Source organism: Acrocarpospora catenulata (assembly GCF_018476525.1).
In the GTDB taxonomy this organism is placed as follows: domain Bacteria; phylum Actinomycetota; class Actinomycetes; order Streptosporangiales; family Streptosporangiaceae; genus Acrocarpospora; species Acrocarpospora catenulata.
Genome location: NZ_JAHCST010000014.1, coordinates 55,482 through 110,763, shown reverse-complemented (window position 1 = coordinate 110,763; position 55,282 = coordinate 55,482). Strand labels below are relative to the sequence as shown.

60 protein-coding genes and 4 pseudogenes (2 of these 64 only partly in view) are annotated in these 55,282 nt (G+C 68.9%); 33 read left to right on the top strand and 31 right to left on the bottom strand.

Going from position 1 to position 55,282, the window contains the following annotated elements:
* Positions 1–136: the beginning of a zinc-dependent alcohol dehydrogenase gene (locus KIP79_RS17225; RefSeq protein ID WP_214105832.1), read on the bottom strand. Its footprint begins 863 nt before the window's first position; only the first 136 of its 999 coding nucleotides appear in the window; its start codon is at positions 134–136; its stop codon lies off the left edge, out of view.
* A gap of 17 nt (positions 137–153) precedes the next feature.
* Positions 154–696: a 2,4'-dihydroxyacetophenone dioxygenase family protein gene (locus KIP79_RS17220; RefSeq protein WP_214105831.1), complete on the bottom strand. Its 543-nt coding sequence runs from the start codon at positions 694–696 to the stop codon at positions 154–156.
* Between the two features lie 143 nt (positions 697–839).
* Here KIP79_RS17220 and KIP79_RS17215 point away from each other — a divergent pair, with 143 nt between their 5' ends.
* Together KIP79_RS17215 and KIP79_RS17210 are read left to right on the top strand one after the other, a co-directional pair.
* Positions 840–1,625 (top strand): amidohydrolase family protein, encoded by a 786-nt coding sequence (locus tag KIP79_RS17215; RefSeq protein ID WP_214105830.1) that lies wholly within the window; start codon positions 840–842, stop codon positions 1,623–1,625.
* A 5-nt stretch (positions 1,626–1,630) separates the two neighbouring features.
* Positions 1,631–3,052 carry a GH1 family beta-glucosidase gene (locus tag KIP79_RS17210; RefSeq protein WP_214105829.1) on the top strand — a complete coding sequence of 474 codons (1,422 nt, stop codon included), beginning with the start codon at positions 1,631–1,633 and terminating at the stop codon, positions 3,050–3,052.
* A gap of 5 nt (positions 3,053–3,057) precedes the next feature.
* Here the strand turns inward: KIP79_RS17210 and KIP79_RS17205 are convergent, their stop codons facing one another.
* From KIP79_RS17205 to KIP79_RS17175, 7 genes are read right to left on the bottom strand one after another with little or no spacing between them, the layout of a single operon-like run.
* On the bottom strand, positions 3,058–4,065 hold the full coding sequence (locus KIP79_RS17205; RefSeq protein WP_214105828.1) for a LacI family DNA-binding transcriptional regulator: 1,008 nt from the start codon (positions 4,063–4,065) through the stop codon (positions 3,058–3,060).
* 39 nt (positions 4,066–4,104) lie between these two features.
* Positions 4,105–4,890: an SDR family NAD(P)-dependent oxidoreductase gene (locus tag KIP79_RS17200; protein WP_214105827.1), complete on the bottom strand. Its 786-nt coding sequence runs from the start codon at positions 4,888–4,890 to the stop codon at positions 4,105–4,107.
* Positions 4,890–5,708: an SMP-30/gluconolactonase/LRE family protein gene (locus tag KIP79_RS17195; protein ID WP_256447308.1), complete on the bottom strand. Its 819-nt coding sequence runs from the start codon at positions 5,706–5,708 to the stop codon at positions 4,890–4,892. Before KIP79_RS17195 ends, KIP79_RS17200 begins: the two co-directional genes overlap by 1 nt.
* A 35-nt stretch (positions 5,709–5,743) precedes the next feature.
* On the bottom strand, positions 5,744–6,514 hold the full coding sequence (locus KIP79_RS17190; protein WP_214105826.1) for an SDR family NAD(P)-dependent oxidoreductase: 771 nt from the start codon (positions 6,512–6,514) through the stop codon (positions 5,744–5,746).
* 38 nt (positions 6,515–6,552) lie between these two features.
* Entirely contained in the window at positions 6,553–7,398 is an 846-nt protein-coding gene (locus KIP79_RS17185) for a carbohydrate ABC transporter permease (protein WP_214105825.1), read from the bottom strand.
* Position 7,399: 1 nt separating this feature from the next.
* A complete protein-coding gene (locus KIP79_RS17180; protein ID WP_214105824.1) occupies positions 7,400–8,377 on the bottom strand; it encodes a carbohydrate ABC transporter permease in 978 nt (325 codons plus the stop codon).
* A 40-nt stretch (positions 8,378–8,417) separates the two neighbouring features.
* The gene (locus tag KIP79_RS17175; RefSeq protein ID WP_214105823.1) at positions 8,418–9,707 is read right to left on the bottom strand and encodes an extracellular solute-binding protein; all 1,290 of its coding nucleotides are present in this window, start codon (positions 9,705–9,707) and stop codon (positions 8,418–8,420) included.
* Positions 9,708–9,812: 105 nt separating this feature from the next.
* Between KIP79_RS17175 and KIP79_RS17170 the strand changes: the two genes are divergently transcribed.
* From KIP79_RS17170 to KIP79_RS17160, 3 genes and pseudogenes are all read left to right on the top strand, one after another.
* Complete coding sequence (locus KIP79_RS17170) at positions 9,813–11,093, top strand: CaiB/BaiF CoA transferase family protein (protein ID WP_214105822.1); 1,281 nt, start codon at positions 9,813–9,815, stop codon at positions 11,091–11,093.
* Between the two features lie 167 nt (positions 11,094–11,260).
* Positions 11,261–11,491: a hypothetical protein gene (locus KIP79_RS17165; RefSeq protein ID WP_214105821.1), complete on the top strand. Its 231-nt coding sequence runs from the start codon at positions 11,261–11,263 to the stop codon at positions 11,489–11,491.
* Between the two features lie 349 nt (positions 11,492–11,840).
* Positions 11,841–12,659, top strand: a pseudogene (locus tag KIP79_RS17160) (ATP-binding protein); the annotation flags it as partial.
* Here the strand turns inward: KIP79_RS17160 and KIP79_RS17155 are convergent.
* Positions 12,649–13,224 carry a coenzyme F420-0:L-glutamate ligase gene (locus KIP79_RS17155; RefSeq protein WP_250213381.1) on the bottom strand — a complete coding sequence of 192 codons (576 nt, stop codon included), beginning with the start codon at positions 13,222–13,224 and terminating at the stop codon, positions 12,649–12,651. The pseudogene KIP79_RS17160 and the gene KIP79_RS17155 sit on opposite strands and share 11 nt — an antisense overlap.
* Positions 13,225–13,310: 86 nt before the next feature.
* On the opposite strand from KIP79_RS17155, the gene KIP79_RS17150 reads away from it, so the two are divergent.
* The 3 genes from KIP79_RS17150 (at position 13,311) to KIP79_RS49475 (ending at position 15,239) form a co-directional block, all read left to right on the top strand.
* Positions 13,311–13,811: a hypothetical protein gene (locus KIP79_RS17150; protein WP_214105818.1), complete on the top strand. Its 501-nt coding sequence runs from the start codon at positions 13,311–13,313 to the stop codon at positions 13,809–13,811.
* Entirely contained in the window at positions 13,808–14,158 is a 351-nt protein-coding gene (locus KIP79_RS17145; RefSeq protein ID WP_214105817.1) for a hypothetical protein, read from the top strand. Before KIP79_RS17150 ends, KIP79_RS17145 begins: the two co-directional genes overlap by 4 nt.
* A gap of 139 nt (positions 14,159–14,297) precedes the next feature.
* Positions 14,298–15,239, top strand: coding sequence for a calcium-binding protein (locus KIP79_RS49475; RefSeq protein WP_214105816.1), 942 nt, complete (start codon positions 14,298–14,300; stop codon positions 15,237–15,239).
* Between the two features lie 629 nt (positions 15,240–15,868).
* Here the strand turns inward: KIP79_RS49475 and KIP79_RS17135 are convergent.
* The 4 genes from KIP79_RS17135 to KIP79_RS17120 are packed head-to-tail and all read right to left on the bottom strand — an operon-like array spanning position 15,869 to position 19,537.
* Positions 15,869–16,789: an NADP-dependent oxidoreductase gene (locus tag KIP79_RS17135; protein ID WP_214105815.1), complete on the bottom strand. Its 921-nt coding sequence runs from the start codon at positions 16,787–16,789 to the stop codon at positions 15,869–15,871.
* Between the two features lie 42 nt (positions 16,790–16,831).
* Positions 16,832–17,821, bottom strand: a complete 990-nt coding sequence (locus tag KIP79_RS17130; protein ID WP_214105814.1) for an ABC transporter substrate-binding protein — start codon at positions 17,819–17,821, stop codon at positions 16,832–16,834.
* Positions 17,822–17,837: 16 nt separating this feature from the next.
* Positions 17,838–18,590, bottom strand: coding sequence for an amino acid ABC transporter ATP-binding protein (locus KIP79_RS17125; protein WP_214105928.1), 753 nt, complete (start codon positions 18,588–18,590; stop codon positions 17,838–17,840).
* A 5-nt stretch (positions 18,591–18,595) separates the two neighbouring features.
* Complete coding sequence (locus KIP79_RS17120) at positions 18,596–19,537, bottom strand: amino acid ABC transporter permease (RefSeq protein WP_308169759.1); 942 nt, start codon at positions 19,535–19,537, stop codon at positions 18,596–18,598.
* A 405-nt stretch (positions 19,538–19,942) separates the two neighbouring features.
* Between KIP79_RS17120 and KIP79_RS17115 the strand changes: the two genes are divergently transcribed.
* Both KIP79_RS17115 and KIP79_RS17110 read left to right on the top strand, forming a co-directional pair.
* Complete coding sequence (locus tag KIP79_RS17115; protein ID WP_214105813.1) at positions 19,943–20,596, top strand: glutathione S-transferase C-terminal domain-containing protein; 654 nt, start codon at positions 19,943–19,945, stop codon at positions 20,594–20,596.
* A gap of 52 nt (positions 20,597–20,648) precedes the next feature.
* Positions 20,649–20,840, top strand: coding sequence for a hypothetical protein (locus tag KIP79_RS17110; protein WP_214105812.1), 192 nt, complete (start codon positions 20,649–20,651; stop codon positions 20,838–20,840).
* Between the two features lie 481 nt (positions 20,841–21,321).
* Here the strand turns inward: KIP79_RS17110 and KIP79_RS17105 are convergent, their stop codons facing one another.
* Positions 21,322–23,184, bottom strand: a complete 1,863-nt coding sequence (locus KIP79_RS17105) for an SDR family oxidoreductase (RefSeq protein ID WP_214105811.1) — start codon at positions 23,182–23,184, stop codon at positions 21,322–21,324.
* A 41-nt stretch (positions 23,185–23,225) separates the two neighbouring features.
* Complete coding sequence (locus tag KIP79_RS17100) at positions 23,226–24,104, bottom strand: alpha/beta fold hydrolase (RefSeq protein WP_214105810.1); 879 nt, start codon at positions 24,102–24,104, stop codon at positions 23,226–23,228.
* An 83-nt stretch (positions 24,105–24,187) separates the two neighbouring features.
* On the opposite strand from KIP79_RS17100, the gene KIP79_RS17095 reads away from it, so the two are divergent.
* Positions 24,188–24,697: a MarR family winged helix-turn-helix transcriptional regulator gene (locus tag KIP79_RS17095; protein ID WP_214105809.1), complete on the top strand. Its 510-nt coding sequence runs from the start codon at positions 24,188–24,190 to the stop codon at positions 24,695–24,697.
* A gap of 576 nt (positions 24,698–25,273) precedes the next feature.
* Positions 25,274–25,411 (top strand): hypothetical protein, encoded by a 138-nt coding sequence (locus KIP79_RS17090; RefSeq protein WP_214105808.1) that lies wholly within the window; start codon positions 25,274–25,276, stop codon positions 25,409–25,411.
* Here KIP79_RS17090 and KIP79_RS17085 read toward each other — a convergent pair.
* Together KIP79_RS17085 and KIP79_RS17080 are read right to left on the bottom strand one after the other, a co-directional pair.
* A complete protein-coding gene (locus tag KIP79_RS17085) occupies positions 25,384–25,587 on the bottom strand; it encodes a hypothetical protein (RefSeq protein ID WP_214105807.1) in 204 nt (67 codons plus the stop codon). The two genes, KIP79_RS17090 and KIP79_RS17085, sit on opposite strands and share 28 nt — an antisense overlap.
* Positions 25,560–26,342: a helix-turn-helix transcriptional regulator gene (locus KIP79_RS17080; RefSeq protein WP_308169758.1), complete on the bottom strand. Its 783-nt coding sequence runs from the start codon at positions 26,340–26,342 to the stop codon at positions 25,560–25,562. Before KIP79_RS17080 ends, KIP79_RS17085 begins: the two co-directional genes overlap by 28 nt.
* A 184-nt stretch (positions 26,343–26,526) precedes the next feature.
* Here KIP79_RS17080 and KIP79_RS17075 point away from each other — a divergent pair.
* Positions 26,527–27,361, top strand: a pseudogene (locus tag KIP79_RS17075) (zinc-binding dehydrogenase); the annotation flags it as partial.
* On the top strand, positions 27,358–27,864 hold the full coding sequence (locus KIP79_RS50070) for a cyclophilin-like fold protein (protein WP_372453598.1): 507 nt from the start codon (positions 27,358–27,360) through the stop codon (positions 27,862–27,864). The pseudogene KIP79_RS17075 and the gene KIP79_RS50070, both read left to right, overlap by 4 nt.
* Before the next feature lie 190 nt (positions 27,865–28,054).
* Here the strand turns inward: KIP79_RS50070 and KIP79_RS48400 are convergent, their stop codons facing one another.
* Complete coding sequence (locus tag KIP79_RS48400) at positions 28,055–28,183, bottom strand: hypothetical protein (protein WP_256447296.1); 129 nt, start codon at positions 28,181–28,183, stop codon at positions 28,055–28,057.
* A 36-nt stretch (positions 28,184–28,219) separates the two neighbouring features.
* Here KIP79_RS48400 and KIP79_RS17070 point away from each other — a divergent pair, with 36 nt between their 5' ends.
* The gene (locus KIP79_RS17070; RefSeq protein WP_214105806.1) at positions 28,220–28,447 is read left to right on the top strand and encodes a winged helix DNA-binding protein; all 228 of its coding nucleotides are present in this window, start codon (positions 28,220–28,222) and stop codon (positions 28,445–28,447) included.
* A gap of 108 nt (positions 28,448–28,555) precedes the next feature.
* On the opposite strand, the gene KIP79_RS17065 is transcribed toward KIP79_RS17070, so the two are convergent.
* Positions 28,556–28,870, bottom strand: coding sequence for a hypothetical protein (locus KIP79_RS17065; RefSeq protein ID WP_214105805.1), 315 nt, complete (start codon positions 28,868–28,870; stop codon positions 28,556–28,558).
* Between the two features lie 280 nt (positions 28,871–29,150).
* Here KIP79_RS17065 and KIP79_RS17060 point away from each other — a divergent pair, with 280 nt between their 5' ends.
* From KIP79_RS17060 to KIP79_RS17020, 9 genes and pseudogenes are all read left to right on the top strand, one after another.
* Entirely contained in the window at positions 29,151–30,170 is a 1,020-nt protein-coding gene (locus tag KIP79_RS17060) for an ABC transporter substrate-binding protein (RefSeq protein WP_214105804.1), read from the top strand.
* Positions 30,163–30,945 (top strand): ABC transporter permease, encoded by a 783-nt coding sequence (locus KIP79_RS17055; protein ID WP_214105803.1) that lies wholly within the window; start codon positions 30,163–30,165, stop codon positions 30,943–30,945. Before KIP79_RS17060 ends, KIP79_RS17055 begins: the two co-directional genes overlap by 8 nt.
* Positions 30,938–31,723, top strand: a complete 786-nt coding sequence (locus KIP79_RS17050) for an ABC transporter ATP-binding protein (RefSeq protein WP_214105802.1) — start codon at positions 30,938–30,940, stop codon at positions 31,721–31,723. The genes KIP79_RS17055 and KIP79_RS17050 overlap by 8 nt, the downstream gene beginning before the upstream one ends.
* Positions 31,720–32,640: an ABC transporter substrate-binding protein gene (locus KIP79_RS17045; RefSeq protein WP_214105801.1), complete on the top strand. Its 921-nt coding sequence runs from the start codon at positions 31,720–31,722 to the stop codon at positions 32,638–32,640. The genes KIP79_RS17050 and KIP79_RS17045 overlap by 4 nt, the downstream gene beginning before the upstream one ends.
* A gap of 56 nt (positions 32,641–32,696) precedes the next feature.
* Positions 32,697–33,563: a sulfurtransferase gene (locus KIP79_RS17040; protein WP_214105800.1), complete on the top strand. Its 867-nt coding sequence runs from the start codon at positions 32,697–32,699 to the stop codon at positions 33,561–33,563.
* On the top strand, positions 33,560–33,955 hold the full coding sequence (locus KIP79_RS17035) for a PPOX class F420-dependent oxidoreductase (RefSeq protein ID WP_214105799.1): 396 nt from the start codon (positions 33,560–33,562) through the stop codon (positions 33,953–33,955). Before KIP79_RS17040 ends, KIP79_RS17035 begins: the two co-directional genes overlap by 4 nt.
* Entirely contained in the window at positions 33,952–34,491 is a 540-nt protein-coding gene (locus tag KIP79_RS17030; protein WP_214105798.1) for a nucleoside/nucleotide kinase family protein, read from the top strand. The genes KIP79_RS17035 and KIP79_RS17030 overlap by 4 nt, the downstream gene beginning before the upstream one ends.
* 11 nt (positions 34,492–34,502) lie before the next feature.
* The gene (locus KIP79_RS17025; protein WP_214105797.1) at positions 34,503–35,879 is read left to right on the top strand and encodes an LLM class flavin-dependent oxidoreductase; all 1,377 of its coding nucleotides are present in this window, start codon (positions 34,503–34,505) and stop codon (positions 35,877–35,879) included.
* 474 nt (positions 35,880–36,353) lie between these two features.
* Positions 36,354–36,605, top strand: a pseudogene (locus KIP79_RS17020) (helix-turn-helix domain-containing protein); the annotation flags it as partial.
* Between the two features lie 215 nt (positions 36,606–36,820).
* Here the strand turns inward: KIP79_RS17020 and KIP79_RS17015 are convergent.
* From KIP79_RS17015 to KIP79_RS17005, 3 genes are read right to left on the bottom strand one after another with little or no spacing between them, the layout of a single operon-like run.
* On the bottom strand, positions 36,821–37,663 hold the full coding sequence (locus tag KIP79_RS17015; RefSeq protein WP_214105795.1) for a MetQ/NlpA family ABC transporter substrate-binding protein: 843 nt from the start codon (positions 37,661–37,663) through the stop codon (positions 36,821–36,823).
* A gap of 11 nt (positions 37,664–37,674) precedes the next feature.
* Entirely contained in the window at positions 37,675–38,331 is a 657-nt protein-coding gene (locus tag KIP79_RS17010; protein ID WP_214105794.1) for a methionine ABC transporter permease, read from the bottom strand.
* Positions 38,328–39,299, bottom strand: coding sequence for a methionine ABC transporter ATP-binding protein (locus KIP79_RS17005; protein ID WP_214105926.1), 972 nt, complete (start codon positions 39,297–39,299; stop codon positions 38,328–38,330). The genes KIP79_RS17010 and KIP79_RS17005 overlap by 4 nt, the downstream gene beginning before the upstream one ends.
* A gap of 632 nt (positions 39,300–39,931) precedes the next feature.
* On the opposite strand from KIP79_RS17005, the pseudogene KIP79_RS47035 reads away from it, so the two are divergent.
* Positions 39,932–40,225 (top strand): annotated as a pseudogene (locus KIP79_RS47035) (transposase); the annotation flags it as partial.
* Here the strand turns inward: KIP79_RS47035 and KIP79_RS48395 are convergent.
* Positions 40,187–40,309 (bottom strand): hypothetical protein, encoded by a 123-nt coding sequence (locus tag KIP79_RS48395; RefSeq protein ID WP_256447295.1) that lies wholly within the window; start codon positions 40,307–40,309, stop codon positions 40,187–40,189. The pseudogene KIP79_RS47035 and the gene KIP79_RS48395 sit on opposite strands and share 39 nt — an antisense overlap.
* A 55-nt stretch (positions 40,310–40,364) precedes the next feature.
* Complete coding sequence (locus tag KIP79_RS16990) at positions 40,365–40,826, bottom strand: Lrp/AsnC family transcriptional regulator (protein WP_214105792.1); 462 nt, start codon at positions 40,824–40,826, stop codon at positions 40,365–40,367.
* Positions 40,827–40,919: 93 nt separating this feature from the next.
* Here KIP79_RS16990 and KIP79_RS16985 point away from each other — a divergent pair, with 93 nt between their 5' ends.
* The gene (locus KIP79_RS16985; RefSeq protein WP_214105791.1) at positions 40,920–41,789 is read left to right on the top strand and encodes an LLM class flavin-dependent oxidoreductase; all 870 of its coding nucleotides are present in this window, start codon (positions 40,920–40,922) and stop codon (positions 41,787–41,789) included.
* Positions 41,786–42,214, top strand: a complete 429-nt coding sequence (locus KIP79_RS16980; RefSeq protein WP_214105790.1) for a nucleoside deaminase — start codon at positions 41,786–41,788, stop codon at positions 42,212–42,214. The genes KIP79_RS16985 and KIP79_RS16980 overlap by 4 nt, the downstream gene beginning before the upstream one ends.
* Here the strand turns inward: KIP79_RS16980 and KIP79_RS47030 are convergent.
* Positions 42,120–42,623, bottom strand: a complete 504-nt coding sequence (locus KIP79_RS47030) for a recombinase family protein (RefSeq protein WP_250213357.1) — start codon at positions 42,621–42,623, stop codon at positions 42,120–42,122. The two genes, KIP79_RS16980 and KIP79_RS47030, sit on opposite strands and share 95 nt — an antisense overlap.
* A gap of 132 nt (positions 42,624–42,755) precedes the next feature.
* Between KIP79_RS47030 and KIP79_RS16970 the strand changes: the two genes are divergently transcribed.
* The 5 genes from KIP79_RS16970 to KIP79_RS16950 are packed head-to-tail and all read left to right on the top strand — an operon-like array spanning position 42,756 to position 49,132.
* Positions 42,756–44,456 (top strand): ABC transporter substrate-binding protein, encoded by a 1,701-nt coding sequence (locus tag KIP79_RS16970; RefSeq protein WP_214105789.1) that lies wholly within the window; start codon positions 42,756–42,758, stop codon positions 44,454–44,456.
* Between the two features lie 6 nt (positions 44,457–44,462).
* Positions 44,463–45,410 (top strand): ABC transporter permease, encoded by a 948-nt coding sequence (locus KIP79_RS16965; protein ID WP_214105788.1) that lies wholly within the window; start codon positions 44,463–44,465, stop codon positions 45,408–45,410.
* Positions 45,407–46,330: an ABC transporter permease gene (locus KIP79_RS47025; RefSeq protein WP_308169757.1), complete on the top strand. Its 924-nt coding sequence runs from the start codon at positions 45,407–45,409 to the stop codon at positions 46,328–46,330. Before KIP79_RS16965 ends, KIP79_RS47025 begins: the two co-directional genes overlap by 4 nt.
* Positions 46,330–48,006: an ABC transporter ATP-binding protein gene (locus KIP79_RS16955; protein WP_214105787.1), complete on the top strand. Its 1,677-nt coding sequence runs from the start codon at positions 46,330–46,332 to the stop codon at positions 48,004–48,006. The genes KIP79_RS47025 and KIP79_RS16955 overlap by 1 nt, the downstream gene beginning before the upstream one ends.
* A gap of 40 nt (positions 48,007–48,046) precedes the next feature.
* A complete protein-coding gene (locus tag KIP79_RS16950) occupies positions 48,047–49,132 on the top strand; it encodes an LLM class flavin-dependent oxidoreductase (RefSeq protein WP_214105786.1) in 1,086 nt (361 codons plus the stop codon).
* A 39-nt stretch (positions 49,133–49,171) separates the two neighbouring features.
* On the opposite strand, the gene KIP79_RS16945 is transcribed toward KIP79_RS16950, so the two are convergent.
* The 5 genes from KIP79_RS16945 to KIP79_RS16925 all read right to left on the bottom strand — a co-directional run bounded on the left by KIP79_RS16945 (position 49,172) and on the right by KIP79_RS16925 (position 55,151).
* Entirely contained in the window at positions 49,172–50,479 is a 1,308-nt protein-coding gene (locus KIP79_RS16945; protein ID WP_214105785.1) for an NtaA/DmoA family FMN-dependent monooxygenase, read from the bottom strand.
* Between the two features lie 11 nt (positions 50,480–50,490).
* Positions 50,491–51,558: an acyl-CoA dehydrogenase family protein gene (locus tag KIP79_RS16940; protein WP_214105784.1), complete on the bottom strand. Its 1,068-nt coding sequence runs from the start codon at positions 51,556–51,558 to the stop codon at positions 50,491–50,493.
* A complete protein-coding gene (locus KIP79_RS16935) occupies positions 51,555–52,667 on the bottom strand; it encodes an aldo/keto reductase (RefSeq protein WP_214105783.1) in 1,113 nt (370 codons plus the stop codon). The genes KIP79_RS16940 and KIP79_RS16935 overlap by 4 nt, the downstream gene beginning before the upstream one ends.
* Before the next feature lie 108 nt (positions 52,668–52,775).
* Positions 52,776–54,218, bottom strand: coding sequence for a SidA/IucD/PvdA family monooxygenase (locus tag KIP79_RS16930; protein WP_214105782.1), 1,443 nt, complete (start codon positions 54,216–54,218; stop codon positions 52,776–52,778).
* A gap of 87 nt (positions 54,219–54,305) precedes the next feature.
* Entirely contained in the window at positions 54,306–55,151 is an 846-nt protein-coding gene (locus tag KIP79_RS16925) for a sulfurtransferase (RefSeq protein WP_214105781.1), read from the bottom strand.
* 111 nt (positions 55,152–55,262) lie between these two features.
* Between KIP79_RS16925 and KIP79_RS16920 the strand changes: the two genes are divergently transcribed.
* A protein-coding gene (locus KIP79_RS16920; RefSeq protein ID WP_214105780.1) for an SDR family oxidoreductase crosses the window boundary here: on the top strand, positions 55,263–55,282 show its beginning. The gene runs 703 nt beyond the window's last position; 20 of the gene's 723 nt are visible here — the first part of the coding sequence; the start codon lies at positions 55,263–55,265; its stop codon lies off the right edge, out of view.

Genomic DNA, 55,282 nt, shown 5'->3' with positions numbered 1-55,282 from the left:
AGGCGTGGACGTCGCTGCCGCACAGTCCGTTCGCCTCGGTGCGGACGAGCAGCTCTCCGGCGGCCGGTACGGGACGGCTCCGTTCGACGACGGCCACGTCCCGCGGGCTGTGGCTGAGCTTGACCAGGGCCGGCATGGCAGGCGTTTCCATGGTCAACGCACGAGGGAGTCGAGGTAGGCCAGCCCGATCCCGTTCGCGGCGTAGTGCCGGCGGGCGTTGTCGAGCTTGGTGAAGACGTCCTCCACCCCGTTGGGCGTGCCGTCCGGATCCACGTAGATGTAGGCCCCCGTGACGTGGAACAGGGTCATCATCTCCGGCACGTCGTCCGGGACCTCCAGGGTGTGGATGTCGCCGGGCGGCTCGAAGCTGTAGGCGCCCTGTTCGGCCCACCAGTCGTGTTCGAGGTAGTGCCAGCGGCCGCGGAGGGTGAGCGCGTGGACCGGGCCCGCGTGCCGGTGCCGGGACAGGATGCCGGTCTTGCGCACCCGCAGGATGTTCACGAAGTACCCCTGGCTGACGGAGAGCAGCAGCGGCCGGAACGACACCGACTCGGACTGCGGCACCCACAGGCGCTCGTCACAGTCCAGGTCGAGCGCGCCGGTGATCACGAGGTCGTCCAGCTTCCCGTGCGGCTGCTCACCCTGGTACGCGAGGGGCTCCCCCGTCACCGGATCTGTCCGCGTCGACACCGACATCGTCTGCGCAACCTTTCGTGTGTGCCGCCGGCCCTGGCCGGCCGGAGATGCGACCATGCTACATTAATCGAATAAGTAACGCGACTCAGTGGGCCTGACCAGGCATTTGGGCAGATCCGCCCGGCCACAGGGAAGAAGGGGAAGTGACCGACTTCTATAAGATTGATGTCCACGTCCACCTGGGCATCAGCTCGGTGCTGTCAGTGGCCGGCTCGACCAGCGAGATCATCCGCAAGATGGAGCTGAACGGCATTCACCAGTCCGTCATCTCCCCCATCCCGGGATACGAGGACCCGAACGGCGTCGCCGACTCGCGGGCGCAGAACGACGGCATCGCGGCCGCCCTGCGGGATCACCCCGGCGTGCTGGTCCGCGGCCTGGGAGTGGTGGAACCGCGGCACGGCGCGGCGGCGCTCGACGAGGTCGACCGGGTGATGGACGAGCTGGGCCTGTCCGGCCTGATGTTCCACAACGACTTCAACGGCCTGCCGCTGGACCACCCCTCGATGTTCGCCATCGTCGAGCGGCTGGCCGTTTATCCGAACGCCGTCGCGCAGGTGCACACGGCGCAGCACTCGGTCCTTGAGGCACCGTTCCAGCTGGGCCGGCTCGCCGAGGCCTTCCCCACGGTAACCTTCCTCAACGCGCACCCGTTCATGGACACCACCCACGAGGCCGCCAGCCTCGACCTGGGCGAGCGGCACCCCAACATCGTCTTCGACACGGCGGTCTCGCACACCCAGCTCTACCCGATCGAGCACGCGGTCGAGCGGCTCGGCGCCGACCGTGTCCTGTGGGCCAGCAGCAACCCGTACTACGAGACGACGCTCGACATCCCGCTGGTCGCCAACGCGAAGCTCGACGACGACGTCAAGCGGAAGCTCTTCGCCGACAACGCCCGGCGCGTCTTCCAGATCGAGGAGGAGTGACAACCATGGTCAAGGGATCACCCGATTTCCGCGACAGCGGCCTGGAGTTCCCGCCCGAGTTCGTCTTCGGGTCGGCGACGGCGGCCTACCAGATCGAAGGCGCGGCCCGGGAGGACGGGCGCGGGCCCTCCATCTGGGACACCTTCAGCCGCGTCCCCGGCAAGGTCGCCAACGGCGACACCGGTGACGACGCCTGCGACCACTACCACCGCCTTGACGCCGACCTCGACCTGATGGCGTCGCTGAACCTGGAGTCGTACCGCTTCTCGATCTCCTGGTCGCGTGTCATCCCGGACGGCACCGGCGCGCCGAACAAGGCCGGCCTCGACTTCTACGACCGGGTCATCGACGGGCTGCTGGCGCGCGGCATCACCCCGACGCTGACCCTCTACCACTGGGATCTCCCGCAGGCGCTGGAGGACAGGGGCGGCTGGCCTGTCCGCGAAACCGCGCTGGCGTTCGCCGAGTACGCCCGGCTGATGGGCGAGCGCTACGGCGACCGCGTCGCGACGTGGACGACGCTGAACGAGCCGTGGTGCGCCTCCCATCTCGGCTACGGGGCGGGGGTCCACGCCCCCGGGCGGCAGGATCCGGCGGCGGTGCTGCGCGCCGCCCACCATCTGAACCTCGCGCACGGGCTCGCCGTCTCGGCGCTCCGCGAGGTCGTACGCAACGACCCGGACTTCTCGGTGACGCTCAACCTGCACGCGCTGCGGCCGTCCGGGCCCACCGGCGCCGAGGCGGTACGGAAGATCGACGCCGTCGGGAACCGGATCTGGACCGGGCCCATGCTGAGCGGCGCCTACCCCGAGGACCTGATCGCCGACACCGCCGGCATCACCGACTGGTCCTTCGTCCAGCCGGGCGACCTGGCGGCGATCCACCAGCCACTGGACGTGCTCGGCGTCAACTACTACTCCACCAAGCTGGTCCGGCTGCGCGACCCGGCGTCCGGCGAGCGGGTCACCAGCGGCAACGCGATCGTGGACGGCGACGCCTGGCCGGGCGCCGGTGACGTGGAGTTCCTTCCGCAGCCGGGGCCGTACACGTCCATGGGGTGGAACATCGAGCCGGCCGGGCTGGTCGAGCTGGTCGGCTCGGTGGCGGCCGCGTACCCCGGGCTGCCGCTGATGATCACCGAGAACGGCGCGGCCTTCGACGACGTGGTCGCCGACGGGCGGGTGCACGACGTCGAGCGGGTGGACTACCTGCGCCGGCACCTCACCGCCGTGCACCGGCTGCTGGAGTCGGGGGTGGATCTGCGCGGCTACTTCGTCTGGTCGCTGCTGGACAACTTCGAGTGGGCGTACGGGTACGACAAGCGCTTCGGGGTCGTCCACGTGGACTACGAGACCTTCGCCCGGACGAAGAAGGACAGCGCCCTCTGGTACGCCGAGCTGGCCCGGACGCACCGTATCCCGGACTGACGCCGCTACGCCGTGTTTCGCCGGCGGACCGTGTAGGGCAACTCCACGACCTGCGGTTCGCCGGTGAAGCCGAGCATCCGGCGGCGCAGGCTGGCCACGGCCTGGCGGCCCATCTCCTGGCGGGGGACCTCGACCGTGGTGAGCCGCAGCGGACCCGCGCTGGCGAAGCTCATGTCGTCGAAGCCGGTGACCGCCACGTCGTCCGGCACGGCGAAACCGCGCTCGTGGCAGACGTCCATGACGCCGAGCGCGATGACGTCGTTGCCGCAGACGACCAGATCGACCGGGCCGCGGGCGTCGAACAGGGCGCGGGCGCGCTCCACCCCGCTCTCCCTGGTCAGATCGCCGACCATGCCGTCCGGCAGCGGCGTCCGGCCGGCGGCGGCGAGGGCGGCCCGCGCTCCGGCGGCCCGCCCGGCGCTCACCGAGGAGCGCTCGGGGCCGCCGAAGACCGCCACCCTCTGGCGGCCCTCCAGCACCAGCGAGGTGAGTTCCTTCGCGGCGGCGAAGTCGTCGATGCCGACCCAGTCGGCGTCGAACCCCTCGATCCGGCGGTTGATGAAGCCGAACGGCACGCCCCTGGCCCGCAGGTCGGCCAGCATGGGGATGTCGTGCGGCAGGACGGCCGTGAACAGCAGCCCCTCGCAGTGGCTGTCGACCAGGGCCGACACGGCGGGCGCGTGGTCGCGGCCGTCCAGCCCGACCTGCGCCACGAAGACCTGCATGCCCTCGGCGGACGCGCCCTCGATGACGCCGGAGGCCAACTCGGGGTAGAACGGGTTGGCCACGTCCGGCAGCAGCAGCCCGAGCGTGTTCGTCCGTCCCAGGCGCAGGCCGACCGCCAGCCGGCTGGGCCGGAACCCCATCTCATCCGCCACGGCCTTGATCCGCTCGCGCAGCTCGTCACTGACCCCGGGCAGGCCGTTCAGGGCGTAGGAGACCGTCGCGGGAGTGACCCCGACCGCACGGGCCACATCTCGCTGCGTGACCCGCTTCGACGCTCCATTACTCACCCTGGTGCCCCTCAAATCCCTGGATGACGGAACAGTAGATCAAAAGTACAGGGCTTCGCCTCCCGTGAGGTTGAGAGCTGCGCCGGTCATGAAGGCGCTGTCGTCACTGGCCAGCCAGCTCACCAGCGCCGCGACGTCGCCTGGCCTGCCCATCCGCCGGACGGGGACGCGGTCCTGCGCGTACTGGCGCATCCAGGCCTCGGCGTCGGGGTTCTCCTGGCCGGTCGTCGCGGGGAGTGTGTCCAGCATGAGCTGGGTGACCATGGTTCCGGGGCAGACGGCGTTGACGGTCACCCCGGACGGGCCGAGTTCCTCCGCGGCGACCTGGGTGAGGGAGATGACCGCGCCCTTGCTGGCGCTGTAGACGCCGAACGTGGCCAGCCCCCGCTTGCCGAGGTAGGACGCGATGTTGACGATCCGGCCGCCGCCCGCGGCGGACATGATCCGCCCGGCCGCGCGTACGCCGTTGAACACGCCCCGTACGTTGACCGCCATGACGTGCTCGAAGGTGGCATCGGTGGTCTCGGTCAGCGGGAGCTGCGGCTGGCTCACCCCGGCGTTGTTCACGAGTACGTCGAGCGCGCCGTGACGTTCGGCCACCTCGCCGAGCAGGGCGGCGAAGCGGTCCCCGTCGGTCACGTCGAGGAACTCGGCGTGATGCGGACGCCCGGTCAGTTGCCCGAGTTCCGCCGCCAGCCCGCGCGGGTCCTGCACGTCGGTCACGACCACGGTGGCGCCGTCGCGGGCGAGTCGGCGTGCGGTGGCCTCGCCGAGGCCCTGCCGGGCCCCCGTGACCACTGCGATCTTGCCGTCCAAGGGGGACATCAACTTTCCTCTCCGCCGGGGTGGACCCGTCTGGTGATCAGTCCGGTCACGCCGGGGTGCAGCACCAGCACGGCGCCGGAACAGGGGAAGCGCGTCAGGGTCGGCGCGTCCAGGCCCACCCGCGCCGACGTGACGTACAGCGTGTCCAGCCGCGGCCCGCCGAAGGCCAGGCTGGTCGGGCGGGGCACCGGGAGGTCGAGGCGGGCCGCCACGTCGCCGTTCGGCGCGTACCTGACCAGGCAGGCGCCGTCCCAGATGGCCGACCAGACCCGGCCCTCGGCGTCGACGGCCAGGCCGTCGGGCATGCCGGGTCCGGTCCATTCGGCGAAGATCCGCTCGTTTGTGAGGGGGCCGTGCTCGGTGTAGTCGGCGGCGAAGACGCGCTTGGCCACGGAGTCGGTGAAGTAGATCGTCCGCCCGTCCGGCGACCAGTCGATGCCGTTGCTGAGGGTCAGGTCCGTACGCAGCACCTCCAGCCCATTCCCGGCCAGCCGGTAGAGCGCGGCGTCGGCGACGTCGCGGTGCTCGTTCATGCCGCCGAACACGAACCGGCCGTACGGGTCGACGGCGCCGTCGTTGAGCCGATGGTGTGCGGGCAGGTCGAGGGCGGCCAGTTCCGCGGTGATCCTCCCCTGGCCGTCCGTGGCGACGACCCGGTGTTCCAGCGCCGCCACGAAGCCGCCGCCTTCGCGCGGCGCCACCGAGCCCACCTTCTCTCCGAGGTCGAACGCGGTGCCGGAGAGCGTGCTCACCCGGCCGCGCAGGCTGTCCACCCAGACCAGCCCGTCGTCGCCGAGCCAGACCGGGGACTCCCCCAGGATGTCGACAGGCGGGGTGACCGCCCTGACCTCGCTCAGAAGAACACCGCCTCGCCGCCGGTCAGGTTGAGCGCCGCGCCCGTGACGAAGTCGGCGTCGTCACTGGCCAGCCAGGCCGCCATCGCGCCGACGTCGTCGCCGGTGCCCATCCGGCCGACGGGGATGCCCTCCGCCGCCCGGTGCCGCCACTGCTCCACGTCGGGGTTCTCCTCCCCGACGAACGTCCCCAGCTTCTCCACCCACATGGGCGTGTACATCGTTCCGGGACAGATGCTGTTGACGGTGGTCCCGTACCGGCCGAGTTCCAGCGCCAGCGCCTGGGTGAGCGAGATGACGGCGGCCTTGGACGCGGAGTACAGCGCGTGCCCGGCGATCGCCTTCTTGCCGATGTAGGAGGCGGTGTTGATGATCCGCCCGCGCGGCTGGCCGCGGAAGACGCGGGCGGCGGCGCGGCACCCGTTGAAGACGCCGCGGACGTTGACGCCGAGCACCAGGTCGTACTCGGCGTCGGTCAGGTCGGCCACCTCCGCCCCGGAGTCCATGACGCCCGCGTTGTTGACGACGATGTCCAGCCGGCCGTACCGGGTGAGGGTGTCCTGGACGAGGCCGTCCATCTGCTCGGCCGAGCGCACGTCCACGGCGACCGCTCGATGTGCGCCGCCGAGCTCGTCCAGCAGCGACTCGGCCGGTGTGAGGTCGGCGACGACGACCGTCGCGCCCTCCGCCGCGAAGCGCCGCACGACGCCCTCGCCGAGTCCCCGCTGGCCTCCGGTGATGATTGCCACCCGTCCGTCCAACTTGCCCATGTTCCGTTGCTCTTTCTTCTCGCCGGGCGTCCGCCCGGTCAGCCCTTAACTCCCCCGGCCAGCCCTTCGACCAGGTTGCGCTCCACCAGCAGGAAAACCACGATGAGCGGCACCACGGCCAGCAGGCCCAGCGCCATCAGCTCGCCCCACGACACCTGGTACTGGCCCACCAGCGAGGTGATCCCCAGCGTGATGACCCGGTTCGACGGCGACGACGTCAGCGACAGCGCGAACAGGTACTCGTGCCAGGAGACCAGGAACGCGTAGAAGAAGACGGCGCCCACGCCCGCCCGCGCCGCCGGAGCGACCACCCGCAGCAACGCGCCCACCCGCCCGCACCCGTCGATGAGCGCGGCCTCGTCGAGCGCCCGCGGCACCTTCGCGATGAAGCGCCGCAGCAGCCAGGTCGCGATCGGGACGGTCAGCGAGATGTTCGTGACGACGAGCGCGGTCAGGGTGTCGAGCAGGCCGAGCGTGCGGAAGATGAGGAAGTACGGGATCACGAACAGGATGGTCGGGATCATCTGCGCGAAGAGCAGGACCAGCACGAGGGTCTCCCCGCGCCGCCCGGCCAGCCGCGACAGCCCGTACGCGGCGAACAGCGCGACCAGCGTGCTCACCGTGGCCGACACCCCGGCGACCACGAGCGTGTTGCCCATGATCACCCCGAAGTCGGCGCGGGTGACGACCGCGATGAAGTTGTCGAGGGTCGGGGCCGACGGCCACCAGGTCACCGGCGTGGTGTAGATCTCGTTGGCCGGTTTGAGCGACGTGGAGAGCATCCAGGCGAACGGCAGCAGCGCGAACAGCAGCAGGGCCACGATCAGCGCGTACCGGCCGGCGGCGCCCGCCGTACGGGAGACGTGGTGGAGGTTCTTGGCCATGTCAGTCCTCTTCGTCGCGTGCCGACAGGCGCATCAGGAGCACCGTGGCGACCAGGGCCAGCACGAACATGAGCGCCGCCAGCGCCATGGCGTCGCCGAAGCGCTGGTACTGGAAGAACAGCCGGTACACCTGCGTGGCGAGGACCTCGGTGGCTCCGGCGGGGCCGCCGCCGGTCAGGACGTCGATCATCGCGAACTCGCGGAAGGCGTACAGGCCCTCCAGGGTGCCGACCAGGATGAAGATCGGCCGCACGCCCGGCCAGATGATCGAACGCAGCCGCCGCAGCCAGCCCGCTCCGTCGACCGCGGCGGCCTCGTGCAGTTCCTCGGGGATGGCCTGGAGCGCGGCCAGCAGCATCACCGTGATGAACGGGAAACCACGCCAGACCTGGGCCAGGATGATGATCCACGGCGCGAGGTTCGGGTCGCCGAGCCAGCTCACCGGCTCGTCGATCAGCCCGAGCTGGAGCAGCAGCCCGTTGAACGCGCCGGCGTTGGAGTCCATGACCCAGCGCCACATCAGCGCGGTGAGCACGGTCGGGATGACCCACGGGAACATCAGCGCGCTGCGGAAGACGCGGCGTCCCCGCAGCCTGCTGTTGAGCAGCAGCGCGGCGGCGAAGCCGATGGTGAGCGAGATCGCCACCGAGGCCAGCGCGAACCGCATCGTGTTGAGGAACGGCCGCACCAGCGTCTCGGGCTGGGACAGCAGCGACTCGTAGTTGCGCAGCCCGGCGAACGCCATCGAGAACATGTCGTCGACGTCGGCGAAGCTCGCGTACAGCGCGAACACGATGGGGAAGCCGAGCAGTCCCACCAGCACCGCGAGCAGCGGGCCGAAGAAGATCATCCGGTCTTTGAGCGCGCGGCGGCGGGCGCCGTCGCGCCCGCCGGGCCGCTTGCCACGCGGGCGCGGGCCCTCCGGTTCGACCGGCGTCGGGCGCGACGCCGCCACGGTGGTGCTGTCCATTCTGGTCATCTCCCTGAAGGTCCCGTACGCCGCGGACGCGGCCGCGCCCTCACAGTCCCTTGAGCTGCCCGCAGGCGGACTGGAACGCCTCGGCGGCAGGCTGCTGCCCGGTGGCCGCGGCCTGGTAGGCGGTGATCAGGATCTGCCGCATCTCGGCCATCTTCGGGCCGCGCGGCCGGGTGAACCCGCTCTTCTTGATCAGAGTGCTGTACGTCGAGAGCAACTCGTTGCCGGTGACGGCGGGCGAGTCGAACACGGCGGTCCTGGTGGGGACGAAGCCGCCCGCTTCGGCGCTGCCCTGCTGCGCGGCGTCGGTGCTCATGTACTTGATGAACTCCCACGCGCCGTCAGGGTTCTTGGCCTCCTTGGGCACGACGAAGATCAGCGCGTCCTCGTTGGCTCCGGTGACGCCGCCCTCGGTCATGGGCGGCATGTGGGTCACGCCCAGGTCGTCCTTGATGGCGGCGTTGTTGCCTTCGAAGATGCCCTTGCCCCATGGGCCGTCGGTGACGAAGCCGACGTCGCCCGCGGCGAACTGGCGGGTCAGCTCGTCGTAGCCGATGCCCGACGGGTTGGGGACCAAGCCGCCGTCGCTGTAGAGCCCGGTCAGCCAGCTGAAGGTCTTCTCCGCCGCCGGGCCGCACATCTCCTTGACGTACTGGTTCGGATCGTTCAGATTGACGCCTCCGGCCACGTACCAGGCCCAGTGCCGCTCGAAGCTCGACGCGTCCTTGCCCTGGAAGACCATCGGGGTGCCGCCGCTGGCCTTGACGGCCTTCAGCGCCGCCCGGAAGTTGTCCCACGAGCTCACGGCGTTCTCGACGTCGACGCCGGCCTTGGCCAGGACCTTCTTGTTGTAGTAGACGGCGTCGCTGGTGCCGTCCTCGATGGGGATGCCCCACAGGTGGCCGTCCCAGGTGGCCAGGGCTTTGGCCGAGTCGGTGAACGCCCCCGAGAAGGCGGACCCTTCGGCCTCCCAGTACTTGTCCACCGGCTGCAGGTACTTCGCGTAGTCGGCGATCTCCGAGGTGGTGATGGCCACGATGTCCGGGGCCGAGCCGCTCAGCGCGGTGTTCACCAGCTTGGTGCCCTTGTCGGCGAACGGAACCGGCTCGCCCTTGACGGTGATCTTGTTCTGGCTCTTGTTGAAGGCGTCGATCCAGCTCTGGTGGAGCTTGCCCAGCGCCCCTGGGTCGGCGAGACGCCAGCTGAGAATCTTCACCTCGCCGGAGTCTCCGCCGGAACCTGTGCCGGTGGAACCGGACCCGCACGCGGCGAGCGCAAGCGCGAGCGCGCCCACTGTGACGCCCGCGATGGCCGAACCCAACTTCTGGTGCACCGTTGCCTCCTTGCCGCTTTTGTGCGGTCTCCTCCCCCGACGTTCACTTAATCGAATAATATGGAGGACCCGGCCTCCTGGCAACCACGGTGCCGAGGACGGAGCGTGACATTTCACATCGCGAAACCCATCGAGGTGCAGTCCATGGCCATCCCCCGCCCCTTCGCCGGCATCCGTGTGATCGACACCTCCCAGGTGCTCGCCGCGCCGTACGCCGCGTACCAGTTGGCCCTGCTGGGCGCCGATGTCATCAAGGTCGAGAACCCCTCCGCGCCCGACTTCGTCCGCCAGGTCGGCACCGATCCCGCCCTGAACGACCGGAGCATGGGGACCCAGTTCCTGACGCAGAACGCCGGCAAGCGCTTCCTCACCCTCGACCTCAAGGACGAACGCGGGCGTACCGTGCTCAAGGACCTCGTGCGGGAGAGCGACGTGTTCCTGACCAACGCGCGCCCCGGCGCCTTCGAACGGCTCGGCCTCGGCTACCGGGATCTGGCGGCCATCAATCCCCGGCTGGTCCACTGCGCCGTCTCGGCGTTCGGCGCCCGCGGGCCCAAGCGCGAGTACACCGGGTACGAGAACGTCGTCCAGGCGACCTCGGGTTACATGTCCGCCAACGGGGACCGTCAACTGTATCCGCTGCGGCAGGGTTCCCCGGCCATCGACTACGCCACCGGGCTGACCGCCGCGTTCGCCATCGCCGGCGGCCTGGTCCACCTGCTGCGCACCGGCGAGGGCATGTCGATCGACGTCGGCATGATCGACGTCGCGGCGGCCCTGATGGCCTGCCACGTCACCTCGCACCTACGCGACGGCTTCGAACCCGTGCCGACCGGCAACACCATGGCCCTCGCCACCACCTCGATGTACGCCACCAAGGAGGGGTCGATCATGCTCGGCGCCTGCAACACCGCCCAGATGCAACGGCTCTGGACGCTCCTGGAACGCCCCGACCTGATCAAACAGGACCCGTTCAACTCCCCCGTCGCCGACTTCGACCGTGAGCACGCCGTCCTGTCCGCGATCATGCTCACCCGCACCGCACAGGAGTGGGAGGACTTCCTCCAGGAGCACCACGTCCCCGCCGCCCGAGTCCGCGAGACCCTCGCCGACTCTCTGAACGACGCCCAGTACGCCGAACGCGGCGCCTTCGCCCCGACGCAGATCCCCGGAATCGACGGCCCGCTGGGCATACCACTACTCGGCTTCATGCTCGGCACGGACCCACTCCTGCCGAACCGCCCGCCCATGCCCGCAGGCACCCACTCCCGCGAAATCCTCACCGAACTGAGCTACTCCGAGCAGACGATCCTCGACCTGCTGTCCGCCGGCGTGACGTCCACACCTCTTCCCTACAGTCCGCAACATGAGCGCGACCGGGAGTGAGGCTGAACGGAGGTCGGACCTGCTGTTCAGCAGTCATCAAGCCGGAGGAATGGCTACGCTGGGCGTCGCTTTGGCCACGCTGGAGGCACCCGGTGGGCACGGGATGCCCGCGGGCGCAACACTTGCCTGCCCTCCGATCGAACTTGGGAAGTGCGAAGGTGGTCGTCATGAGCTTGAAACGGCAGGACGAAGCCTTGAAGGACCTGGCCGAGGCGATCGAGAACGTGCGGATTCCAGACGCGCCAACCATCCGACAGGCCTTTGTCGAGCCGTACGTGGACGCGGAGGGTGAGGCGGCACTAAAGGCTCTGATCATTGTGGACGCACCCGACGGCCGACTTTACTCACGCGCTGCGAAAGCAGGTGAACAGGCTTGCTGCCGAACGTCACCTCGATGAGCACGTTTACGTCACACTGTTCACTCAGGAAGAGTACGAGAGTCGGGAAGACGCCGAAGGGCCGGTGGAAGGCAACAGCACGGGTGTCATTGACCAAGCCCTGACCCGGGATCAGCGGGACTGAGAGTCAGGCGTGACTTCAAGGCGGACGACTACCTTCACCTTGCCGACACCCTCGCGGGCCGTACCGCAGGACGTGGTCGTCCTCGGACCGCCTATCTGAGGCGTGCCACCTCAACGGCCTACTACGCGCTCTTCCATGAGCTTGTGCAGCATGGTGCTAGCTAGGAGGTTGTCGATGAGGGCCTCGGTATGCCGAGGATCGGCGGGAGCGGCATCAGCGCTGGGGGAGATCCCGTTGCACGCGCGCATCACGCGCGGCCAGGAGGACCTGCGCAGCCTGCTGCTGGGCTTCGACGTCGACCCGCACGACGAACGCCGGGTGCTCGATGACTACCTCGCCGCGCGCGCGACGGCCCCCGAGGACGGCCACCAGCCGCTGGCCGGGGAGCTCAAACTCCTCGACGTGTTCGCCGACCTCGCTGAGCTGAGCCGTAAGCGGTCGGCGGGAGAGGAGGCGGCGGTGACGGCCACGTGCACAGCGCCCGCGAGTACTTCCACGCCTACCTGCAGAGCCTGGACGTCGAGCGGGCCGGCCTGCCGGAAGCCTTCCAGACCAAGCTCGCCAAGGCGCTCAGCCACTACGGTGTCACCGAACTCACGCCCTCCCCCGATCTCGAGGCCGCTGTGTTTCGGATCTTTCTCGCCCAGCAGCGCACGGCCGCCGACGCCAAAGCCGTCGCGGCGTTGCTGCGCGCGTGGCTGCGGGAGCCGCCGCCGGACCAGACACTGCGCGAGCTCACCGGTCTCGCGCTGGAGCGGTTGGTGGCGGCGACCCAGGTCCGCTTCCCCGTGGTCTGCGACCTGGCGCGCGGCGTCGTGTTCGCCTGGTTCGGCCAACCGCTGCTGCACCGCAACCGCGCCCGTGTCTACGCGGGCGTCCGCAAGCATCTACGCCACCTGGACGCGCACCCCCGACGCACCGGACCGCGCAGAGCGCATCGCCGAGATGGTGCACAGCACCGAGCCGCTCGTGCGGCTGCTCGGGCAGCGGCTTGTCCGCGACAACCTGGACAACACGGTCATGCTGAAGGTGCTTACCCGGCGGAGGCGTCGGGGTCCACCGGCAGCAGCCAGGCGCCTTCGGCTCCGGCGCGGTCGATCCCCGCTGAGGTGAGTTGGTAGCCGAGCGTGTGCCGGGCGATGATCGGGCCCCGCGAGGTGGGCAGGAAGTGGTCGGTGGAGTTGTCCAGGATGAGCTGCACGATCTCGGCGGGCTTACCGGTGCGGGCGGAGATGTCCAGGGCCTCGGTGCCGGGGGTGACGTCGGCCAGGTCGACGTACCGCTTCTCGGCGATGGACACCACCTTGCTGGCGACGACGAGGATGTCCCCGTTCTCCAGTACGGTGCTGGTGCGGGTGGCACGTCGATGATGGTGCCTGCCAGGTCGTCGCCGGGCTGGAGTTCGGGGAAGGGCTCCAGGGCGAAGGCGGTGAAGCCGGAGGTCGGGGCGGCGGTCATCGGCGGGCTCCTGCGAAAATGAGGACGGTGTGCAGACGGGCGTGCGCGACAGCGAGCTGATCGGCCCGCTGCCCGGTGGCGGCGTGCTGCCCTGCGGTGAGCCAGTCGCGGACGCGCCGGATGTAGTGCGGCCACAGCCGGCGGACCGCATCGGGCGCTGACGCGCCTCCCCCGAGTCCGCGTCCGCACAGCCCCAGCCCCAGTCCAAGTCCACCCGTTCAGCCGCCGGTCGCCCAGATGACGCTCTCACCGGCCTCAGCCCCGGCCGGCCAACCGGTGACCGCGCGGGCCACCGGTTTCACCCCTGGGGAGACGGTGGAGTTCCAGTGGTCGAGCCCCGCGGGTTCCGGGCAACCCGTGACCACCACCGCCGACACCAAGGGCGCGACGAAGATCGACATCACCCCGGGAACCACTCCCGGGCAGTACACGATCAGCGCGAAGGGACTCACCTCCAACCGGTCGGCAAGCAGAACCGTCACGGTCACCAAGGCCGAGATCACCCTCTCGCTGTCGGCGTCCAGCGTCGCCGCCGGGGAGAAGTTCACCGTCTCCGCGCGCGGGTTCGACGACGGCGAGGAGGTCACCTTCACCCTCGATGACTCCCAGCTCGGCAAAGTCACCGCAAAGGTGGCGAGGCGTCCCTTGAGGCGACCGCGCCCGCCACCCCTGGTGCCGTCGGCATCGCCGCTACCGGCCGCACTCAGGACCGCCGCGCCGGCGCCTCCCTCCAGGTGACGGCCAGAGACCTGAGCGGGGTATGGCGGGAGGGAGACGGGAACATCGACCTACGTAAGACCAGCGCCGGCTGGGAGGGCTTCCGGATCACCCAAGTCGTCGAACCGCATTCCGGCTGCCCGTTCCCCGCCGGCGAAGTCGTCCTCCACATCTTCGGGAGCCACCCCAACTACACCGGCGAAATTCGCTGGGTCCACGGACAGAACGGCCACAACTGCCGATACGAGTGGGCCAACGCGACGACCGTCACCGTCAGCGCGGACGGTAACCAGGCCGAACTGGAGTCGACCAGCCCGTACGACAAGCAGACACCCGAGCGCATCGTCTTCACCCGGGTATCGCAGTAGGACCGACTCCCCCAGCCTGGAAGGAACGCCCGGCCAAGCCGGGAATCACGGCTGACGCGCGTGCAAGCGGCCGGCAAGCGGCTCTCAACGGCGTGGGCGGACCCTGCGGGCAGGCATTCTCACCCGACAGGAGAAGCGCGTGTCAGCATTACGGTCAACCGCGGTTATCGCGGCGATCCTCACTCTTTCCACCACGATCGCGGTGACCCCCGCCTACGCGGTCGTCACCAGCGCGTGGGTGCAGGGCGGCGAGCTCAACTACACGGCCGCGCCCGGCCAGGTCAACCACGTGGTGTTCACCCGCACCGATCCCAACACCTACCTCGTCGACGACATCGTCGCCATCACCCCGCTCGAAGGCTGCCTCCACCCCGACGCCAGGGACCTCACGCTGGTCCAGTGCACGGCCAGGTCCGGCTTCGGCGGCCAGCTCATCGTCGAGGTCGGCGACCTTGACGACATCGTCAACCCGACGGGCCCCAACCACGCCCTGATCGGCCTGGGCTCGGGCGACGACATCGTCTACGGCTACCCCGGCAGCATCGGCTCCCTGATCGACGGCGGCCCGGGCGACGACCTCATCCACTCCGGCCCCGGCCGGCACCAGATCGTCGGCGGCACCGGCAACGACACCGTCAGCTACATTGGCCGCGTCGCCCCGGTCACCGTCGACCTAGCCGCCTGCCCCTGCGGTGAGGCAGGCGAATCCGACACCCTGACCGGCATCGAGAACGTCACCGGCGGCTCCGCGTCCGACACCCTGACCGGCAACTCCCTCGCCAACACCCTGAACGGCGGAGGTGGCGACGACAATATCACCGGCAAATCCGGCAACGACACCCTGCTCGGAGGCGCCGGCGCCGACACGCTGACCGGCGGAGTCGGAGACGACACATTGATCGGCGGCCCGGGCAACGACACGTTGAAAGGCGGCCTGGGCAACGACATGCTCGAGGGCCGCCTGGGCAACGACACCCTGTGGGGCGGCTCGGGCAACGACACCCTGAACGGCGGCCTCGGCTTCGCCGACGACTGCACCGGCGGGTCGGGCGTCGACGTGGAAATCAGCTGCGAACTGTAATCCCGCCGGGACGGTCAGCCCTCGGTATGCGGCCGGTCAGCGTCGTCGCACGAGCCTCGGGTGATCGATGACCTGAGGAGCGCGACACGAAGAGCACGAGCATTCTGATCTCCGATGCCAGTATCGCCGGTCCGGCCCTGGCGTACTGGCTGCCCCGGTGCGGCTTCCGCTAGGTGCATCTGGAGTGGAGGCGCCTGCACCGCACCGGCATGCGCAAGGTCCAAGAAGGCTGGACGCTCTCCGCGAGCGGAACCGCGTCTGCCCGGTCTACGTCTCCAACGTGCCGCCTGAGCGGCGCCGATGTTCACGGCGGGCGGTAAGTAGTTGCAGCAGCGACAATCTGTTCGCTTATGGAGACGAAGGAGGTGAGTTGATGACTGTCGTGGAGACCACCGCTGTGCGCGGTGCCCGGACCATCCTCACTTCCCGGGCCTCGTCCTGACTTTCGCCCGCGTTCCTCCCTTTTGAAGGCGCGGCCACGTCGTCCCAGTCGGACAGGGACGGCTCGTTCGGCAAGGCCAGGAACGGGGAGACGTCCAGCGGATACCGCAACACTCCCCCGTGCCGCTCCGCCAGGTGCGCGTGGGCCCCTGTCAGGGAAGCCCACGCGGGATTGTCCAGAACCTCGCTCACCCAGGCACTTCGATCACGATCTTGCCCTGGGCGTGACCCTCCTCCACCACGCGCAACGCCCGCCCGGCCTCGGCCAGCGGGAAGGTCTGCGTCACGTGCGGATCCAGCACGCCCTCGGTGACCAGCCGGGCCACCGCGTCCAGCACCTCGCGGTTGCGCGCCCGCGCCACCCAAACGCCGCCGAGCGTCGCCACCGTCGCCCGATCCGCCGCCGTGACCAGCTTGGCGCGGTCCCCGAGCACCTCGGCCACCTCTTCCAAGGCGGTGCCGCCGACCAGGTCGACGATCGCGTCGATGCCGCCGGGCGCGGCGGCGCGTACCCGGCCGGCCGTCCCAGGCCCCGGCTCCACGTGAATGACGCCCAGCGAGCCCACGAGATCCTTCTTCGCGGCGCTCGCGGTACCGACCACACGCAGGCCGGCGTGGCGGGCGATCTGCGCGGCCGCCACGCCGACCCCGCCGCCCACACCGGTGATCAGCAACGTCGACCCGGGCGGCAGGCCGAGCTGCTGGAGGGCGTCGTACGCGGTGGCCGCTGCGACCGGCAGCGTGGCCGCGTCCTGGAACGAGACGTCGGACGGCTTGCGCGCGCTCAGTTGGACGGGAAGCAGGGTGTACTCGGCATAGCCGCCAGTGATCGGGTTGCCGAAGACCGCGTCGCCCGGCGCGAAGTCCGTGACGCCCGGACCAACCTCGGCCACCCGGCCGGAGACCTCGCTGCCGAAGACGGCGGGCAACGCCTCCGGGGGCGCGCCCGGCGGGGTGTATCCGGTCCTGCGCTTCCAGTCGACCGGGTTGACTCCGGCGGCCCTGACCTCGACCAGCACCTGTCCCGGACCCGGGACCGGCCGGGGCAGGTCGGCCAGGCCCTCCACCTCAGGGCCGCCGTGCTCGCGATAGACGTAGGCTCTCGCCATCAAACTTCCCCCATTCCTGATTGTTCAGCTCTCTTGCGCATTTCAGGCCCCCTGCCTGGGGAGACCGGGTGGGTTTATCTGGGACTGCGGGATCGCTTCGTTGCTCAGCCCCCAGCGAGCCAGCACCTCCGCGTACTTGCCGTTGCCGATCAACGTGTTGAGCGCCTCGTTGAGCGGTTTGACCAGGCCGTTGTCCTTCTTCGTCATGGCGGCGATGAGGCCCTGGAGATCCGGCCCGGCGCCGGAAGCGGTGCCGACGATGCGGGAGCCGCCGCTGACCGCGATGTTGTAGGCGATGGCCGGGTTGGGGCCGAAGTAGGCCTGAATGCGGCCCGACTTCAGGGCCAGCAGCGCATCGCCGTACTTGTGGTAGTACGAGATCTCCGCCGGCTTCAGGCCGGCCTGCTTGTTCTGCTCGTCCCAGTCGAGCAGGATCTTCTCCTGGTTGGTGCCGGAGTCCACCGAGACACGCAGGCCCGCGATGTCGGCCGGCTTGCCGATCTCCTTGATCGGGCTGGAGTCGATCACCTGCCAGCCGAGCTGGTCGATCCGGTAGGTGGCGAAGTCGTAGGTGTCCTTGCGCTCCTCGGTGACGGTGACGTTGTTGAAGACGGCCTCGTACTTGCCGGACTTGGTGCCCAGGAACAGGTTCTCCCACGAGCTGTTCTCCGGCGCGACCTCCAGGCCGAGCACGTCCGCCACCAGCTGGGCGAGGTCGGTCTCCACCCCGATCAGGGTGGTGTCGTCGGTGGCCGGGAAGACCAGCGGCGGCGAGCCCTCCCCGCTGAAGCCGACCGTCAGCTTGCCGTCCTCGGCGATGGCGGCGGGCACCTGGGCGGCGAGGGCGTCCACCTTCTCGGCGCGCACCCGGTTCTGGTCCGGGCCGGTGTTGATCGTCTGACCGCCCACGGCCGGCGCGGCCGAGCTGGGCGCGGTGGCGGGCGCGAGCGTGGGCTCCTCGCCGCACGCGGCGGCGAGGAGCAGCAGCGAGAAGGCGGGTACGGCGGCGGCCCGCCGTAAGGTAAGGCGCATCAGGGTTCCTTGTCGCTCAGAGGACTTTGCCGATGAAAGCGCGGGTGCGTTCGTGCCGGGGATGGTCGATGACCTGAGACGGCGGGCCCTGCTCGACGATCAGGCCGGCGTCCATGAACACGACGGTGTCGGCCACCTCACGGGCGAAGCCGATCTCATGGGTGACCACGAGCATGGTCGTGCCGCTGCGGGCCAGGCCCTTCATCACCTCCAGTACCTCGCCGACGAGTTCCGGGTCGAGGGCGGAGGTGGGCTCGTCGAACAGCACCACCTTGGGCTCCAGGGCGAGCGCGCGGGCGATGGCCACCCGCTGCTGCTGGCCGCCGGAGAGCGTGCGCGGGTAGGCGTCGGCCTTGTCGGCCAGGCCCACCCGGTCGAGCAGCCGGTCAACGAGCGCGTCCACCTCGGCACGCGGACGCCGCTGCGCCGACCGGGGCGCCTCCGAGACGTTCTCCCGGACGGTGAGGTGCGGGAACAGGTTGAAGTTCTGGAAGACGAAACCGATGCTGGTGCGCTGCCGGAGGACCTCCCGCTCGGGCAGCTCGTGGAGCCGGTCGCCGGAGCGGCGATAGCCGAGCAGTTCCCCGTCCACCTCGACCGTGCCGGTCTGGATCTTCTCTAGGTGGTTGATCGTGCGTAGCAGCGTGGACTTGCCGGAACCGGACGGGCCAAGGATGACGGCCACCTCGCCCTGCCGTACGCGGAGACTGACGCCGCGCAGCACCTCCAGGGAGCCGAAGCTTTTGTGCACGTCGGTCAGCTCCACCATGACTGTCACGAGCGCCCCCTGCCGTAGTAGCGCTCGACGTAGTACTGGCCGATGGACAGGAGAGTGGTCAGGATCAGGTACCAGATGGCCGCCACCAGGAGCAGGGCCATCACCCGGCCGTTCCGGTTGTAGATCACCTGGACCTGGTAGAACAGTTCGGGCAGGGCCATGATGTAGACCACCGAGGTGCCCTTGACCAGGCCGATGATCTCGTTGCCCGCGTTCGGGACGATGGTCCGCATGGCCTGCGGCAGGATGATCCGCAGCAGCCGCCGCGCCCGGGGAATGCCGAGCGCCGCGGCGGCTTCGCGCTGGCCGGGATCCACGGACAGCAGACCGCCCCGGACGATCTCTGCCGCGTACGCGGCCTGGTGCAGGGCGAGCCCGAGCGCCGCGGCGGCGAGCGGGCTGATCAGGTCCATCGTGCCCACGTCGAAGAAGCCCGGACCGAAGGGGACGCCGAAGGACAGGCGCGGGTAGAGCAGCGCCAGGTTGTACCAGAACAGCAGCTGCAGGATGAGCGGCACCGACCGGAACAGCCAGACGTAGCCCCAGGCGACCGAGGACAGCAGCCGGTTGGACGACAGGCGCATGAGGGCGAGCACGGTCCCGAGCGCGAACCCGAGCACGATGCCGAGCGCGGTCAGCTCCATGGTGAGCAGCACCGACCGCACCACCGAAGGCGCGAACAGATACGCCCCGACGACCTCCCACTCCCAGGCCGGATTGGTGACCAGGGCGTTGGCCACCATGGCCAGCAGCACGAACACGACGAAGGTCGCCAGCCAGCGCAGCGGACGCCGGGTCGGGACGACCTTCGGCGCAGCCCCGCCGGGCTGTTTCGGCGGTGGCTCGGTCCGGGCTTCGGTGACCGCCGTCCTCTGGCCTGGCGGGGACGGCCCGGGTCCGCGGCCACCGGGACGCCGCTCTTTCCAAGGTTCGCTCACACCCCAAACCTCAGCACCGCTCGAAGTTCCCGTCAAGTCCTACTTGTTTAGTAGGTTTTTTGCGCCGGTCGACTGCCTGCGCTTCTCGCCGCCGATCTTGCAGGGCGCCGTCTTCGCGTGACATCGGTGATGATCTTGGCCACCACCTTGTCGACGGCTCCGAAAATTCATGTAAATCAGGTAGGAATTATTGACTTTTCGATCGATGTGCCTAGCTTTGTTGTATGAGTCTTGTTCGGTGGCACTCCCATCGGCCGGGCCCGGACTTGATCGCCGCCGGTGCCGTCGTCGGCCGGTCGCCGCTCCTGGTGGCCCGGCTGGAGATCGACTTGTGCCGCTCGCATTCCGCCAGGTGTCTCCCTCTCTCGCTCACTGATCACCTGACCGAACTGACGAGGGAGCACCATGTCCAAGACCATCATCAACCACAAGAGGTTCGCCGACCGGGCGGCTGAGCACGCCCTCATCGACATCGATTCGCGCCTGGCCGCCATCGACGCCGATGCGGTGGAGCAGCGGGTCGCCATCGTACGGGAGCTGATCCATCTCGGCGAAGGGCAGCCCGACCTCTCCCCCCACCGGCTACGGCGCGAACTCCTGGAGCTCGACAACGTCTTCGAAGAGTACGTTGAGGGGACCATCCTTCGTGTCGCCCTCGCGGCGACCGGCGAGGAGTACACCACAGAACGCAAGCGGCTGCTCGCTGTCTTCAACGAGCTGGACGAACGGCTGAGGCATCGCAGATTCCTGCTTGGCCCGCGGATCACCATGCCCGATCTGCGGCTCTGGACACTGCTCGTCCGGTACGACCTCGGCTACAACCCCCTAATCAAGATCAGCAAGCTACGGCTGGTCGACTTGCCACAGCTGTGGGCCTACGCCAGGGACCTCTACCAACTCCCGCCGTTCCGCGACACCACCGACTTCGCCGCGATCGCCAGGATGGCCCAGACCTCACCGGCGTCCCCCCGCGAGGCGCCCTGGCGTGTCCTGGTCGAGCCGTACGCCGGTGACTGGGAGTCCCCGCACGGGCGTGAGGCTCTCGCCGCGTACCGGTAAGGGAGACGGTCGGACCGCTGACATCGGCCAAGAAGACGATCGAGGAGGAGGCATGACAGTCGACGGCAGAGCAGAAGAATTCGTCCTGAGCTGGCAGGACTGGCATCGGCGGCCCGGAGCCGGCATCGGCATGCCCAGCGACGCGAGCTCCGACCTCCACCAGCGGCCTGACACCACCCGGGCCTTCCCGGACATCTGCTCCGCAGCCCCCAAACCAGGACGAACCCGGTTCGGAAACCCCTAAAACGACAAGATCCCGCCTGATCACGATGATCAGACGGGATCCCGTCAACTTCAGTCCAGCCGTTTCAAGAATGGCCCCCTTCGTAACCGGAGGACTTCACCTATTCGCAGCGCTTCAACCCGGGACTACTGCATCCTCGGACAGCACGCTTGGTCCCTGATCTGCGGTGCCATGCCACAACTGGACGCGGACAACATGACCAACGCACCGAATTCAATCTGGCCTCCGCCGCTTCCACCCCGGTCTGGCTGTGGGTACCGCACCCCAGGCCGGCGACGATGGCTTCCGCGATCCGGCGGTCGGGCGTCTCACCGGCGACAGCGTGGTAGAGCGCGCCCGTGGTGCCCTTTCCCAGCGCCGGCCGCGACGACTTCGGCGCGTCCGCTGTCGAGGTCGCCCGGCAGCGGGATGACTCCCCGGCTCCCCAGCCGGGGACCCGCCTAGGCGGACCGCCCCAGGCCGCGAACTGATGCCCGGGGGTTCACGAAGGAACAGTGCTCAGTTCGCCGCCGTCGGCGGCGATGACCGTGCCGTTGATGTAGCTGCTGGCTTCGCTGACCAAAAACAGCACGATCTGCGCGATCTCCTCCGGCTCACCGATCCGGCCTCGGAGATTGGCCCCTCCGAGAGCGTCGAGGCCGTCCCCGAACATCGCCGTGGTACCTGCGGTGCGGATCATGCCGGGCGAAATGCCATTCACCCGGACACCGTTCGCGCCGAACTCGGTCGCCCAATACCGGGTCAGCACGTCGACGGCCGCCTTGGACGCACCATAGGCCGCGCCGACCGGGGCAGCGAAAGTGGACGCACGGGAGTTGATGTTCACGATGAACCCGCGGCCACGCTTGGCCATGGCCGGCGCCAGAGCCCCGACGAGCAGGAACGGTGCCCGGGTGTTCACCGCGAACTGCCGGTCGAAGCCCGCGACGTCGGTGCCGGGCGTGCCGGCGAGTTCGTAGATGCCCGCGTTGTTTACCAGAATGTCGAGGTCACCGGCGTCGGCGGCCAGCCGCAGGACGTCGTCGGCGTCGGTCAGGTCGGCGGCGATGAAGCGGGCTTTGCCGCCCTGCCCGGTGATCTCCTCGACCAGCTCGGCACCCCGCTCGGAGTGCCGCCCGTGCGCGACGACCTCGGCCCCGTGGCCGGCGAGCGCCAGCGCTACGGCACGGCCGATACCCGCCGTCGCGCCCGTCACCAGAGCGGTGGTCCCGTGCAACGTCATCTCGGTGTTCATGGGAGCTGACTCGCTTTCTGTCATCGATGCGCCGGCAATTGTCCCGGCTTCGGCCAACGTCGGATAGTCGATGTAGCCTTCGTCACCGCCGCCGAACATGGTGGCCAGGTCCACGTCTGTCATCGGCGCGTCCTGACGGAACCGCTCGACGAAGTCCGGATTGGCCAGGGCAAGCCTGCCGATCGGCACGACGTCGGCGAGACCGGAGTCCAGATCACGCACCAGGTCGTCTCGCGTGCGCCCGTCACGGACCACCAGCAGGGGGCCGGTCCACGCGGTGCGGATCGCGGTGAGCACGTCCTCCCGTCCGAAGTCGTAGATGTGCAGGTAGGCCAAGCCCAGGGAATCGAGGCTACGAGCGAGATACCGGTATAGCTCGAGGCCGTCAGCGCCCTCGTCGACGTCGCCGTGGGTGTTGTAGGGCGAGAGCCTGATCGCGGTGCGGTCCGCGCCGATCTCGTCGGCGACCGCCGACACCAACTCCAGGACGAACCGCGCCCGCCCGGCCACGGAACCGCCATACGCGTCGGTTCGGATGTTGGAGTTGACGCCCAGGAAGGAGTGGATCAGATAGCCGCCCGCGCCGTGCAGTTCGACTCCGTCCGCGCCCGCTTCGACGGCCTTGCGCGCGGCGTGGCGGAACTCGGCGATCACGCCGGGAATCTCGGCCTCCGCCAGTTCACGAGGGGTCGGCGGCTGCTGCAGCCCGGCAGCGGTGAAGATGGGAGCAGCGGGCGCCACAGCCGAGACACCCACCGGCTGGCGATGGTGTGGAGTGTTGTCCGGGTGCGCCATCCGGCCGGCGTGCATGAGCTGGATGAACAGGTGACCGCCGGCTTCGTGGACGGCATCGGCGATCTTTCGCCAGCCCGCGACGTGATCGTCGGTGTAGATTCCCGGCGTGAGGGGATAGCCCTGGCCGTCCTCGGAGGGCTGGGTTCCTTCGCTGATGACCAATCCGAGGTCGGCGCGCTGGGCGTAGTACCGGGCCGCGGAGGGTCCGGGGGTGCCGTCGGGAAGCGCGCGGCTACGCGTCATCGGTGAAAGCGCGAAACGGTGCCGGAGAGTGAGCCGGCCGAGGGTGACCGGTTCCCAGACGCGGTTGGACATGGGTGTGCTCCTCAATGGTCGGATGTCGTTTGGTGGTGTGCTCAGGCCAGGAAGTCGTTCAGTGTGGCCACGAACCAGTCCGGAGCTTCTTCCGCGATGAAGTGCCCGGTCGGCGCGGACACCACGGTGAGGTTCTTGACGTGCTGCGCCAGAACGTCGGGCCCCACCGGTTCGTGAGCTCCCGCGCGCATGACCAGTACGGGCACCGCCACGGACTGCTGCTCGAGCAGGCGCCGGGTGTCCGCGCCATCGCGCAGCATGGTTCGGTAGTGCTCGAAGCCGCCACGCAGCCGAGCACGTCCCCGGTAAGCATCGGCGTAGGTCTCGAGATCGGCCTGGTCAAACGTGCCGGCATTGCTCATGGCAGTGAACGTGGCGGTGAAGAACTCCAGCTCATGGCCGTCGAACAGCATCTCCGGCAGGTGTGGGGCCATGAAGAACCCGAAATGCCACATGCCACCCTCGGCGACGTTCATGGCCTCTTCCAATCCGAGCCCTGGCAGCAAGGGGTCGAGCAGCACCACAGCCGAGAGATCGGCCGGATGCGCCAGCGCCCAGGCGAAGGCGACCGTGGCGCCGATGTCGTGCCCGGCCACGACGGCCGGTCCCGCGAGATTCAGGGTCGTGAGCAGACCACGCATGTCTTCGACCTGGTCGAGCTTGCGGTAGCCGTCCTCGGCAAGGTCGCTGGCACCGGTTCCCCGCAGATCCGGCGCTACCACGGTGAAGCGCTCGGCCAGGGCCGGCATGACGTGTCGCCAGATGCGTGAAGTCTGCGGCCATCCGTGCATCAGCACCAGCGGCGGGCCATCACCCCCAACAGTGACCGCCAGACGAGTGCCGTTGGTGTCCACGAGGCGCGTCCGGAACCCGGCAGGCAACCAAGGGTGATCGAGTGAATTCATACGATCAGTATCCATAGTGGATAGTCTACTTACAAGACTATCCACTAAGTAGCTCGTCTACCTTGCATGTCATCTCGGCGAGGACCTACCATCGAGTGATGACGCCCAGAGCAACCGCGCGCAAGCCCCCGGCCGATGACCCCGAAACCGAACCCATCGGCCTGGACAGCGACCTGGGATGGGCGATCCGCATGGTGTCCGGCGCGTTTCGCAGGACCGCCACCAGCTCCGTCGCCGCCCTGCCCGGCGGCCCCCGGGGCTACCTGGTGCTGATGGCAGTCGTGTCGGGACCACCCCGCTCCCAACTCGCTCTCGCCCAGCAGGCGGCGCTGAACAAGACTGTGATGACGTACCTGCTCGACGACCTGGAGGCCGCCGGCTTGCTCACCCGTCAGCCGGACCCAGTCGACCGCCGAGCGCGTCGAGTGCTCATCACGGAAAAGGGCACCCAGGCTCTGAACGCGGCCCGCGAGCGCCTGAGCGCGGCGGAGGCACAGCTGCTGGCCGATCTGGATCCCGCCGAGCAACAGCAGCTGCGGATGCTGCTGGAGCGGGTGGCGCAAACCGCCCACCGAGAAGAAATCGACCCCGAAGAATGCGGACAATGAGACGGCCAAGGTGCGCCGGCATGATCGCTGCGGGACAGACAAGCCGGAACCGTAGTGCTCGCATTCGTCGAGCCGTGAAGATACTTCGCCGCCGGCGATTGCGAGACGCCCGAGCAGTGATCCGGCCAGTCTGCTAAGGCCCCACGGGAAACGGAAAGGTTGACGATCAGCGTGCCGGGCGTACCCGAACTCGACCGCCCGGCCGAGCTCCTCCAGGGCAAGGCACGTGGAGCGCCCGGTGCGCGGAGACGCGCACGCCGGGTGCGGCGGGCAGGCCGGGGAAACCCACCGTGAGCAATCACGGCAGGGCCCGGTCCGACCCAAGCCAGGTACAAGCGTTTGAGCTAACCCGGATCGGGATCCCCACAGCCGATCGGGCCAGCAGAAGATCATTACTTAGCTATGTCCAGCCACTTCATTCCGGGGGCCTGGGAGGCCGGTCTGCATCATCGAGGTCCACGCCCTGAGCTCTGCCGTTGCCGGTCTGTGCGCACGGATCGGCCGGTTGGTCATGGATTGTGATGGGCTGTGCCGTTGGTGTTGTCGCCGGTGGAGATGGCCCGTGATCCTGGGGGCATGAGCGGCGTGGGCGAGGATGGTGGCCGGTGGGCCAAGCAGGTCGTTGCGGCGTCGTTGCTGGTAGGGGTCGCGATCGGGCTGGTGGGCAATCTGGCGACCGGCACCGTTCAGGTGGCCGGGACCGCCAGGTGGTGACCGGCGAGCCCGGCGCCAGTTGGAGTGAGCGGCCGCTGGCGGGCGACACCGACCACATCGTGCAGCGGTTTCGCGGGCTGGAGCACCGCCAGCTGGTGGTGATCGGCGAGCCGGGCGCGGGCAAGAGCGTATCGGCGACGGCCGTCGGTCAGCAGCGTCGCCAGGACGGTGACCAACGCTTGCTCCGCTGCGTGACCACGTCGTCCTTACGGGAGCTGTCCGGCCTGCGGCTGAACGACCTGATCCCCGCAGTCAACGGGGCCGTTCCTACTGGGCCTGGCCGTCGTAGTCGAGGGTGAGGTCGCCGACCGTGGGGTGGTGGAAGGTCTTGGTGTCCGGTGTGGTGGAGGCGGACGTTGTGCTGGGCCCAGCGGGTGCGGAAGTCGGCGCTGTGGGTGGACAACTCGCCGATCAGATCGGTGAGGTCCTTGCTGTAAGGGTCGCGGCTGGCTTCGGTGCGCAGCAGGGCGACGGTGATGTCGGCGGAGAGGTCCCAGTCAGGGAAGAAGTCGGGCCCGGCCGGATCGAGGAACTGAAAGCGCGCGATGTTGGCCGGTCGGGGGCGCGTCGGGCTCTGGCCGGGGTACGAGGTCTGGAAGACGGGCCAGTACATGGCGCGGCCGAGGCGGTTGGCGGCCATGATGTCCATGCGGCCGTTGCGGATGATCGCGGGGGCATCGGTCGCGTCCAGCATCCGCTGCAGCCCGGGCCGGACCTTGTGGGCGGGGCGGCGGGGACGGTGCCCGGCGCCAGCCGCACGGGCCAGGTCGAACAGATGGGCCCGTTCGGCGTCGTCAAGCTGCAGGGCGCGGGCGACGGCGTTCAGGACGTCGTCTGAGACGCCGGTGATATGGCCTTTTTCGAGACGGGTGTACCAGTCGGTGCTCACGCCGGCCAGGACGGCGACTTCCTCGCGGCGCAGGCCCGGCACCCGGCGGCGCCCCAGGTGCCGGCCCGGCCTGCTGCGGGCTGATTCTCGCGCGCCGGCTGGTGAGGAAGTCGCGGATCTCGTCTCGGTTGTCGTGCAGTCTTCACTGTAGGGAGCGGCCCGCAGGGCGGAAGGGGATAGAGGTTGTCCCCCCGATAAGCGCGACCTCCCGCCCGTGAGCTGGAGCATCGTGGAGGAGGTCGGCAGCCAGGTCACGACCATCAGGCCGGGCCGGTTCGTGGTCGGCTCGTTCTGGGCCTCCGACAACACCTGCGCGATCTGCCGGGCGGGCTACCAGAGCGCGTGCGTCCACCGCGGGCTCATGGGCACACTGGGCACCCAGGCCCAGCTGGCGCGGGTGCCGCTCGCCGACGGCACGCTCGTCGCGATCCCCGACATGCCGGATGCGGACCTGGTCCCGAGCCTGCTGGCCGCCTCCGACGTCCTGGGCACCGGCTGGTTCGGCGCCGTCGCCGCCGAGGCAGGGCCGGGTAAGACCGTCGCCGTCGTCGGTGACGGCGCGGTCGGCCTGTGCGGGGGTCCTGGCCGCCAAGCAGCTGGGGGCCGAGCGGATCATCGCGATGAGCCGGCACGCGCCGCGGCAGGAGCTCGCCCGCCAGTCCGGTGCCAGCGAGATCGTCACCGAGCGCGGGGACGAGGGCGTGGCCAGGGTCAAGGAGCTGACGGGCGGGTTCGGCGCCCACAGCGTCATTGAGGCGGTCGGCACTCAAGAGTCGATGATGCAGGCCATCCACTCCACCCGCCCCGGCAGCCACGTCGGCTTCGTCGGTGTCGCCCACGACGCCGCGTTGCCCGGCGACGAGCTGTTCTTCTCCCTGGTGCATCTGCACGGCGGCCCGGCGCCGGTGCGTCAGTACCTGCCGGAGCTGATCGACCTGATCTGCAACCGCGAGATCGACCCCGGCAAGGTCTTCGACCTTACCCTGCCGCTGGAGCAGGCGGCCGAGGGGTACAAAGCCATGGACGAACGCCGCGCGATCAAGGCTCTCCTGCTCCCCTGACCGATATCCCGCCCCCAGAGGATGCGCGCCCCGGCAACGATCTCCGACAACCTCGGGCCCATCCGGGCGCCTCGACCCTCTACCTCGGCGGGCACCCCCAACACCACGTCGACAGAGGCTTCCTCCGCAGCGCGTCAGGTCGAAGGGCAGCATCGTGCGCTTCACCGCCGGCGATACCTCTGTCGACGTCATCATGGGGGCCGAAAACGCCACAACTCGGGACTTTCTCGCGATGCCCCCTCGCCATCTCCTTCGAGGAATTCAACGGCCGAGAGAAGATCGGCTACCTCCCCCGCAAGCTGAACACCACCGGCTCGCCGGGGTCAGACCCTGAAGACGGCGATCTCATCTACTTCGTCCCCTGGGGCAACCTCGGCTTCTACTACAACACCGCTGGCGTCGGCTACTCAGATCAGGTGATCCATATCGGCACCTACAACGCCACCGCCGAACAACTGCAGCGGCTGCAGGAAGGCGATGTCACCGTCGCGCTGGCCGAATGAGCCGAATGGAGCGTGGGGATGGTCCCTTCAGTCGTGGCGGACAAGGCTGCGGTAGTCCGCACATCGACCACGACGGATCCCTGGCGACCAGGCCACAGACCCGCGTAGGGCCTGGTGGAGCCGGTTTGCTGGACGTTGCCATACACGCAGCGGGCGCTCACCACGTTCCGATCACGTCCGCGCCCATCATTCATAGCAGGAGCCGGTCGAGAAGCCGCGCGGCGGGCACGGCGCGCGCCTCGACCACGTCGAAGCCGGGCCCGTCGAGCCCGTGCCGGGCCGCGTTCCACACCGCCGCCGCGCATATCTGGTCGTCCACTCTGGGCGCCTCTCGCCCTTCGGCCAGCGCGGCTGGGTGCGCCGCACACCGGACCCGACCGACGGACGTTACACGCTCGCGATCCTCACCGACGACGGCTGGGACAAGATCGTCGCGACCGCGCCCGGCCACGTCGCAGAGGTTCGCCGCTTGGTCTTCGACCCGATGACCAAGGCGCAGCGGAAACAACTGCGCGAGATCGGCGCCCGGGTGTTGCGCGCCGTAGATCCAGACGGCCCGCGCCCTGGAACCCACCCCTTCTGACCAACGCCTCAGAGCACCACACATGTCGGAGGCAGCTCAGATGCAGCTCGGGTGGTGCTTGAATCCTTTGGACACTTTGTCTGTTCGGACCACTCTGCGGCCGCCCTGCTAACGATCGAGAAGGCGCAGGAGTTGATCACCGCGATCACCGGTCGATGGGCGGAAAGCCCGCTCTGACCTGGACGCGTTACCCACTCCCCGCTGCTCCCCGGAGAACGCCACGACCTTGAACAAACCGCCCGCGCACAGCACGAACTGTGGGGCAGGGAAGCTCTCGTTCACGCTCTCATCACGCAACTCCTGCTCCGCTGGTGCGCCACCGCGACCGGCGAGACCCCCGGTCAGGTTCTCCAACGCCTTGCACTGACCCTGGACGGCCAACTCGATGATCCCGGCCATCGACGCACCCAGGGCACTGACCATGCCCTCTCCTACGGATCGAAGGTCTCGGTCATGTCCGCCGGTCAGGTCCTTTCGATGCGCAGGCCGGCGGGGATCGGGTTGATGGCACGGATGGCGGCGACGGCGAGCAGTTCGGATTGCCGGTCGTTCATGATGTTGAAGAGGAAGCGGGACTCTTGCCGTGACCGCCAAAGCCCCAGGCCAGCGGGACCTGGTATCTTGAGGGGAGATTTACCTACAATCCCGACATGAAATACCTGTTTAGCCGGCTCGGCCGGCACCCCGCACACGGAGACCCCCGATGAAACTGCACCGCGCCCTCGCGACCCTCACCACCACCTCTCTTCTCGTCGCCGGGCTGGTCTCCTGCGGCGGTGACCCGAGCCCCCGGAGCACCGCCGAGGGTTCCGCCGCGCCGCTCCGCAAGATCCAGGTCTCCCTCGACTGGACGCCGAACACCAACCACACCGGGCTGTACGTGGCCAAGGCCAAGAACTTCTACGCCAAGCACGGGCTCGACGTCGAGATCATCCAGCCGGGCGACGCCGACCCCTCCGCCCTGGTCGCCGCGGACAAGATCCCCTTCGCGGTCGGCTACCAGGAGGCGCTCACCCAGGCGCGCTCGCAGGGCGCCCCGCTGGTCTCCATTGCCGCGATCATCCAACACAACACCTCCGGCTTCGCCTCGCCCAAGGACCGCCCGCTCACCCGCCCCGCCGAGTACGCCGGCAAGACCTACGGCTCCTTCGGCGGCCCCATCGAGGAACCCCTGCTCAAGACGATCGTCAAGGCCGACGGCGGCGACCCGGCCACGATCAAGACGGTCAACGTGGGCAACGCCGACTTCTTCGCCGCCACCAAGAAGGGCATCGACCTGGTCTGGATCTTCTACGCCTGGACGGGCATCGAAGCCGAACTGCGCGGCGAATCGGTCAACATCCAGTACGTCAAGGACTACGACAAGGCACTCGACTTCTACACGCCGATCCTGATCACCAACGAGACGCGGATCAGGAAGGACCCCGCCCTCGTCAAGGACTTCCTCGCCGCCACCTCGGAGGGCTACGCCTACGCCGCCGCCAACGTCGCCGAGTCCGCCGACATCCTGCTGGCCGCCGCACCGGATCTCGACGCCGAACTGGTGAAGAAGAGCCAGGAGTGGCTCAGCCCGCGCTACCGGGACGACGCGCCGCGCTGGGGCCAGCAGAACCCGCAGATCTGGTCGGACTTCTCGGCCTGGCTGTTCCAGCAGAAGGTGCTCGACGTCGAGGTGGACCCGGCCAAGGCGTTCACGAACGACTTCCTGCCGGCCAATGGCTGAAACGTCGCCGGGCCCCCGGGCGCGGCGCTGGGTTCCGCCCCTCGTCGCGATCGTGCTGATCCTGGCGGCCTGGCAACTGTTCACCGTCCTGTCGGGGATCGACAGGTGGTTGCTGCCGAGCCCGGCCGACATCGTGGCGGCGGGCGGGGCCGACCGCGAGTCGCTGGCCGGCCACACGCTCGCCACGGTACGGCTGACGCTGCTCGGCTTCTCGGCGGGCGTGGCCATCGGCCTGCTCGTCGCGGTGGTGCTGCACGTCGTGCCGGTGCTGCGCGCGGCGGTCTACCCGCTGCTGGTGGTCAGCCAGAACATCCCCACGATCGCGCTCGCCCCGCTGCTGGTGGTCTGGCTGGGTTTCGGGGTGCTGCCCAAGGTGATCGTGATCGTCCTGGTCTGCTTCTTCCCGGTGGCCGTGGCCACGCTGGACGGCCTGGCCAGGACCGATCCGGTGACGACGAACTATCTCCGGATGAGCGGGGCGAACCGGCGGCAGCTCTTCGCCAAGCTGGAGTTCCCGAACGCGCTTCCTGCCGTGTTCTCCGGCCTCAAGATCGCGGCGACGTACAGCGTGTTCGGGGCGATCATCTCCGAGTGGCTCGGCAGCGAGCAGGGCATCGGCCGTTACATGATCATTCAGAAGTCGGCCTTCCGCGCCGACCGGATGTTCGTCTCGATCGCGATCGTCGTGCTGATCAGCCTACTGATCTTCGGTACGGTCGTGCTGCTGGAAAGGATTCTGGTCCGTGGCCGACCCAGGCGTGACGCCCATGAGTAGCGAGCCGGCGGTCGCCCTGGAGGTGGACGGCGTCCACAAGTCCTTCCGCCGCGGGCAGGAGACGCTCCCGGTCCTGGTCGACATCTCCCTCCGCGTGGAGAACGGGGAGTTCGTGTCGATCGTGGGACCGTCGGGCGGCGGGAAGAGCACCTTGTTCCACATCGTCGGCGGCCTGCTGGCGGCCGACCGGGGGACCGTACGCGTCGGCGGGCAGGACGTCGCCGGCCGCCGCGGGCTGATCGGCTACATGCCCCAGCAGCCCGCGCTCCTTCCCTGGCGCACCATCGAGAACAACGTGGTGCTGGCCAGGGAGATCACCGGGGAGCCCCGCCGCAGGTCCAGGGCGCTCGCCCGCGAATGGCTGGCCAAGGCCGGCCTGGACGGCTTCGCGTCGGCCTACCCGCACACCCTCTCCGGCGGCATGCAGCAGCGGGTCGCGTTCCTGCGCGCGCTGCTCAGCGACCACGAACTGCTCCTGCTGGACGAGCCGTTCAGCGCGCTGGACGCCATCCTCCGCGTCGACATGCACCGCTGGCTCCTGGACATCTGGGAGGAGAACCGCCGCTCCATCCTGTTCATTACCCACAACGTCGAGGAGGCCTTGCTGCTCTCCTCCACCGTGTACGTGTTCACCGGGCGACCGGCCACCGTACTGGAACGGGTCGAGGTGCCCTTCGCCCGTCCCCGCCCCGACGAGGTGGTCGACGACCCCGAGTTCGTCCGGCTGAAGCGCCGGCTGACCCACCTGCTCAAACACGATCCAAGGCAAGCAAGATGACCCACCTGCGCGTAATGCTGGAATATTTCCACCCATGGACCAACGCGGCCGGTTTCTACGTCGCCAGTAGCGCGGGGTGGTACCGCGAGGCCGGCTTCGACGTCGAGATCGCCGTACACGACCCGCTGCGCGGCGACACGCTGGCCCACCTGTCCCGCGGCGAGACGCACTTCGGCGTCTTCCCGACCAACCGCCTGCTCGTACGGCACGCCGCCGGCGAGGACCTGAAGGCCGTCGCGGCGATCAACCATCGCGGCATGGAGACCATCCAGACCGTCACCGGCCTCGGCATCGAGCGCCCGCGCGACCTGGCCGGGAAGCGGCTCGCGCTCAACCCGACCCCCCGCGGCGTGGCCATGGTCCGCCATCTCGTGGCCGCGGACGGCGGCGACCCCGACGCCCTCGTCCTGGTGAACAGCGGTTCCCGCGAGCTCAGCGTCGACGACATCGCGGCGGGCGAGGCCGACGCCACGTTCGGCGGATACTGGGCGTGGGACGCCCTGATGGGCGACCTGCCGGGGGACCGGAGGGTGATGTGGCTGGTCGACGAGATCGGCGTGCCGCCGTACCACAGCTACCTGCTGGGCGTCGGGCCCGCGCTGCGGGACGAACCGGACCTGATCCGGGACTTCCTGGCGGTCACCGAGCGGGGGTACCGCACGGCCATTGAGGACCCGGGCCAGGCCCTGGCGATCCTGGACCGGGTGATCCCGTACTTCCCCCGGAAGCTGCTGTCCCGCTCGCTCGAACTCATCGCGCCCACCTGGACGCACGGCGGCCGATGGGGCGAGATCCGGGACGAGCTCATGCGGTCCTACGCCCAATGGCTGGCCGTCAACGGCGTGCTGCCCACGGCCGACGGCTGGGCGGAGGCCGTCAGGACCGATCTCCTGCCTGATTCGGCGGCCTCCCGGTGACCGGGCCACTACGACCTGATCATCGTCACGGCCAGGGTGTGGGACGTCCCGCCCGCATGGCGCGACCGCTCGTCGATCCGGCCTGGCTCGCCGAACGGGCCACCCGTCCCGGTCTGGTCGTGCTGGACGCCACCGTGGCGCTCGCGGCTCCCCGCCATGACGGGGATCACCGGTCCTCCTCGGGGCGGGACGGGTGGGCGCGGGAGCACATTCCCGGCTCGGTCCACGCCGACCTGCTCCACGATCTCAGCGACCCAGGCTCGCCAGTCCATTTCGCCCGGCCGGCTCCCGCCGTCCTGGCCGAACGCCTGGGCGGGCTCGGCGTCACCGACGGGACCACCGTGGTGGTGTACGACACGGCCGGGGGGCTGTGGGCGGCGCGGCTGTGGTGGCTACTCCGCTGGATAGGGGTCGACGTCCACGTTCTCGACGGCGGCCTGCGGGCTTGGCGTGACGCCGGGCTGCCCACCGAGGCGGGGCTCGCGACCACGACGACCACGACGCCCGGATCGCTGACGCCGCGCCCGCGAGACGGGTACTGGGTCGGTAAGGATGATCTGGTCTCCTGGTCGGAGGGCACCGTGGCGGCGACGGTCGTGTGCGCGCTGTCTCCCGAGGCGTTCCGCGGCGAAGTGCCGTCACGGTACGCCCGGCGCGGCCACATCCCCGGCAGCGCCAACGTGCCCGCGCGCGGCCTGACCGGCCCGGACGGCAGATACCTTCCGATTGCGGAACTGCGGACGGCGACCACGGACCTCGGCGACGGCCCGATCTGGGTGTACTGCGGCGGAGGGATCTCAGCCGCCAGCCTCGCGCTCGCCCTGACCCTGCTGGGCCGGGACGACGTGGCTGTCTACGACGGCTCCCTGGAGGAATGGGCCGCCGACCCGGCGCTGCCCCTGACCGTAGGAGAACAACGGTGACCATCCTCCCCGACGACGTCCGGGCATTCCTCGACGCCCCCGAATTCGCCGTCCTGGCCACCACCGAGCCCGACGGCCGCGCCCAACTGTCGGTGATGTGGGTGGGGCGCGACGGCGACGACCTGATGATGGCGACGAAACGCGGCCGCCGCAAGGTGCGCAACCTCCAGCGCGACCCCAACGCCAGCATCCTGGTCTACTCCCGCGCCAAGCCCACCCGGTACGTCGAGATCAGAGGCACCGCGAAGATCACCGACGAGGACGCCCGCGCCCTCGTCGACAGGCTGGCCAGGAGCTACACCGGCCGGGAACACACGCTGGGCGACCCCGACGAGGAACGGGACCGCGTGGTCATCCGGATCACCCCCGACCGGGTCCGCTACCAGCTATGAGACAGGCCGACGAGATCACGGCGTGGCTGCGGGACCGCCCCCCGCAGGCCGGGCGCACCCGCATCCTCGCCGTCGAAGGACGCTCCGGATCGGGCAAATCCACCCTCGCGGCGGCCTGCGCCAACAAACTGGGCGCACCCGTGGTACGGATGGACGATCTCTACCCTGGCTGGGACGGCCTGTCGGCCGGGATCGACGCGCTGGTCGAATGGGTGCTCCGCCGCCTCGGCGCGGGACAGCCCGCCCGATGGCGACGATACGACTGGCACCGGGGCGAGTACGCCGAATGGCACGACGTGCGGGCCACGGACACCCTCATCGTCGAGGGCGTCGGCGCCGGCGCGCGCCCGGCGGCGCCGTACCTGAGCGGCCTGATCTGGCTGGAGGCCGCCGACGAGATCCGCAGGTCCCGGGCGCTGGCCCGGGACGGCGACAGTTACATCCCGCACTGGACCCGCTGGGCGGCCCAGGAGGAGCGCTACTACACGCGCGACGACGTCCGTTCCCGCGCGGACCTGACGATTTTCACGGATTGAGGGACCACCCCATGGCCAAACGGATCAGGCTGCACGGCCTGCGGCAGTCGACGGTCGGCCACACCGCGATCGGGCTCTGGCGCCATCCCGACAGCCAGGCCCACCGCTACCGCGAACTGGACTACTGGGTGGAGACCGCGCGGATCCTGGAGCGGGGTGGATTCGACGCACTGTTCATCGCCGACGCGCTCGGCCCGCTCGACGTCTACCGGGGCAGCGTCGACGCGGCCCTGCGGGACGGCATCCAGACCCCCACCGACGACCCGCTGCTGGGCATCAGCGCCATGGCCGCCGCCACCCGCCACCTCGGCTACGCCGTCACGGTGTCCACCACCTACGAACAGCCCTACACGTTCGCCAGGAAGATGGCGACCCTGGACCACCTGACCGGCGGGCGCATCGGCTGGAACATCGTCACCTCCTCCCTGGACAGCGCCGCCCGCAACCTCGGCCGGGACACCCAGCTTCCCCACGACGAGCGGTACACCGTCGCCGAGGAGTTCATGGAAGTCGTCTACAAACTCTGGGAAGGCAGCTGGGAGGACGACGCCGTGGTGCGCGACGCCGAGACCGGCGTCTTCGTCGACCCGGCGAAGGTCCATCCCGTCCGCCACCACGGCAAGCACTACCGCGTGCCGGACATCGCCCTGTTCGAGCCGTCCGTCCAGCGGACCCCCGTGCTGTACCAGGCCGGCACCTCACCCGCCGGACGCGCCTTCGCCGCCCGTCACGCTGAGGGCGTCTTCCTCAGCACCTACCGCCCCGACATGGCCCGCACACTCGTCGACGACGTCCGGGAGCGCGCCCGGCAAGGCGGGCGCGACCCCCGATCACTGAAGTTCTTCGCCATCGCCACCGTGATCGTGGCGGCCACCGACGAGGAAGCGCACGCCAAACTCCGCGACTACCAGCGGTACGCGAGCGTCGAGGGCAGCCTCGCCCGCTGGAGCGCGCTCATGCACATCGACCTGTCCGGCCTCGACCACGACACCCCGCTCGAGTACGTCGACACGGACGGTATCCGCGGCATGGTCGAGCTGTTCACCACTCTCGACCCCACCACGCGCTGGACCCCCCGCGCGATCGCCGAGTTCGTCGGCGTGGGCGGCGGCGGCCCCGTCATCACCGGTTCCCCGGCGACGGTTGCCGACGAACTGGAACGCTGGCTTGACGAGGCCGACCTGGACGGCTTCAACATCGCCGACCCGGTGCCGCCGGTCACCTTCCGCGATTTCGTCGACTTGGCCGTCCCGGAACTTCGCCGGCGCGGGCTCGTCTGGAATGACTACCCGGGCGGAACCCTGCGCGAGAGTTTCTACGGCCCCGGAGTCACCCGCACACATCCCGACCATCCCGCGTCGGCGTACCGGCGACGGCCGCTGGGATGATCCCTGTGGCCGGGACTTTCGTGTGCGCGCCCGAGTGGACTCGAACGTCCGTCGAATCAACCGCTCAGCCGATCCCGGCCGGCCTTGGCTCCGGTGACCCGCCGGGGATGATCAGGGTCTTGCCGAACCCGGCCCTCCGCTTCCGAACATGTCACCAGCCGCCAGGTAGCGGGGTGAGAGATCACGGTTGCGGTTCGTGATCGCTTCGGAGCGGCGAATGTGGCTGGTTGGGCGGGGCCTCTGCTTGATCGTGTTCGTGTCGGAGACGGTCGGGTGGAGGGTGGGTTCGGGTGCGGCGGGAGTGAGAGCCGGAGGAGCTGATCGCGGCGTGGACGCCCACGTCTTGAACCTCCATGTGTGCGGGGTTCGAGATCCTTTCAGACGGGTGCGACAGAATCACGGCAAGGGAGAACGCTAGTGTCCTGAGTCAGTAATTCGCCTATTGTTCACGGCCTACCCGTATCCACCAAGGTGGTCGCCGAGGAGATCGGGGTATCGCGCGAGACGGTTTCGAAGTGGCGTCGGCGCTTCCTGGCCGACCGGCTGATGGGTCTGGCCGACGAGCCGCGTCCGGGCCGGCCGCGGACGGTGAGCGATGAGCAGGTGGCGGAACTGATCGCGCGCACTTTGGAGACCAAGCCCGCCAACGCCACGCACTGGTCGACGCGATCCATGGCCAAGCAGGTGGGCCTGTCGCAGTCGACGGTGTCGCGCGTCTGGCGGGCTGGTAGCACAGGTGTGTGACATGTGGTGATGTGACGGATGCGGAGTGGGAGTTGATCCAGCCGCCCCCGCCGTTGGGGGTCTCAGGGCGCTCCGGCGGACGGTCCATCAGCCACAACCCCGTTCTCTGCCATGCCGGAGGGCAGGAACACCCGGCTGCGGGGGCCAAAATGAAGGCGGGCCCGACGCCGGCGCGTCAAGCCCGCCCCAGGAGATGATCAGGAGGCCTGGCCCGTGGCGGAGATGACCGAGCCCTTGTACTTGTCCTGAATGAACTTCTTCACCTCGGGCCCGGCCAGCAGCTGGGCCAGCTTCTTCACTCGCGGGTCGTTCTCGTTGCCCGCCCTGACCACCAGTCCGTTCGCGTAGGGGTTCCCCGCGGACTTCTCCAGCACCAGCGCGTCGGTGGCGGGGGTGAGTCCCGCCTCCAGCGCGTAATTGCCGTTGATGACGGCCGCGTCCACATCGTCAAGAGAGCGAGGGAGCTGCGCCGCCTCCAGCGGCTCGAACTTGAGCTTCTTCGGGTTGCCGGTCACGTCTCGCTCGGTGGCGGCGGTGCCGACACCCTCCTTGAGGGTGATGACCCCGTTGTCCTGCAGCAGCGTCAGCGCGCGACCCAGGTTGGTGGCGTCGTTCGGCACGGCCACGGTCGCACCTTCGGACAGCTCGCTCACACTCTTGATCTTCCTGGAGTACAGGCCGAGCGGCTCGACGTGCACGTCCTGAACGTAGGTGAGCTTCTCGCCGCCCTTCGAGGCCAGGAAGTCCGCAAGGTAGGGGCGGTGCTGGAAGTAGTTGGCGTCCAACTGGCCCTCCTGCAGCTGCACGTTCGGCTGCACGTAGTCGGTGAACTCGACGATCTCCAGCTTCAGGCCCACCCCGGCGGCCAGGCTGTCGCTGACGTACTTCAGGATTTCCGCGTGTGGGACCGGGCTGACACCCACCTTCAGTGGCGCGGCGGCGGCGGGTGTCGGCGCGGCGGACTCGGTCGAGCCAGAGCCGCACGCGGTCAGGACCAACGCCAAAACGGCCCCGGCCATGGCTCCGAACAACTTGCGCATCTCAATTTCCCTTATTGATGTGAGAGTTTCCGGGCGACGGCGTCGCCGAGGAACTGGACGAGCTGGACGATGATGACGAGCAGCACGACGGTGACGACCATGACGCCGGTGTCGAACCGTTGGTAGCCGTAGCGGACGGCGAGGTCGCCCAGGCCTCCGCCGCCGATGGCTCCGGCCATCGCCGAATAGCCGATGAGGGCTACGACGGTGACGGTCAGGCCCGCCACCAGCTGCGGCACCGCCTCAGGCAGCAGCACCTTGACGACGATCGTGAGCCGCCGGGCCCCCATGGCCTGCGCCGCCTCCACGACCTCCCGGCCGACGCCGCGCAGCGCGGTTTCGACCAGGCGGGCATAGAACGGTACGGCGCCGAGAGTGAGCGGCACGATGGCGGCCACGGTGCCGATCGTGGTGCCGGTGACGAGCCGGGTGAACGGCAAGATCGCCACCATCAGCACGATGAAGGGCAGCGACCTGCCGACGTTCACCACGGCCCCCAACATCGCTTTGATCATGGGCAGCGGGCGCAGGCCGCCCCGGTCGGTGACCACGAGCAGCACGCCTATCGGTAGTCCGAGCAGCGCGGTGAGCAGGGCCGACCAGACCACCATCTGAGCGGTCTCCACGGTGCCCTGCCACAGCACCGAGGGCAGTTCGCTGAGGTTCATGCCGCCTCCACCAGGACGCCGCGGCCGCGCAGGCTTTCCAGCGCCTCGGCCGCGCGCTCGCCGCCGATCCGCACCCGCAATCGACCGGCTGAGCGACCGCGCAGGTCCTCGACGGTGCCGCCGATGATGTCCACGTCGACGCCGTAGGTGCGGACCAGGCTCGAGACGATGGGCTCGTCAGCGCGACCGATGGGAAGAGTCAGGGTGAGGCTCCCGGCAGGGGGCGGGTCGGGCAGCGGGAACAGTTCGCGCGTCAGCAGCGAGCCGGGCGTGGCGATCAGGTCATACACGCCCCCGGCCTCCACCACCCTGCCCTCGCGCAAGGTCGCGGCCGAATCGCACACGCTCTTGATGACCTGCATCTCATGGGTGATCAGCAAGATCGTGAGTCCGAGCTCGGCGTTGAGGCGGCGGAGCAGCGCGAGGATCGACTGGGTGGTGGCCGGGTCCAGCGCGCTGGTCGCCTCGTCCGATAGCAGGACTTTCGGCCGGGCGGCCAACGCCCGTGCGATGCCGACGCGCTGCTTCTGTCCGCCGGACAACTGCGCCGGGCGAGCGCCGGCCTTGTCGGCAAGGCCGACCAGGTCGAGGAGCTCGGCGACCCGGGCCCGTCGCTGGGCGCGCGACATCCCGGCAATCTCGAGCGGGAAGGCAATGTTGTCGGCGACGGTGCGGGACGACAGCAGCGCGAAGTGCTGGTGGATCATGCCGATCCGCTGCCGCTGCCGGCGCAGTTCTCCTTCGGGCAGGGCGGTGAGGTCGCGCCCGCCGACCTGAACGGTGCCGCTCGTCGGGCGTTCTAGGAGGTTGACGCAGCGGAGAAGGGTGCTCTTGCCCGCGCCGCTCTGCCCGAGGACACCGAAGATCTCGCCTTCGCGCACGTGCAGGTCGACCCCGTCCAGGGCGAGGACCCTGGATCCGTACACCTTTCGCAGCGCATTAACCCGTATCACAGGTAGGTTATACATGAAAATATCAGTCAAACCACAATCGGTCATGACAACAGCCCAGTTCCTGCCCCCTTCCACGCACGACGGTGACAACCATCACCGTGAAAGGACACGGGCGGCACGGCACTGGCCTCAGGTCGCCCGCACGCCGGCGCGACGCCGGCGATGGAGAACTCCGTTGTCGGAATGCCGGGATCGGACATCCGGTGCCGCCATCGACATCACCGTCGCCACGCTGTGCGATCTGGATGCGCCGGTACCGGGCGCGCCTGCGCACTCGCGACGCGTATCCGGGAGGACGCGACCGCCTACCGTACCGCACGATCACCATCGAAAGCCGTCGCCCCGACCTGCTTACCTGATACAGCTGGAGGATCTAGCCTGGATGTCCTGTCAGTGCCTGATTTCAGCGATCCTCGGGCGGCCTACCTTCAGATTGCGGACGATCTGCGTCAGGAGGTGACGGCAGGCCGCCTCAAGGTGGGCGAGCGACTACCGGCTCGGCGGCAGTTGGCCAAGCATTAATGGTGTAGCCATCGAGACGATCCGTCGAGCGTTGGACGAACTTACGCGCGAGGGGCCCGGTTGGCCGCCTCGGAGCGCCCGGACCGGATCTTTGAGACCACGGTGGAGGTGGCCGGCAAGGCTGGGCCAAGGACCGGGTGATCTCGACCGTGGATCCCGAGGCCCGGCACGGGCACAAGACCGCATCCCGTGGGTTCGACGGGTACAAGGGGCACCTGGCCGAGGACCCTGACTCGGAGATCATCACCGCGACGACGGTGACTGCGGGCAACTGTGGTGATGCGCAGGCCGCTGCCGGCCTGCTGGAGGATCTGCTGGCCGAACCTGCAGATGATGACAGTGCCGCCCCTCCCGCCAATGCTGCCGACGGCGTTTGCAGCTCAGAACCCGGCCAGGTGGACGGCGGGAAGGCCACCGTGTACGGCGATGCCGCCTACGGCGCCGGGGACCTGCTGGAGCAGCTGGAAGAGGCGGCCGTCGATGAAGACGAGCTGATCAAGCACTGTGGGCTGGTCGGTGAGGAGCTGAAGCGCCTGGTCGGGCCGAGTCCCGACGCAGCTATGACGGGGTCGCGTTACGGAGTCCGGGGCCGCGATAGGGCAGCGTCTGGCTGTAGACGATGCTGGTCGTGGTACTGCCGAAGCCGGCCAGCTCGTCGACGAGCCGTTCCAGGTGCGGCATGGACGTCGCGGCCACCTTCAGTGTGTAACAGTCGTCACCGGTGGTGCGCAGGCACTCCAGGATCTCCGAGCGTTCTCCCAGCAGCCGGTGCAGCGGCTCGTGCCGGCTACCGGGGTACTTAAGGCGTACCACGGCGAGTACCGCGAAACCGGCCTTCGCCAGGTCCACGTCAGCCCGATAGCCGGTGATGACTCCCTCGGCCTCCAGCCGCCTGACCCGCTCGGTTACCGCCGAGGCGCTCAGGCTCACCCGGCGACCCAACTCGGTGAACGGGACACGGCCGTCGCGCTGCAGCTCGGCCAGGATCAACCAGTCGGTCGGATCGAGAGTCACGGTCATCTGCCGAATATACCGGCGAATTACCGGCCAAACCGGCTATACACCAGGAAGAATCCATTCAAGCCCTCCGGGGACTGTGGATAGCCTGAACCGGTGCGGATAGGCGTGAACGTCCCCAACTTCGGTCCCGGCACCGGCTCCGGCGCGCTGCGGCAGTGGGCGCAGACGGTGGAGGGACTCGGCTTCGACCTGCTTATGATCTCCGACCACGTCGCGGTGACGCCGGATGTCGCCGAGCAGTACCCGGCACCGTTCTACGAGCCCTTCACCACCCTCGCGTGGCTGGCGGGCCTCACCCACCGGATCCGACTGGGTACCTCAGTGCTCATCGTCCCGTATCGCCACCCCCTGCTCATCGCCCGCATGGCCGCCAATCTCAACCGGCTCAGCGGAGGGCGGCTGGTCCTGGGCGTGGGCGTTGGCTGGGCGCGGCAGGAGTTCGCCGCCCTGGGAGTGCCGTTCGAACGGCGCGGCGCGCTGACCGATGAGTACCTGCGCGCGGTGCGCGCCGCCTGGGACGACGAGCAGGACTACCGTGCCGGGCACATCCCGATCTGGGTCGGCGGCAACAGCGATGCCGCCCTGCGCCGGGCCGTACGCCTGGGCCAGGCGTATCATCCACTGCGCTTCACCCTGCCGTGGCTGCGTGGGGCGCTGAAACGCATGAAGGACTTCGCGTATGAGCAGCGGCGGCCGGTGCCGGCTCTGGCGCCCCGTATCGCCCTGCGGCTCACCGACACGCCGATCACCGGCCCGGGACGACTCGCCGGCGAGGGCACGGCCGACCAGATCCACGACGACCTGCGGGAACTGCGCGCGCTCGGCTCCGACACCGTCGTGCTCGACCCGTTCAGCGGCGATCCTGCCGAGACTTGCCGCCCGCAGCAGGCTTGGCGGGCGCTGGCGACCGTGGCCGCACGCGAGAATCTGACCAGCGACCGTACCCCGAAGGAGCAACCATGACACACGACGACGAGAAACTCCTGCGGCGTGCCGTCGAACTGGCCGCGACGGCGCGCGCCTTCGGCAACCCGCCGTTCGGCTCGCTGCTTGCCGACCCGGACGGCACCGTCCTGGCCGAAGAGCACAACACCTCCCTCACCGACCGCGACATCACCGCCCACCCGGAACTGAAACTGGCGCGGTGGGCGGCCCGCGAACTCGATCCCGCCACGGCAGCCGCCACCACCCTGTACACCAGCTGCCAGCCCTGCGGCATGTGCGTCGGCGCCATCGCGCGCTCAGGCCTGGGCCGCGTCGTCTACGCCCTGTCCAACGAACAGCTCGCCACCCTCAAACCGGCTGGCAGTGGCTTCTGCGACGCCCCCGCCGAAGGCCCGGCCCTCTTCGACGAGGCGCGCACACCCGTCGAGGGCTACTACCACTGAGAGAACGGCCCTTCGTAGCGGTGGCCTCGCGGGTGTTCTCGCGTTCGGTCTCGGCCATGGCGGCGAAGAACGCGAACAGCATCCGGCCCGGCCCGGACGGGTCGTAGGTCCCGGCCAGGGGTCCGGCGAGCATCTCCAGGACCAGGCCGTGGGCGGTGAGGTGGTCGGCGAGCGCGGTGAGCTCGGCGGCGTCGCGGCCCAGGCGCTTCATCTCGTAGACGGTGAGGATGACGCGGCAGTGTGGGGCGTGGGCCTTCACTTCGCGCAGCAGTTTCGCCAGCGCGCAACCTTCACGAACCGGCCGGTGTGGTAGGTCCCGGCCACCGCGCCCGAACGTGACCGGCACGGCGGGCTCGGGCGAATGCGTCGAAGCCGTGCCCGTTCGCCTTCTGGTCGACGTCGACGACATCCACCCCCGACGCCGCTCCGGTCGGCATGCCGGTGCCGTGGCCGGGCCCGGGGGGCAACGGGCGAGGCAGGGGATTCCGGTTGAGAGCAAATCATACTTTTCAAGTAGGAAATACCTAGATATAGTTCCGCCATGAGCACGGATTTGACAGTGACCTCAGCGAGGGCCGGGGCCCTCCTCTCCTCCGCTCCCAGCCGCCGCGGCTTCCTGGCCCTTGCCGGAGCCACCGCCAGCCTGCTGCTGATCGGTTGCGGCCCGGACGGCGAGCCCGCGGTCGGCGCAGGGAGCGGGGGCGCTCCCGTCAAGGGCGGGACCCTCAAGTTCGCTTGGCTGGGTGCCCCAGAGTCCCTCGACCCGCAGATCAACAGCAGCTTCGCCGGCGCCAACTTCTCCAACAACATCGTGGACCGGCTCCTCTTCCAGGACCGTGACAGCGGCGAGTTCAGTCCCTGGCTGGCCACCAAGTGGGAGCACAACGACGACCTAACCGAGTACACCTTCACGCTTCGCGAGGATGTGACCTTCAGCGACGGAACCAAGTTCAACGCGACCTCGGTCAAGAACAACCTCGACCAGTTCTTCCACGGCGACGAGGCACTCGGCATCCTGCCCAACGGCAAGAGTTACCTCGGCCCCTACAAGGAGACCGAGGTCGTCGGCGACTACGTCGTCAAGGTGCGCTTCACCGCCCCCAACGCGAGCTTCCTGCAGTTGAGCGCCCACAGCGGCACCGGCAACATCAGCTTCCTTGCGGACAAGACCCTGAAGTCCTCGGCCGAGGACCGGCTGAAGCCGGAGAACGTGATCGGCACCGGGCCGTTCACCGTCACCGAGTACGAGCCGAAGGTGCGCACCGTCATCGTCCGCCGCGACGACTACAAATGGGCACCGGCCGCGCTGGGCCACGAGGGACCGGCGTACCTCGACAAGATCGAGTTCATCACCATCCCCGAGGCGAGCGTGCGCGTCGGTGCGCTCCAGTCCGGTGACGTGCCGGCCGCCTTCGACATCCTGCCCACCGACGAGAAGGTCCTGACCGCCCAGGGCTTCGAGCTGACCGCCAGGATCAATCCGGGATTCACCCTCGGCTGGCAGTTCAACCTCAGCCTTGCCCCGACCAACGACATCAACGTCCGGCGCGCGATCGTGGCGGCCACGGACCGCCCCGGGTTCAAGAAGACCCTCCTGTCGGACTCCGAGGGCGAGGCGCGCTCCGTGCTCACCGACGGCGTGCCGGGGTTCGTCGACTACAGCCAGGGCGCGCTGAAGTACGACCTCGACCTGGCCAAGAAGCTGCTCGACGACGCGGGCTGGCAGCCCGGCGCCGACGGGATCCGGGAGAAGGACGGCGTCAAGCTCAAGCTCAAGGGCACCGGCAACATCCTGGTGCCGGACGCCCGAGTCACCTACGAGGCCACCCAGGCGGCACTGAAGTCGATCGGGGTGGACGTCGAGATCGTGTTCGACCCCAGAAACATCCCGGCGGAACAGCTCACCGCGGAGTACCACCTGGCCAACATCAACCGCGGCCGCAACGACGTGGCCGTACTCAACACGCAACTCAACCCCGACCGGGGCAACGGCGCGGTCATCCCGGCCGACTTCCCGGACCGGGCGCGGATCGTGAAGACCTTCGACGCCTTGGACACAGCCATCGGAGCCGCGCAGGCTCCCCTGGCCAAGGCCGTGCAGGACCTCATCCACGAGGAGCTTGTGCTCGTCGATCCGCAGTTCCAGACCTCGCAGGTCGCCGCCGCCAAGGGCGTCCACAACATCTACCTCGACGCCGCTGACCGGCTGATCTTCCTCGACACCTGGGTGAGCGGAACGTAACCTGTGTTGACCTACGCCCTGCTGAAGCTCGGCCGTGCGCTGATTGTGGTGTGGGGGGCCTTCACCGCCTCCTTCATCCTCCTCTATCTGATGCCGGCCAGCCCGATCGAGCTCCTCTTCCCGCCGAACGAGCGCGCCAGCATCGATCCGCAGGCGTTCAAGGAGATGGAGCGCGCCTACGGGTTCGACCGTCCCACCTGGGAGCAGTACCTCGACCGTCTCCTGGCCGGCCTCCACGGCGACTTCGGGACATCGGTGGGCACGGGTAAGCCGGTGATCGAGGCGATCGGCGAAGCGTTGCCCAACACGGTGATCCTCGCGGCGGCCGCGCTGGTGCTGGCGTCGCTCTTCGCGCTCTCCGTCGCCTGGGTGGCGACCTATCTGGAGTCGGCGTGGCTGCGCAATCTCATCTCCAGCGTTCCGCCCCTGCTGGTGTCGTTCCCCAGCTTTCTGCTCGGACTGATCATCATCAAGATTTTCTCCTTCCAGCTCGGCTGGTTCCCGCCCATCAGCGGTGACGGGCTGCGCGGGCTGGTGCTGCCCGCAGCGGCGCTGGCGATCCCGGTCTCGGGTCCGATCGCCCAGTTGTTGCTCCGCAACTTCCAGACCGAATACTCCTCGCCGTATGTCCTGACGTCCTACAGCAAGGGCCTGCGTAAAGGGCAGGTGCTCAACACCGAGGTGCTGCGCAACGCGAGTCTGCCGGCGCTGACCCAGGGCGGCATCATCGTCGGAGAGTTGCTCGCCGGCGCCGTGATCACGGAGACGATCTTCTCCCGCGCGGGGATCGGCCGGCTCACCGAGGAGGCGGTCCGGGCGCAGGACGTGCCGGTCGTCCAAGGGATCGTCATGCTCGTGGCCGTCTGCTTCGTGACGGTGAACTTCATCGTCGACGTCTCCTACCCGCTTGTCGACCCGCGGCTCAAAGCCATACCTAAGGGTGTGACCGCGTGACCATTCGCCTCGACCAGCCGTCCGCAGCCGATCCGCCGTCGACGGCCTCCGGTGCGGACCCCACCCTTGACGCCGCGACGCCTTCCGCTCCGCCCCGGCGGCGGTTCGGCGTGTTCCATCCGATTGTCACCCAGCCCGGCCTCGCGGTCGCCGTCCTGGTGGTTCTGCTGGCCGTGGCGTTCTGCGTCATCCCGGCGGCCTTCACCTGGATGAACCCCTACGTCCCCGACACGAGCGCGATCCTGGCGGGACCCAGCGCCACCCAGCCATTCGGAACCGACCGGCTTGGCCGCGATGTCTACACCCGTACGGTGTATGGCGCGGTTATCACCCTGACCGCCACTCTGCTCGCGGTGTCGATCGCGTTCTTCATCGGAACGGCGCTGGGTCTGGTAGCGGGCTTCGTCCGGGGCATCGTCGACCTCGTCCTCATGCGCGTCGTCGATGTCCTGCTCTCGGTTCCCGGCTTGCTGCTGACGATGGTGATCGTCTCGGCGCTTGGCTACGGCACGACCAATGTCGCGATCGCGGTCGGCATCTCGTCGGTGGCGAACTTCGCGCGGGTGATGCGTGCGGAGGTTCTCAAGGTGACACAGGCGGACTTCGTCGAGGCCGCCGCCAGCATCGGCACCCACAGGGTCGCCATTCTCCTGCGTCACGTGCTGCCGAACTCGATGAGCTCCGTCCTCGCGCTGATCCCCCTGCAGTTCGGCTCGTCGATCCTCGCGATCGCGGCGCTGGGATTCCTCGGGTTCGGAGCTCCGCCGCCGCAGCCGGAGTGGGGCCTGCTGGTGGCGGAGGGCCGTGACGTGCTCGCGATCGCGCCATGGATCTCGCTCTTCCCCGGCGCGGTCATTCTGTCGGTGGTGCTCGCCAGCAACCGGATCAGCCGTGCGTTGCAGCCAGTAAGGGGGCTTTGATGTCGCTGCTCTCCTTCACCGACGTCAACATCTGGTACACCCGCCGAGGTGAGCAGCCCAGTCAGGCGGTCGCCGGAGTGTCGCTGGCGGTTGAGCCAGGCGAACTGGTGACCATCGTCGGTGAGTCGGGGTCCGGCAAGTCCACGTTGATCCGCTCGGCGATCGGGCTGCTGCCCGTCAACAGCCGGATCGGCGGAGAGATTCGTCTCGACAATGCCAGCGTCGCTGGTTGGTCACACAACAGGTTCGCCCGCTATCGGGGGACATATGTCGGCTTCATCCCGCAGGACCCCGGTGTCGCGCTGAATCCGGTCAAGCCGATCGGTCGTCAGCTCGAAGACGCGTTGCGCAACAGGCTGCGCGGGGGCCGGCTCCTGCCGTTCGGGAACGGGGCCCACCGCCAGCACATACGACGGGAGGCGTTCCGGTTCTTGGAGCTGGCCGGTCTTCCGGCGCCCGAGGCGATCTACGCCAAGTACCCGCACGAACTCTCCGGCGGGATGAAGCAGCGGGTGCTGATCGCGATCGCCCTTTCCGGAGAGCCGAAACTGCTCATCGCCGACGAGCCGACCAGCGCGCTCGACGTCACGGTGCAGAAGCAGATCCTCGACCACCTCGACGTGCTCCGCGAGGAACTCGGCATCGGGATCCTGCTCGTGACCCACGATCTCGGGGTGGCCCTGGATCGGGCGGACCGCATCGTCGTGATGCGTCATGGTCGCGTCGTCGAGGAGGGCACCAGCAGCGAGATTCTGCACGGCGCACGCGACGGCTACACTCGCCGGCTGCTGGAGGCGGCACCGGGGCTGCACACCGGTCGGCTCACGCCACGCTCGATCGACCTCAGCTCGCTCAAGCTCGCGCGGGTCGCGGCCGGTGAGCACGAGCGGGGCACGTCCGAGCACGCCATCGAGGTCACGGACGTCTCCAAGACGTTCACCACTCGCCGGGGTGGCGTCGAGCACTCGGTCAAGGCCGCCGACGAAGTCTCCTTCAAGGTCAAATCAGGGGCCACCCACGCTCTGGTCGGTGAATCCGGCGCCGGCAAGTCGACCATCGCCCGAATCGTGGCTGGACTGACGGCGGCCGACAGCGGGGAGGTGCGACTACTCGGGCAGGCCGAGCGGTGGAGCCGCAAGCGGCTGAGCCGGAGCCTTCAGTTCGTCTACCAGAACCCGTACTCGTCGTTGGACCCGCGGTTCTCTGTCGCGGACCTGGTCACCGAGCCGATCCGGGTGCACCGCGGGGACATCGGCCGGCGGGACCGGCACGAGATCGCCTTGGAGCTGCTCGACGGAGTGCAACTGCCGCACAAGTACGCCAAGCACAGGGCGGGCGAACTGTCGGGTGGGCAGGCTCAGCGGGTCGCGATCGCGCGGGCGCTCTCCCTCAACCCGGAGATCGTCATCCTCGACGAGGCGGTGTCGGCACTGGACGTCTCCGTTCAGGCCGAGATTCTCCAGCTCCTGGCGGACCTTCAGGCCGCGTACTCCCTCACCTACCTGTTCATCACCCATGACCTCGGTGTTGTGAAGCTGTTCGCCGACGCGGTGTCGGTACTTCGGGCCGGGTCCGTGGTGGAGTCCGGGGATACCGCGAGTGTCCTCGGAAACCCGCAGGAGGAATACACCAAGCTGCTGATCGACTCGGTTCCCGGCTCCCACCTGACGGTCTGACCGAACGAGCGTCCCCACGATATGGAGTAGGTGGTTGCGGGTGACCACGCCCGAGTTCCTCTGGTACATCCCAAACGAAACCAACCCTGGTCACCGTGGCGACAACGCCACCGACGGCCACAACAGTCTCAGCACGCTGGCCACGCATGCGCTCGCGCTGGAGAAGCACGGCTGGAAGGGCGCGCTCCTGGGGACCAGCTGGGGCCGGCCCGACACCTTCACGGTCGCGACGGCGCTGGCGGCGCGGACCACGAGGTTCGAGCCGCTCATCGCCATCCGGCCGGGTTATTGGAGACCAGCGAACTTCGCCTCCGCGGCTGCCACGCTCGATCACCTCTCCGGTGGGCGGGTCCGCGTCAACATCGTGTCGGGCCAGGACCACCTCGAAGCGTACGGCGACAGCGAGGAGAACCAAGCGGCGCGATATGGGCGTACCAAGGAGTTCATGCGGCTGGTTCGCAAGTTGTGGACCGAGGAGAACGTGACTTTCACCGGGGAGTACTTCCAGGTCACCGGGTCCACGGTCGTTCCGAGGATCGCGCCCCGTGACGGCCGGAGGCACCCCAAGATCTACTTCGGCGGAGCGTCGGAGGCGGCGGAGCGGGTGTCCGCCACCGAGGCGGACGTCCAGCTCTTCTGGGGTGAGCCGTTGGAAGGTATCCGGGAGCGTATCGAGCGACTCAAAGCGCTGAGCGACAAGCTGGGACGTGAGCATCCCCCGCTGGAGTTCGGGTTGAGGATCACGACCTTCGTCCGGGAAACGACGGCGCGGGCGTGGGCCGACGCCGAGGCCAAGGTGGCTGAGCTGGCCGCGCGCCAGGGCACACTACCCCGGGACCGCAGTCGAACGGTCGCGGTTGGTCAGCAGCGGTTGCTCGATCTTCAGGCGCGCGGCGAAGTTCTCGATGAGAACCTCTACACCGCCCCGGGCAAGTACGGCGGCGGTGGGGCAGGCACGACCTGGCTGGTCGGCTCTGCCCAGGATGTCGCGCGATCGCTGCGCAGGTACGCCGACCTGGGGATCACTCATTTCGTGCTCTCGGACACGCCCTACCTGCCGGAAATCGAGCGCCAGGGGACGCAGCTCCTGCCACTTCTCGGCGCAGGGCGGACGAACGGCGGCTAGCACCGGGAGGCCCGCGAACGCGGACCTCCCGGGCCCGCGTCACCCTCGGGGGTACGGTGCCCCGAACCGCTCGCGCAGCGTGTTCTCACCGTACTCCCGCCGGAAGATCCCCTTCTTCTGCAGCAGCGGCACGACGTGCTCGATGAAGAGTTCCAGGCCACCCGGTAGCGTGTCGAACTGGATGACGAAGCCATCGGCCGCGCCCGTCAGGAACCATTCCTCAAGGTCGTTGGCGATCTGTTCCGCGCTGCCCACCAGATTGCGGTGCCCCTGCCTTCCGTCGGCGGCCAGCTCCCGTACGGTGCGGTGCTGGTTGCGCTCCAGGTAGAGCCGTGTCGCGGTGTCGAAGCCCACCGAGCTGTAGGTGTCTCCGGTGGACTTCAGCAGTTCCAGCGGGAACGGCTTGTCCGGGTCCAGCCCATCGGGGTCCACTCCGACCCACTTGGCGAACCTCTCGATCGGATCGCCCGGCTGCCCGGCGATCTCGTTGTGCTCGGCGATGCGGCGTCGTGCCTCTTCCTCGGTCGAGCCGACGACGGGGTTGATCCCCGGCAGGACCGCGATGCTCTCCGGCGGACGCCCGTAGCGGGCGGCGGCCTGCTTGAGCTTCCGGTAGGAGTCCCGGGCCGGCTCGATGAAGAGCGCGGAGGTGAAGACGGCGTCGGCGAACCGCGCGGCCAGTTCGATGCCGCTCGCCGAACCACCGGCCTGCGTGATCAGGGGACGGCCCTGAGGTGAGGGAGGGAGCTGCAGCGGCCCGGCGACGGAGTAGTGCTCCCCGGCATGGTCGATCGGCTTTATCAGGCTCCGGTCGACCGCGACCCCGGACTTGGTGTCGAGCACGAGCGCACCCGGCTTCCAGCTGTCCCAGAGCGCGGTGACCACCTCGACGGCCTCGGCGGCTCGCGCGTACCGGGTCTGGCGGTCCGGCAGGTCGGTGAAGCCGTAGTTCAAGCCCTCCGGCTTGTTGCGGCTGGTCACGACGTTCCAGCCCACTCGTCCGCCGGAGAGGTGGTCCAGTGAGGCGAAGGAGCGCGCAATGCCGTACGGGTGATGGAAGGTGGTCGAGTACGAGCCGACCAGGCCGATCTTGGATGTCGCGGCGGCCATCGCCGACAGGGTCACGATCGGATCGAGCCCGGAGTTGGGGTAACCCTCGGGATGCAGGAAGGAGTTGTCGGCCATGAAGGCCGTGTCGAAGAGCCCGGCCTCGGCGATCTTGGCGACGTCGGCGTAGTGGGCCGGATCGAAGAAGGCCCGAGGGTTGGCCTCGGGAATCCGCCAAGCGGCCGGGTGGGCGCCAGCGGAGATCACGTTGACGTTCAGGTGAAGGGTGCGCTTGGACATGGTGATCGACCTCAGTTGGCGAACTGCTCGAGGCGGGCGGGGCGGACGCGCTCGGAGAGGGCGCGGACCTGGAGGAACAGCGCCGCACGGGCGCGGACCTGGGCGATGTTGTCTGTGAGCAGCCCTTCGCCTCCGCTGGCGATGAGGCCGGCCGCCGTGCCGCGCACGGCGAGCGCGTCGAGCTGGACACGCCAGTGTGGCTCCGCGATGGGCGTGACGGCGGCTCGCTCAAGCTCCTCCGACAGCCGCAGCAGCGATGGCTGGCCGGGGTAGGCCGCGAGCGCGTCGGCCAGCGCGGCCCGGCCCAGTCCGATCGGACCGGCCGTCGGCAGCGCGGGGCCCTCGGCGGCGAGTGCCTGGCGCGTGCTCGGCCACATCTGCCCGTCTGTCTTGTTCCACTCGGTGATGTCCACCACCTGGGTGATGAACTCGTCGGGGACGAAGTAGCGGTCCAGCTTGAGCGAGGCGGTGCGCGAGCCGTGCACGGCGGCCAGGCGCAGTCGAGTGGCGGTTATCCCGGGCCTGGTCAGGTCCGCGATGCCGAAGACGTACGTCGAGCTCTGCTCGTCGACCGCGCCGATCCAGGCGGTGTCGACCAAGCCCCAGCCGGAGATCCACCGCACCGCGCCGTCGAAGTGGTAGCCGCCGGGTGTCCTGGTGGCCAAGAGGCTGGGCCGCTTCGGCCAGGCGCGGATCTGGGACATGCCGGCGCCACCGATCCGTTCGCCCGTGGCCAGCTTCGGCAACAGGGCCAGGGCCGGGGGCGTCCTGGCGCTCAGCGCCTGGGCGACCTGGCCCCCGTGATGGACCACCGCGAGCGCCGTCGAGGGGTCCGCGCCGAACAGCACGTCGTCGACGGCATTCTTCACCGTCGGCGGGATGGGCGCGCCGCCGTACTCCCTCGGGACGGTCCACGAGAAGTAGCCCACCTCGCGCAGCGCCTCAATGTGCGAGCGAGGCACCTCGGTGGCGTCGACCTCAACCGCCCGTGGGGCGATGACCTCCTCGACGAGCCGGGTGAACTCCCGGTAGGCCGGGTGCTCGGTAGGGTCGGCCGCCGCCACCTGCCCGACGCTCACCGCGACACGTCCTGTCGATCGGCGTCGGCCGGGGCGACACCGGCCCCGACCGTCGGCGTGCCGGCCGGCACCACCAGGCGTCGCCTGGCCTTGTCGGTGAGAGAAGGCGGCGCATAGCCCTCATCCGCGGGGTTCAGGGTCACGCCCGGCGGCACGATCGCATCGATGGCGTCGAGCAGGTCGTCGTCGAGCACGAGCGACGGCGCGTCGAGCAGCGGGGTCAGCTGGGCGAGGGTGCGCGGACCGATGATCACGGAGGTCACCGCGGGGTGGCGGAGCACCCACGCGACCGACAGGCCGGCCAGAGTCACGCCCGAGGCGTCGGCGAGATCGAGCAGCTTCTCGGCCGCTTCCCGCTTCACCCTGTTCACGGGCAGTTCCGGGTCGTGCCTGGGGGCGTTGCGGACGGCGCGTGCCGATGTCTCCACCTGCTCACCGCGCTTCCAGCGACCCGACAGCCAGCCGCCCGCCAGCGGGCTCCACGTCAGCGTGCCCAGCCCGAACTGCTCGGCCACCGGCAGCAGCGCGCGCTCGATCCCGCGCGCCAGGATGGAATACGGCGGCTGCTCGGTGGCGGGCCGGGCGTAGCCACGCGCACGCGCCAGGTACTGGGCCTCCAACACCTGGTGCGGCTCGAAGGTGGTGGTCCCGTAGTAGCGGATCTTGCCTTGGCGTACCAGGTCCGAGAGCGCACCGAGAGTGTCGTCGAGGTCGGTGTCGGGGTCCGGCCGGTGGACCTGGTAGAGGTCGAGGTAGTCGGTACCGAGCCGGCGCAGGCTGTCCTCGACGGCCCGGAGGATCCACCGGCGCGAGTTGCCGCGCTGGTTGACCTCGGTCCCGATCTGGCCATGGAACTTGGACGCGAGCACGACATTGTCGCGCTTTCCCCGCAGGGCCTTGCCGACGATCTCCTCCGACTCGCCCTCGGAGTAGACATCGGCGGTGTCGATGATGTTGATCCCCGCGTCGAGGGCGGCCGCGATGACCCGCGCGGCCTCGTCGCGATCGGGATTGTAGATAGCTCCGAAGTTCATGGCGCCCAAGGTCAGCGGGCTGACTTTGACGCCGGTACGGCCGAGCGAGCGGAACCAGCCGGGGCTGGCGTTCATGATCGTCTCCTTTGGTTGTCCGTCGATCCCGCAACTGGCCGACCGTGCGGACTGGCCTTCTCGTTCCGGATCTTTAATTTCGCCAGGGAAGTCAGGAGGGGCGCCGGGTCAGTGCCCGCTGGGCTCAGGCGACCAGATCGCGTGCGCGTAGTGATCCCTGAGTGACTCCGGCTTCTGGGCCGGCGCCGGCGCCGCGGGGGACCGCTGGTCTTCGAAGAACAGGTCGCGACCGAGAGCGTCGACCAGGCGGGGGATGCCGGGCGCGAGGCTCTGCACGTCACCGATCGGGTAGCCGAAGCTCAGGTGCGCGGCTGCCGAGAACACGTGGATCCGGCTGATCCACGGCGCCGTGCCTGGCGTTTTCTCCACGAGGTGGAAGCCGTCGCTGAGGTACGGCGTCCGCGCCAGTGCCTCGTCGTGGAGGTCGGCCGGCGGCTGATGGCGATCGGCCCACAGCGCGATCTCGCCCGCGATCCCGCGCAGTTCCTCGCGGGTGGCCGGGTCGTACCGGTAGCCCGTCCCGGCTATCACGAAGTCGAACCGGTGCGAGCCGTCGGCCGCCTCGACGCGTACCCCGTCGCCCTCTGCCCGCGCAGAAAGCCAGGGTGCGCTCAGGTGTACGCGCAATCCCGGGAAGGCGGCCGCGCGGATGACCGACTCCAGCGGGGCGCTTCGGCCGCGCCGACTGGCGAGCACCCGATCCCGCCAACGCGCGGCGTCGCCACGGCGATGGTAGTTGTCCCGGGCCCCGGCGTCGGCGAACGGCGAGGCGGCTTCCTTCTGGATGAGCAGGTCGGGGCGGCGGGTGAACAGATGCACTTCCCTGGCGCCGGCCTCCAGGGCCGTTCCCGCGGCGTCCATGGCCGACGCGGCGGCGCCCAGCACACCGATCGTCTTCCCCACGAGGGCCGTGAAGTCGATGTGATGGCCGGTGTGGGCGAGCAGCCGCTGGGGCAGACCGTCGAGTTCGGGGGGCAGGTAGGGGCCGCCGGTCCCCTCAACGCCGTTGGCCAGCACCAGCTTTCTGGCGGTCTCGGCGACCGTTGTCTCGGTGCCGTCCGAATGCCGGATGGCAAGGGACAACTCCAGGCGGTCCGTGACGGGCCTGATGCCGGTCAGACGGGTGTGGTGGCGGACCGGGACGCCGATGTGGCGCTCGATCCAGTCGATGTACCGCGCCCAGTCGAGCCGGGGAATGCGCGTCAGGTCCTGGTAGGCACGCTCCCCGTGGGTCAGCTCGTACCAGGCCTGGAAGCTGAGCTCCGGAAAGCCGAACTCCGGCTCCGGCCAGTTCTTCGGAGTGCGCAGACTCGCCATTCGGGCGGTCGTGGTCCACACCCCGGTCTGGCCAGGTGGGGCGGCGTCGATGACGGAGACTCGGCCGATGCCGGCGCGGCGGAGAGCGAAGCCGATCCCAAGGCCGGATTGTCCTGCGCCGACCACCACGACGTCGTGATCTGCCTCGCTCGGGCGGACCCAGTTGGCTGGGTCCGGACCGAAATGACGCAGCACGCGTACGGCGTGCTCATCGGCAGCGGTGTTTCGATCCACGGCAAGACAACTCATCTCTTTCGACCAACTCGGAACCGCGTGGCTCATGTCGCCAACCGGGGCATCGCGGGCCCCGTCGGCGCGGTGTCAGCCTGGTTCGTTTCCTTTCGCCACCGGACGTGACGGGTCGGAACTCCACGCCGAGAACGAGCCCGGATAGAGCGCGGCCGTGATGCCGAGCCTTGCCAGCGCGAGCACATTGAGCGTCGCCGCCGTGCCGCCGCCGCAGTAGGCACCCCATTGCGCCTGTTCGTTCAGCCCCGCCGCCTCGTACGCCGTTCGCAGCTCTTCCTCGCTCTTGAGCAGACCGTCGGCGCCGAGATTGCGCGAAGCGGGAAGACTCCGCGCACCCGGGATGTGGCCTCCCTCGGGATGGCCGGAGTACCTCGCGTCGTCACGCGCGTCGAGCAGCACGCCCGACCGTGCCAGCGCGCCAGCCGCCTCGGTGCTGAGGACGGGGAGCGACCCGGGAGCGACCGTGAAGGAGCCCTTCCGGATGGCGGGAACTTCGCTGCTCACCTCGCCACCGATGGCGATCCAGGCAGGGAGGCCGCCGTCGAGGTAGCGTACGTCAGGGACGCCCGCCCAGCGCAGTGTCCACCATGCTCGCGAGGCCAGCGCCGGAGCCTCGCGGCTGTAGACCACCACGAGGGTGTCGTCGTCGATACCCCAGCGGCGCACCGCGTCCTGGATCTGGTCCTCGGTCGGCAGCGGGAAATCGCCCGAGTCTGCCGTTCTCGGCCCCACCAGTTCGGTCGTCAGCGTCACCAGCTGTGCTCCTGGCAGGCGACTCTCGGACGACTCCTCCTCGTCGGACGGTTCGCGGCGCACCTCCAGGATCACCACGGGTCGCCCGGAGTGCAGCTGATCTCGCAGCTGCTCGGCGGTGATGACGACGTCGCTGGTGTCGACGGCGCTACTGGTGCTGGACACGGATTTCCCCCATGGGACGATCGGACGCGGGTTTCAATCTATGGTATTCAAGTAGGAAATATATAGATAAACTACCCCAAGATGGGCCATCCAGCGAGAAAGTCGGTATCAATGGTCAACATCGTCGAACT

Bases quoted from the DNA above. Each gene is read 5' to 3' on its own strand.
- KIP79_RS17220 (WP_214105831.1), bottom strand. From the start codon at position 696: ATGTCGGTGTCGACGCGGACAGATCCGGTGACGGGGGAGCCCCTCGCG.
- KIP79_RS17210 (WP_214105829.1), top strand. From the start codon at position 1,631: ATGGTCAAGGGATCACCCGATTTCCGCGACAGCGGCCTGGAGTTCCCG.
- KIP79_RS17200 (WP_214105827.1), bottom strand. From the start codon at position 4,890: ATGTCCCCCTTGGACGGCAAGATCGCAGTGGTCACGGGGGCCCGGCAG.
- KIP79_RS17190 (WP_214105826.1), bottom strand. From the start codon at position 6,514: ATGGGCAAGTTGGACGGACGGGTGGCAATCATCACCGGAGGCCAGCGG.
- KIP79_RS17185 (WP_214105825.1), bottom strand. From the start codon at position 7,398: ATGGCCAAGAACCTCCACCACGTCTCCCGTACGGCGGGCGCCGCCGGC.
- KIP79_RS17180 (WP_214105824.1), bottom strand. From the start codon at position 8,377: ATGACCAGAATGGACAGCACCACCGTGGCGGCGTCGCGCCCGACGCCG.
- KIP79_RS17165 (WP_214105821.1), top strand. From the start codon at position 11,261: ATGAGCTTGAAACGGCAGGACGAAGCCTTGAAGGACCTGGCCGAGGCG.
- KIP79_RS17155 (WP_250213381.1), bottom strand. From the start codon at position 13,224: ATGCGGTCCGCCGGCTGTGGCCGCACTACATCCGGCGCGTCCGCGACT.
- KIP79_RS17150 (WP_214105818.1), top strand. From the start codon at position 13,311: ATGACGCTCTCACCGGCCTCAGCCCCGGCCGGCCAACCGGTGACCGCG.
- KIP79_RS17135 (WP_214105815.1), bottom strand. From the start codon at position 16,789: ATGGCGAGAGCCTACGTCTATCGCGAGCACGGCGGCCCTGAGGTGGAG.
- KIP79_RS17130 (WP_214105814.1), bottom strand. From the start codon at position 17,821: ATGCGCCTTACCTTACGGCGGGCCGCCGCCGTACCCGCCTTCTCGCTG.
- KIP79_RS17125 (WP_214105928.1), bottom strand. From the start codon at position 18,590: ATGGTGGAGCTGACCGACGTGCACAAAAGCTTCGGCTCCCTGGAGGTG.
- KIP79_RS17115 (WP_214105813.1), top strand. From the start codon at position 19,943: ATGTCCAAGACCATCATCAACCACAAGAGGTTCGCCGACCGGGCGGCT.
- KIP79_RS17110 (WP_214105812.1), top strand. From the start codon at position 20,649: ATGACAGTCGACGGCAGAGCAGAAGAATTCGTCCTGAGCTGGCAGGAC.
- KIP79_RS17105 (WP_214105811.1), bottom strand. From the start codon at position 23,184: ATGTCCAACCGCGTCTGGGAACCGGTCACCCTCGGCCGGCTCACTCTC.
- KIP79_RS17100 (WP_214105810.1), bottom strand. From the start codon at position 24,104: ATGGATACTGATCGTATGAATTCACTCGATCACCCTTGGTTGCCTGCC.
- KIP79_RS17095 (WP_214105809.1), top strand. From the start codon at position 24,188: ATGACGCCCAGAGCAACCGCGCGCAAGCCCCCGGCCGATGACCCCGAA.
- KIP79_RS17090 (WP_214105808.1), top strand. From the start codon at position 25,274: ATGAGCGGCGTGGGCGAGGATGGTGGCCGGTGGGCCAAGCAGGTCGTT.
- KIP79_RS17065 (WP_214105805.1), bottom strand. From the start codon at position 28,870: ATGGTCAGTGCCCTGGGTGCGTCGATGGCCGGGATCATCGAGTTGGCC.
- KIP79_RS17060 (WP_214105804.1), top strand. From the start codon at position 29,151: ATGAAACTGCACCGCGCCCTCGCGACCCTCACCACCACCTCTCTTCTC.
- KIP79_RS17055 (WP_214105803.1), top strand. From the start codon at position 30,163: ATGGCTGAAACGTCGCCGGGCCCCCGGGCGCGGCGCTGGGTTCCGCCC.
- KIP79_RS17050 (WP_214105802.1), top strand. From the start codon at position 30,938: ATGAGTAGCGAGCCGGCGGTCGCCCTGGAGGTGGACGGCGTCCACAAG.
- KIP79_RS17045 (WP_214105801.1), top strand. From the start codon at position 31,720: ATGACCCACCTGCGCGTAATGCTGGAATATTTCCACCCATGGACCAAC.
- KIP79_RS17040 (WP_214105800.1), top strand. From the start codon at position 32,697: ATGGCGCGACCGCTCGTCGATCCGGCCTGGCTCGCCGAACGGGCCACC.
- KIP79_RS17030 (WP_214105798.1), top strand. From the start codon at position 33,952: ATGAGACAGGCCGACGAGATCACGGCGTGGCTGCGGGACCGCCCCCCG.
- KIP79_RS17025 (WP_214105797.1), top strand. From the start codon at position 34,503: ATGGCCAAACGGATCAGGCTGCACGGCCTGCGGCAGTCGACGGTCGGC.
- KIP79_RS17015 (WP_214105795.1), bottom strand. From the start codon at position 37,663: ATGCGCAAGTTGTTCGGAGCCATGGCCGGGGCCGTTTTGGCGTTGGTC.
- KIP79_RS17010 (WP_214105794.1), bottom strand. From the start codon at position 38,331: ATGAACCTCAGCGAACTGCCCTCGGTGCTGTGGCAGGGCACCGTGGAG.
- KIP79_RS17005 (WP_214105926.1), bottom strand. From the start codon at position 39,299: ATGTATAACCTACCTGTGATACGGGTTAATGCGCTGCGAAAGGTGTAC.
- KIP79_RS16990 (WP_214105792.1), bottom strand. From the start codon at position 40,826: ATGACCGTGACTCTCGATCCGACCGACTGGTTGATCCTGGCCGAGCTG.
- KIP79_RS16980 (WP_214105790.1), top strand. From the start codon at position 41,786: ATGACACACGACGACGAGAAACTCCTGCGGCGTGCCGTCGAACTGGCC.
- KIP79_RS47030 (WP_250213357.1), bottom strand. From the start codon at position 42,623: ATGTCGTCGACGTCGACCAGAAGGCGAACGGGCACGGCTTCGACGCAT.
- KIP79_RS16970 (WP_214105789.1), top strand. From the start codon at position 42,756: ATGAGCACGGATTTGACAGTGACCTCAGCGAGGGCCGGGGCCCTCCTC.
- KIP79_RS16955 (WP_214105787.1), top strand. From the start codon at position 46,330: ATGTCGCTGCTCTCCTTCACCGACGTCAACATCTGGTACACCCGCCGA.
- KIP79_RS16945 (WP_214105785.1), bottom strand. From the start codon at position 50,479: ATGTCCAAGCGCACCCTTCACCTGAACGTCAACGTGATCTCCGCTGGC.
- KIP79_RS16935 (WP_214105783.1), bottom strand. From the start codon at position 52,667: ATGAACGCCAGCCCCGGCTGGTTCCGCTCGCTCGGCCGTACCGGCGTC.